The 57,671-nt window shown below is 42.0% G+C and carries 53 protein-coding genes and 3 pseudogenes (2 of these 56 cut by a window edge); 16 read left to right on the plus strand and 40 right to left on the minus strand.

Annotation, left to right across the window (positions count from 1 at the left end):
* The 10 genes from pepT to ACIFOD_RS04930 all read right to left on the minus strand — a co-directional run.
* Nucleotides 1-706, minus strand: the 5' portion of a protein-coding gene (pepT, locus tag ACIFOD_RS04885; protein ID WP_430313663.1) for a peptidase T. 530 nt of this gene lie to the left of the window's left edge; only the first 706 of its 1,236 coding nucleotides appear in the window; the start codon lies at nucleotides 704-706; its stop codon lies beyond the left edge, outside the window.
* A gap of 144 nt (nucleotides 707-850) precedes the next feature.
* Nucleotides 851-1,813 (minus strand): carbohydrate kinase family protein, encoded by a 963-nt coding sequence (locus ACIFOD_RS04890; protein ID WP_430313664.1) that lies wholly within the window; start codon nucleotides 1,811-1,813, stop codon nucleotides 851-853.
* A 4-nt stretch (nucleotides 1,814-1,817) separates the two neighbouring features.
* Nucleotides 1,818-3,323, minus strand: a complete 1,506-nt coding sequence (locus tag ACIFOD_RS04895) for a glycoside hydrolase family 32 protein (protein WP_430313665.1) — start codon at nucleotides 3,321-3,323, stop codon at nucleotides 1,818-1,820.
* 64 nt (nucleotides 3,324-3,387) lie between these two features.
* On the minus strand, nucleotides 3,388-5,001 hold the full coding sequence (locus ACIFOD_RS04900; protein WP_430313666.1) for an ABC transporter substrate-binding protein: 1,614 nt from the start codon (nucleotides 4,999-5,001) through the stop codon (nucleotides 3,388-3,390).
* Between the two features lie 28 nt (nucleotides 5,002-5,029).
* Nucleotides 5,030-5,908: a carbohydrate ABC transporter permease gene (locus ACIFOD_RS04905; protein WP_034761840.1), complete on the minus strand. Its 879-nt coding sequence runs from the start codon at nucleotides 5,906-5,908 to the stop codon at nucleotides 5,030-5,032.
* A gap of 15 nt (nucleotides 5,909-5,923) precedes the next feature.
* Nucleotides 5,924-6,889: an ABC transporter permease gene (locus ACIFOD_RS04910; RefSeq protein ID WP_430313667.1), complete on the minus strand. Its 966-nt coding sequence runs from the start codon at nucleotides 6,887-6,889 to the stop codon at nucleotides 5,924-5,926.
* A gap of 188 nt (nucleotides 6,890-7,077) precedes the next feature.
* Nucleotides 7,078-8,415: an ABC transporter substrate-binding protein gene (locus ACIFOD_RS04915; RefSeq protein ID WP_430313668.1), complete on the minus strand. Its 1,338-nt coding sequence runs from the start codon at nucleotides 8,413-8,415 to the stop codon at nucleotides 7,078-7,080.
* A complete protein-coding gene (locus tag ACIFOD_RS04920; protein ID WP_430313669.1) occupies nucleotides 8,412-10,004 on the minus strand; it encodes a response regulator transcription factor in 1,593 nt (530 codons plus the stop codon). Before ACIFOD_RS04920 ends, ACIFOD_RS04915 begins: the two co-directional genes overlap by 4 nt.
* The gene (locus ACIFOD_RS04925; RefSeq protein ID WP_430313670.1) at nucleotides 9,979-11,766 is read right to left on the minus strand and encodes a sensor histidine kinase; all 1,788 of its coding nucleotides are present in this window, start codon (nucleotides 11,764-11,766) and stop codon (nucleotides 9,979-9,981) included. Before ACIFOD_RS04925 ends, ACIFOD_RS04920 begins: the two co-directional genes overlap by 26 nt.
* Before the next feature lie 252 nt (nucleotides 11,767-12,018).
* Nucleotides 12,019-12,546, minus strand: a complete 528-nt coding sequence (locus ACIFOD_RS04930) for a hypothetical protein (protein ID WP_430313671.1) — start codon at nucleotides 12,544-12,546, stop codon at nucleotides 12,019-12,021.
* A gap of 313 nt (nucleotides 12,547-12,859) precedes the next feature.
* Here ACIFOD_RS04930 and ACIFOD_RS04935 point away from each other — a divergent pair, with 313 nt between their 5' ends.
* Both ACIFOD_RS04935 and ACIFOD_RS04940 read left to right on the plus strand, forming a co-directional pair.
* On the plus strand, nucleotides 12,860-13,162 hold the full coding sequence (locus ACIFOD_RS04935; protein WP_324747035.1) for a hypothetical protein: 303 nt from the start codon (nucleotides 12,860-12,862) through the stop codon (nucleotides 13,160-13,162).
* A gap of 403 nt (nucleotides 13,163-13,565) precedes the next feature.
* On the plus strand, nucleotides 13,566-13,826 hold the full coding sequence (locus ACIFOD_RS04940; protein WP_430313672.1) for a hypothetical protein: 261 nt from the start codon (nucleotides 13,566-13,568) through the stop codon (nucleotides 13,824-13,826).
* A 333-nt stretch (nucleotides 13,827-14,159) separates the two neighbouring features.
* Here the strand turns inward: ACIFOD_RS04940 and ACIFOD_RS04945 are convergent, their stop codons facing one another.
* The 7 genes and pseudogenes from ACIFOD_RS04945 to ACIFOD_RS04975 form a co-directional block, all read right to left on the minus strand.
* Complete coding sequence (locus ACIFOD_RS04945; protein ID WP_430313673.1) at nucleotides 14,160-14,630, minus strand: hypothetical protein; 471 nt, start codon at nucleotides 14,628-14,630, stop codon at nucleotides 14,160-14,162.
* A gap of 143 nt (nucleotides 14,631-14,773) precedes the next feature.
* Nucleotides 14,774-15,025 carry a hypothetical protein gene (locus ACIFOD_RS04950; protein ID WP_430313674.1) on the minus strand — a complete coding sequence of 84 codons (252 nt, stop codon included), beginning with the start codon at nucleotides 15,023-15,025 and terminating at the stop codon, nucleotides 14,774-14,776.
* A gap of 138 nt (nucleotides 15,026-15,163) precedes the next feature.
* Nucleotides 15,164-16,552 carry an exosporium leader peptide-containing protein gene (locus ACIFOD_RS04955; protein WP_430313675.1) on the minus strand — a complete coding sequence of 463 codons (1,389 nt, stop codon included), beginning with the start codon at nucleotides 16,550-16,552 and terminating at the stop codon, nucleotides 15,164-15,166.
* A 630-nt stretch (nucleotides 16,553-17,182) separates the two neighbouring features.
* A complete protein-coding gene (locus ACIFOD_RS04960; protein WP_430313676.1) occupies nucleotides 17,183-18,289 on the minus strand; it encodes a glycosyltransferase family 2 protein in 1,107 nt (368 codons plus the stop codon).
* 87 nt (nucleotides 18,290-18,376) lie between these two features.
* Nucleotides 18,377-18,862: a glycosyl-4,4'-diaponeurosporenoate acyltransferase gene (locus tag ACIFOD_RS04965; protein ID WP_430313677.1), complete on the minus strand. Its 486-nt coding sequence runs from the start codon at nucleotides 18,860-18,862 to the stop codon at nucleotides 18,377-18,379.
* A gap of 16 nt (nucleotides 18,863-18,878) precedes the next feature.
* Nucleotides 18,879-20,366, minus strand: coding sequence for a phytoene desaturase family protein (locus ACIFOD_RS04970; RefSeq protein WP_430313678.1), 1,488 nt, complete (start codon nucleotides 20,364-20,366; stop codon nucleotides 18,879-18,881).
* Nucleotides 20,367-20,549: 183 nt separating this feature from the next.
* Nucleotides 20,550-20,804 (minus strand): annotated as a pseudogene (locus ACIFOD_RS04975) (alpha/beta hydrolase); the annotation flags it as partial.
* 543 nt (nucleotides 20,805-21,347) lie between these two features.
* Between ACIFOD_RS04975 and ACIFOD_RS04980 the strand changes: the two are divergent.
* From ACIFOD_RS04980 to ACIFOD_RS04990, 3 genes are read left to right on the plus strand one after another with little or no spacing between them, the layout of a single operon-like run.
* Complete coding sequence (locus ACIFOD_RS04980) at nucleotides 21,348-21,629, plus strand: helix-turn-helix transcriptional regulator (protein WP_430313679.1); 282 nt, start codon at nucleotides 21,348-21,350, stop codon at nucleotides 21,627-21,629.
* Nucleotides 21,630-21,650: 21 nt separating this feature from the next.
* Nucleotides 21,651-22,502, plus strand: coding sequence for a hypothetical protein (locus ACIFOD_RS04985; RefSeq protein ID WP_430313680.1), 852 nt, complete (start codon nucleotides 21,651-21,653; stop codon nucleotides 22,500-22,502).
* A 1-nt stretch (nucleotide 22,503) separates the two neighbouring features.
* Complete coding sequence (locus ACIFOD_RS04990) at nucleotides 22,504-23,523, plus strand: ABC transporter permease subunit (protein ID WP_430313681.1); 1,020 nt, start codon at nucleotides 22,504-22,506, stop codon at nucleotides 23,521-23,523.
* Nucleotides 23,524-24,064: 541 nt separating this feature from the next.
* On the opposite strand, the gene ACIFOD_RS04995 is transcribed toward ACIFOD_RS04990, so the two are convergent.
* Nucleotides 24,065-24,271 (minus strand): hypothetical protein, encoded by a 207-nt coding sequence (locus ACIFOD_RS04995; protein WP_430313682.1) that lies wholly within the window; start codon nucleotides 24,269-24,271, stop codon nucleotides 24,065-24,067.
* 395 nt (nucleotides 24,272-24,666) lie between these two features.
* Here ACIFOD_RS04995 and ACIFOD_RS05000 point away from each other — a divergent pair, with 395 nt between their 5' ends.
* Nucleotides 24,667-24,939 (plus strand): DUF3986 family protein, encoded by a 273-nt coding sequence (locus tag ACIFOD_RS05000; RefSeq protein ID WP_430313683.1) that lies wholly within the window; start codon nucleotides 24,667-24,669, stop codon nucleotides 24,937-24,939.
* An 89-nt stretch (nucleotides 24,940-25,028) separates the two neighbouring features.
* Here ACIFOD_RS05000 and ACIFOD_RS05005 read toward each other — a convergent pair whose 3' ends face one another.
* The 4 genes from ACIFOD_RS05005 to ACIFOD_RS05020 form a co-directional block, all read right to left on the minus strand.
* A complete protein-coding gene (locus tag ACIFOD_RS05005) occupies nucleotides 25,029-25,280 on the minus strand; it encodes a hypothetical protein (RefSeq protein ID WP_430313684.1) in 252 nt (83 codons plus the stop codon).
* A gap of 110 nt (nucleotides 25,281-25,390) precedes the next feature.
* Nucleotides 25,391-26,809 (minus strand): replicative DNA helicase, encoded by a 1,419-nt coding sequence (locus ACIFOD_RS05010; RefSeq protein WP_430313685.1) that lies wholly within the window; start codon nucleotides 26,807-26,809, stop codon nucleotides 25,391-25,393.
* Nucleotides 26,697-27,008, minus strand: a complete 312-nt coding sequence (locus tag ACIFOD_RS05015; protein ID WP_430313686.1) for a hypothetical protein — start codon at nucleotides 27,006-27,008, stop codon at nucleotides 26,697-26,699. Before ACIFOD_RS05015 ends, ACIFOD_RS05010 begins: the two co-directional genes overlap by 113 nt.
* Nucleotides 27,005-27,856, minus strand: coding sequence for a hypothetical protein (locus ACIFOD_RS05020; RefSeq protein WP_430313687.1), 852 nt, complete (start codon nucleotides 27,854-27,856; stop codon nucleotides 27,005-27,007). Before ACIFOD_RS05020 ends, ACIFOD_RS05015 begins: the two co-directional genes overlap by 4 nt.
* Before the next feature lie 246 nt (nucleotides 27,857-28,102).
* On the opposite strand from ACIFOD_RS05020, the gene ACIFOD_RS05025 reads away from it, so the two are divergent.
* Nucleotides 28,103-28,330, plus strand: coding sequence for a hypothetical protein (locus tag ACIFOD_RS05025; RefSeq protein ID WP_430313688.1), 228 nt, complete (start codon nucleotides 28,103-28,105; stop codon nucleotides 28,328-28,330).
* Nucleotides 28,331-28,380: 50 nt separating this feature from the next.
* Here the strand turns inward: ACIFOD_RS05025 and ACIFOD_RS05030 are convergent, their stop codons facing one another.
* Genes ACIFOD_RS05030 through ACIFOD_RS05045 form a run of 4 tightly spaced genes read right to left on the minus strand, consistent with a single transcriptional unit; the run spans nucleotide 28,381 to nucleotide 36,399 of the window.
* Nucleotides 28,381-29,664, minus strand: a complete 1,284-nt coding sequence (locus tag ACIFOD_RS05030) for a TIGR02679 family protein (protein ID WP_430313689.1) — start codon at nucleotides 29,662-29,664, stop codon at nucleotides 28,381-28,383.
* Nucleotides 29,642-33,757, minus strand: coding sequence for a TIGR02680 family protein (locus ACIFOD_RS05035; RefSeq protein WP_430313690.1), 4,116 nt, complete (start codon nucleotides 33,755-33,757; stop codon nucleotides 29,642-29,644). Before ACIFOD_RS05035 ends, ACIFOD_RS05030 begins: the two co-directional genes overlap by 23 nt.
* A complete protein-coding gene (locus tag ACIFOD_RS05040; protein WP_430313691.1) occupies nucleotides 33,747-34,916 on the minus strand; it encodes a TIGR02678 family protein in 1,170 nt (389 codons plus the stop codon). Before ACIFOD_RS05040 ends, ACIFOD_RS05035 begins: the two co-directional genes overlap by 11 nt.
* On the minus strand, nucleotides 34,894-36,399 hold the full coding sequence (locus ACIFOD_RS05045; protein WP_430313692.1) for a TIGR02677 family protein: 1,506 nt from the start codon (nucleotides 36,397-36,399) through the stop codon (nucleotides 34,894-34,896). The genes ACIFOD_RS05040 and ACIFOD_RS05045 overlap by 23 nt, the downstream gene beginning before the upstream one ends.
* Nucleotides 36,400-36,635: 236 nt before the next feature.
* On the opposite strand from ACIFOD_RS05045, the gene ACIFOD_RS05050 reads away from it, so the two are divergent.
* Nucleotides 36,636-36,887 (plus strand): hypothetical protein, encoded by a 252-nt coding sequence (locus ACIFOD_RS05050; RefSeq protein ID WP_430313693.1) that lies wholly within the window; start codon nucleotides 36,636-36,638, stop codon nucleotides 36,885-36,887.
* A gap of 169 nt (nucleotides 36,888-37,056) precedes the next feature.
* Here the strand turns inward: ACIFOD_RS05050 and ACIFOD_RS05055 are convergent, their stop codons facing one another.
* The 7 genes and pseudogenes from ACIFOD_RS05055 to ACIFOD_RS05085 all read right to left on the minus strand — a co-directional run bounded on the left by ACIFOD_RS05055 (nucleotide 37,057) and on the right by ACIFOD_RS05085 (nucleotide 41,498).
* The gene (locus ACIFOD_RS05055) at nucleotides 37,057-37,773 is read right to left on the minus strand and encodes an Ltp family lipoprotein (protein WP_430313694.1); all 717 of its coding nucleotides are present in this window, start codon (nucleotides 37,771-37,773) and stop codon (nucleotides 37,057-37,059) included.
* Nucleotides 37,774-37,946: 173 nt separating this feature from the next.
* A pseudogene (locus ACIFOD_RS05060) lies at nucleotides 37,947-38,255 on the minus strand (DUF819 family protein); the annotation flags it as partial.
* 62 nt (nucleotides 38,256-38,317) lie between these two features.
* The gene (locus ACIFOD_RS05065; protein WP_430313695.1) at nucleotides 38,318-38,647 is read right to left on the minus strand and encodes a hypothetical protein; all 330 of its coding nucleotides are present in this window, start codon (nucleotides 38,645-38,647) and stop codon (nucleotides 38,318-38,320) included.
* 39 nt (nucleotides 38,648-38,686) lie between these two features.
* Nucleotides 38,687-38,818, minus strand: a pseudogene (locus tag ACIFOD_RS05070) (DUF3320 domain-containing protein); the annotation flags it as partial.
* A 195-nt stretch (nucleotides 38,819-39,013) separates the two neighbouring features.
* Entirely contained in the window at nucleotides 39,014-39,730 is a 717-nt protein-coding gene (locus tag ACIFOD_RS05075; RefSeq protein ID WP_430313696.1) for an adenylate/guanylate cyclase domain-containing protein, read from the minus strand.
* Between the two features lie 13 nt (nucleotides 39,731-39,743).
* Nucleotides 39,744-40,460 carry an adenylate/guanylate cyclase domain-containing protein gene (locus tag ACIFOD_RS05080; RefSeq protein WP_430313697.1) on the minus strand — a complete coding sequence of 239 codons (717 nt, stop codon included), beginning with the start codon at nucleotides 40,458-40,460 and terminating at the stop codon, nucleotides 39,744-39,746.
* A gap of 24 nt (nucleotides 40,461-40,484) precedes the next feature.
* On the minus strand, nucleotides 40,485-41,498 hold the full coding sequence (locus ACIFOD_RS05085) for a DUF3307 domain-containing protein (RefSeq protein ID WP_430313698.1): 1,014 nt from the start codon (nucleotides 41,496-41,498) through the stop codon (nucleotides 40,485-40,487).
* 1,101 nt (nucleotides 41,499-42,599) lie between these two features.
* Between ACIFOD_RS05085 and ACIFOD_RS05090 the strand changes: the two genes are divergently transcribed.
* Complete coding sequence (locus tag ACIFOD_RS05090) at nucleotides 42,600-43,367, plus strand: hypothetical protein (protein ID WP_430313699.1); 768 nt, start codon at nucleotides 42,600-42,602, stop codon at nucleotides 43,365-43,367.
* A gap of 211 nt (nucleotides 43,368-43,578) precedes the next feature.
* A complete protein-coding gene (locus ACIFOD_RS05095) occupies nucleotides 43,579-45,123 on the plus strand; it encodes a DUF4041 domain-containing protein (protein ID WP_430313700.1) in 1,545 nt (514 codons plus the stop codon).
* Between the two features lie 197 nt (nucleotides 45,124-45,320).
* Here the strand turns inward: ACIFOD_RS05095 and ACIFOD_RS05100 are convergent, their stop codons facing one another.
* Nucleotides 45,321-46,751, minus strand: a complete 1,431-nt coding sequence (locus ACIFOD_RS05100) for a DUF2357 domain-containing protein (RefSeq protein WP_430313701.1) — start codon at nucleotides 46,749-46,751, stop codon at nucleotides 45,321-45,323.
* A gap of 4 nt (nucleotides 46,752-46,755) precedes the next feature.
* Nucleotides 46,756-48,996, minus strand: a complete 2,241-nt coding sequence (locus tag ACIFOD_RS05105; RefSeq protein WP_430313702.1) for an McrB family protein — start codon at nucleotides 48,994-48,996, stop codon at nucleotides 46,756-46,758.
* Between the two features lie 161 nt (nucleotides 48,997-49,157).
* Between ACIFOD_RS05105 and ACIFOD_RS05110 the strand changes: the two genes are divergently transcribed.
* Nucleotides 49,158-50,531 (plus strand): Sau3AI family type II restriction endonuclease, encoded by a 1,374-nt coding sequence (locus ACIFOD_RS05110; RefSeq protein ID WP_430313703.1) that lies wholly within the window; start codon nucleotides 49,158-49,160, stop codon nucleotides 50,529-50,531.
* Nucleotides 50,532-50,673: 142 nt separating this feature from the next.
* On the plus strand, nucleotides 50,674-51,096 hold the full coding sequence (locus ACIFOD_RS05115; RefSeq protein WP_430313704.1) for a very short patch repair endonuclease: 423 nt from the start codon (nucleotides 50,674-50,676) through the stop codon (nucleotides 51,094-51,096).
* A 36-nt stretch (nucleotides 51,097-51,132) separates the two neighbouring features.
* On the opposite strand, the gene dcm is transcribed toward ACIFOD_RS05115, so the two are convergent.
* Both dcm and ACIFOD_RS05125 read right to left on the minus strand, forming a co-directional pair.
* A complete protein-coding gene (dcm, locus tag ACIFOD_RS05120; protein WP_430313705.1) occupies nucleotides 51,133-52,395 on the minus strand; it encodes a DNA (cytosine-5-)-methyltransferase in 1,263 nt (420 codons plus the stop codon).
* A 180-nt stretch (nucleotides 52,396-52,575) separates the two neighbouring features.
* A complete protein-coding gene (locus tag ACIFOD_RS05125; protein ID WP_430313706.1) occupies nucleotides 52,576-52,899 on the minus strand; it encodes a nucleoside triphosphate pyrophosphohydrolase in 324 nt (107 codons plus the stop codon).
* 260 nt (nucleotides 52,900-53,159) lie between these two features.
* Here ACIFOD_RS05125 and ACIFOD_RS05130 point away from each other — a divergent pair, with 260 nt between their 5' ends.
* On the plus strand, nucleotides 53,160-53,423 hold the full coding sequence (locus tag ACIFOD_RS05130; protein ID WP_430313707.1) for a helix-turn-helix domain-containing protein: 264 nt from the start codon (nucleotides 53,160-53,162) through the stop codon (nucleotides 53,421-53,423).
* A 243-nt stretch (nucleotides 53,424-53,666) separates the two neighbouring features.
* On the opposite strand, the gene ACIFOD_RS05135 is transcribed toward ACIFOD_RS05130, so the two are convergent.
* Nucleotides 53,667-54,692, minus strand: a complete 1,026-nt coding sequence (locus ACIFOD_RS05135; RefSeq protein WP_430313708.1) for an HNH endonuclease — start codon at nucleotides 54,690-54,692, stop codon at nucleotides 53,667-53,669.
* Nucleotides 54,693-54,786: 94 nt separating this feature from the next.
* Here ACIFOD_RS05135 and ACIFOD_RS05140 point away from each other — a divergent pair, with 94 nt between their 5' ends.
* From ACIFOD_RS05140 to ACIFOD_RS05150, 3 genes are all read left to right on the plus strand, one after another.
* The gene (locus ACIFOD_RS05140) at nucleotides 54,787-55,611 is read left to right on the plus strand and encodes a nuclease-related domain-containing protein (protein WP_430313709.1); all 825 of its coding nucleotides are present in this window, start codon (nucleotides 54,787-54,789) and stop codon (nucleotides 55,609-55,611) included.
* 186 nt (nucleotides 55,612-55,797) lie between these two features.
* Nucleotides 55,798-56,490 (plus strand): alpha/beta fold hydrolase, encoded by a 693-nt coding sequence (locus ACIFOD_RS05145; RefSeq protein ID WP_430313820.1) that lies wholly within the window; start codon nucleotides 55,798-55,800, stop codon nucleotides 56,488-56,490.
* A 96-nt stretch (nucleotides 56,491-56,586) separates the two neighbouring features.
* Nucleotides 56,587-56,787, plus strand: coding sequence for a hypothetical protein (locus tag ACIFOD_RS05150; RefSeq protein ID WP_430313710.1), 201 nt, complete (start codon nucleotides 56,587-56,589; stop codon nucleotides 56,785-56,787).
* Nucleotides 56,788-56,858: 71 nt separating this feature from the next.
* On the opposite strand, the gene ACIFOD_RS05155 is transcribed toward ACIFOD_RS05150, so the two are convergent.
* Both ACIFOD_RS05155 and ACIFOD_RS05160 read right to left on the minus strand, forming a co-directional pair.
* Nucleotides 56,859-57,350, minus strand: a complete 492-nt coding sequence (locus ACIFOD_RS05155; RefSeq protein WP_430313711.1) for an LURP-one-related/scramblase family protein — start codon at nucleotides 57,348-57,350, stop codon at nucleotides 56,859-56,861.
* Nucleotides 57,351-57,593: 243 nt separating this feature from the next.
* Nucleotides 57,594-57,671 carry the final stretch of a VOC family protein gene (locus ACIFOD_RS05160; RefSeq protein WP_430313712.1) on the minus strand. It continues 381 nt past the right edge of the window, so 78 of the gene's 459 nt are visible here — the last part of the coding sequence; its start codon lies off the right edge, out of view; the stop codon is at nucleotides 57,594-57,596.

Consider the following 57,671-nt stretch of genomic DNA (forward strand, 5'->3'; position numbering starts at 1 on the left):
TCACCATCTTGCCTTTCGCTGTACCCGGGTGAACATTTCTCCCATAAATCTTGATGTTCGCTTCTGCCGCATTAAAGCTTTCATATTCTAATTCACCCAATTGGCCGCCGTCCACTGTGTAGGCAAATTGAGCATTGAACCGATCCACATCAAATTGAAGGGGTCCTTTCCCTGTTTCTTCATCCGGCGTAAAAGCGATTCGAATCGTGCCGTGCTTCACTTCGGGATGCTCAATCAAATAGGCCATCGCCGTCATGATCTCCGCGATTCCTGCTTTATTATCCGCTCCGAGGAGGGTCGTTCCATCGGTTGTCACCAGGGTGTGTTCCTTATAATCCAGTAACTGAGGAAAGTCCTTCACCGATAGAACAATCCCTAGTTCCTTATGTAACACAATATCGTTCCCATCGTAACCCTCGACGATCTGAGGCTTCACATTTTTCCCAGTAAAGTCCTCAGATGTATCCATGTGGGCAAGGAATCCAATCGTAGGGACTTTTTTGTCCGTATTTGCAGGTAATGTAGCCATTACATACCCGTATTCATCAATTGTTACGTCTGTCATTCCGATTTCTTTCAATTCCTGTACCAGCATGTTGGCAAGTACAAGCTGACCCGGAGTGGAAGGCGTTGTTTCCACTCCATCTTTCGACTCTGTATACACCTTCACGTACGTGGTTAATCGATCAATCAATTCTTTTTTCAACTTGACTCCCCCTTCTAACTACCTCTTTATTTTATCAAATTTTTATATAAGCAGAGAAAAATAAAAACGGTGCCTGACATCCAGTACACTAAGCTTTACCGTGCTGGACATCAGGCACCAATTTAGTGCGCTAATGTATAACTATCACCATTTAGAGGTCCGTCCCTCTAATTCCCTAATCGCGATGATTGCCCCTATTTTTGTACAAACAGTGGCCCCCACGCGATTGCTGGTTGAAATGACGTTCTTTAATTCTTCGAAGTTCTTCAGGAGGACTTTCGGATCCTGATAGTGATTGAATTGATGCAGGGTTGCCCCAACGAATGCATCGCCTGCTCCTGTTGAATCGACGGAATGAACGGGGATGCTTGGGACGATACAAGATTCTTGACCGTTTGAAACAAGTGTTCCATCCTTCCCAAGGGTGACGGCTACCGTATTGGCTCCCAATCTATGAAAACGTTCGACTCCATCTGATAGATGGGCGAATCCAGAAATGATCTTACATTCCTCTTCGCTTACTTTGACGAAGTCTGCTTGACTGATGCACTGCTCCGCCATCCCAATGAAGTCCCTCTCTCTCCCTTTCCATAAACCACTTCGGAAGTTCGGGTCAAAGGAGACGAATTTCCCTGCTTCTTTAACCGTTTGGATGAAGGATACGTAAGCGGACTTAAAGGGGTCATCCAATAAGGCGGTAGCCGATCCGAAGTGAATGATTGAAGATTCCCTCCAGTTGCTTTGATGAAGCTCTTCCTTGTTCAGATGAGCGTCAGCCCCTCGATGAAACACGAAATCTCTTTCCCCTTCTTCTTTCAATGATACAAATGCCAGAGTCGTAGGATGATGCTCATCAAGAAGAATGGAAGAATCATCAATGGTAAGATCTTTCATGGTGTTTTTCAAGAAATGGCCGAATGGGTCATTTCCTACCTTGCTCAGGAATCTGGCTCGCCCCCCAAGTGTGGTAATGGTGGCACACACATTCGCAGGAGCCCCTCCTGCTTGCTTGGAAAAGTGTTGTCCTTGAGCAAGGTCTGTATTGATATCGGTACAAAAGAAATCGATGAGCAGTTCACCGATGCATAAAATCGAAGGATCATTCATGCTCTCACACTTCCTTCCCCCAGATAGAGGAAAGCTCGGTAACCAAGAGCTCTTCTACCTTGGCACCACCTCCAAGGGCAGTGAGGGAAAGGGTTGGATTCATTCCCTTCGGAAAGATAAGATTGGTTAATACTTCCCGTCCTCCCTGTGCGAATACCTCTAAGGAAGATGAGTCCAGGAATAACTGAAGGTTGAGCGTTTCGTCCATTAATTCCACAGGACATTCGGAAATTCCCCGAAATGAATCCGAAAACTCGTGTTCTCCTGACTGAGTCCTGTCGATCGATAACACTTGGGTGATTCGATTGTACCGAATACTCGTTTTCTCTTCGGATGAATGGTGGATAGTCAGCCTGAACTCCTTTGCCTCTTCCAACGTTACAGCCAGATTCACTTCCATTAATCCATGATTTACATCCATTGAGTACGCTTCATCCGTTAGCCCTATTGCCTTGATGACCTTTGATTCTTTTCTGATTCTATTCATTTCAGATACAGGTTTTTGTAAAAGATGAACCCCGTCTGCCGTAGAAATCAAGGTCATTTCTCTAGGCAAGGTCATGGCTCCTCTCCACGTTTCAGTCGGAACCTGGTTTGCATATCTCCAGTTGTTCATCCATCCAAGATAGATTCGTCTTCCGTCCTTTTCAGGGATATCGGACCAGCTCACCCCCGCATAATTGTCCCTTCCGTGATCAAGCCAGAGGATGGTGTCCGCATTATGAAGGTTGATAAACGTCTTGCCGTCAAAGTCCCCAACAAAGTACTGGGTCCTTGAACCTTCTTTGAAATCAGGGTTGTCACCAATGCTCACCAGCATCACCCATTTCACACGATCGGGATCTCCGTCAACCATGAGTGGAAACAGATCCGGGCATTCCCATACTCCGGAATGGGAGCCTTCGTCCTGACCGAATTCACTGGCAAACTCCCAATCGATCAAGTTAGGGGACGTATATATGGTAATCGTCTGACCCGTCGCCAGCACCATGACCCACCTTTCAGATTCCTCATGCCAAAATACTTTCGGATCCCGGTAATCGGTAATGTCTTCATCTGACAGGACAGGATTTCCCTCGTATTTCTCCCACGTCCTGCCATGATCAAGACTATAGGCTAGACTTTGTCTTTGCCTTGAACGATCGGAATCCGGATATGAGTCCGCGCTTGTATAAATGGCGACCAGCCCGCCATTCCCCTTTTCAAAGAAACCCGATGTATTCTTCCAATCCACCACGGCGCTTCCAGAGAAAATAGCACCGTGCTCGTCAGGATAAAGGGCGATCGGCAGCTCCTCCCAATGGATTAAATCACGACTAACCGCATGCCCCCAGTGCATCGGTCCCCACGTAGTTCCTTGTGGATGATATTGAAAGAAGAGATGATATTCCCCTTCGAAATAGACCATCCCATTTGGATCATTCAGCCACTTTTCCTTCGGGGAAAAGTGAAATTGCGGACGATAGGTTTCTGAATAAAGGCTCATTTTTTCTTGATAATTATTCGTCATATGGATTCTCCTTTGCATTCGAAAGGCTGCACGATTGCCTGGGCAAGGTACAGCCTGAATTTAATTATGATTGGTTACGGTCATATCCATCCTGCTTTATTTTCAGCCACTCCTGTAACCCGAGGCGATCGAGTTCTTTCAAGTAATCCGCCCATTCTTCATCGGCTTTCCCGTTGGTGATCCATTCCGCCTTTTTACGCTTCACATAAGCAAGCAGATCGGTCTCGATCTTCGAAAGCTTATCTAACTCCTCAAGGGAGAAGAATACTTTTGGATAGATGTTATCCGCCTTCATATCCGGTACCATGACATCCTTCATGAGCCCCAGTCTCCAGGCAGCATCATCCGGTTTCGTCGTCACGGCTCCATAGTATTCGTCCAAGATTGCCAGTGGACCGCCGACGGATGTCTTTTCCCTGAGCTCAACAGGAGCCGTTCCTTCTAATGGAAGGTGTTTTAATGAATGACTGGCACTATCCATTTCGAAGATGTTTTGCTGTTTGTCATCCCCATATGTTCCCCAGTTGTTTTGAACCGATTGAAGCGGATTATAGAATTGATCGATCCACTTCGCCGTTAATTCAAGGTTCTCGTTAGCACTCGTGATGACCATTTTATTGCGGTCAAATCCCATACCGTTCGTTCTCGCCACATTCTTCGTTCCATCGGGGCCTTCAAGGGCTGGCATGAGGTCATATTGATCGTTCATACCCGTGATGTTGGCTTTATCCCATGTGAAGTACATCCCGTAACGTCCTTCTTTCCCTTTCGACAGGTAGGTATTCCAATCCTGTTCAAAGGCTTCTACGTCAATCAAATCTTCTTTATATAATTCATTTAAATAATTGATGGCATCCTTATACCCTTCGTCGGCTGCCGTCAGCTTCACTTCACCTTCATTGGTGACGACCGTGTGATCCCAGTTCTCACCGAGTCCGAATGAACCGAACAAGAAGGACACATCTTCACCTCCATGGTTGATGATGAAGGACATCGGGATTTCATCTGCCTCACCATTCCCGTTTGGATCCTGAGTCTTGAATGCTTTCAGGACTTCTTTAAGTTCATCGGTTGTTTTCGGCATTTCAAGCCCCAGTTTTTTCAGCCACTCGACGTTGATCCATGGGAAGTCATCGACGGAGTGAATGCTTTCCTTTCCTGAACCAAGCTCTTCAATCCAAGGGAAGGAATAAATATGCCCATCCGGTGCCGTCATCATCGAGCGATATTCAGGCGCATCTTCCAAGACCTTTTTCAGGTTGGGCATATGCTCATCAATCAGATCCTCAACAGGAACGATCGCTCCATCCTTCGCAAGCTTCAATAGCTCATAGTCACTGTATCCCGCATTCATGATCGCGTCTGGAAGTTCGCCGCTCGCGACAGCCAGATTCCGCTTTTCATTGAAAGTTTCCCCCGCTGTATAATTGGTCCAGTCGATCTTCACTCCCGTTTCTTTCTGTAGCCTTTTGAAGATCAGCTTTTCATTTGGATCATCCGGAGCAAGTGGTGAGCTGGATGTCATCATCTTAAGCGTCACCTGTTCCTCTAACGGAAACTTTACATTTTCCAGTTCATAATTCTCAGAAGAAGCACTTTCACTGTTGTTGCTGCACCCGGCTGCAAGCAGCATGCCTGACATCAGAAGTACCGACATTGTCTTCGTCTTTTTCCCCATTGTTAAACCCCCATTGATAAAATATAGATTATTTTAAAGATCCCACCATAACACCTTTTTCAAAGTATTTCTGGAAGAATGGATACATAATGATCAGCGGTAAGCTGGCTAATACGATGGATGAATACTTGATCATCTCTGAAATTCTTTGGAGTTCCGCTGCCGCCTGCTGGTCAGCGATCATTCCCGGCTGCACCTCATTCTGGATGAGGATCGATCGCAGGACGAGCTGTAACGGGTACAAATCCCGGTCCTCAAGATAGATCATCGCATCGAAATATGAATTCCATTGTGCGATGAACGCATAGAGCGCGATGACAAAGATGATCGGCTTTGACAACGGAAACACGATGTTCAAGAAGATTTTGAACTCCGATGCCCCGTCGATCCTTGCTGCTTCCTTCAACTCATTCGGAATCGATTTGAAGTACGTTCTTGCAAGAATTATGAACCAAACGTTGATGGCATTGGGAAGGATGATCGCCCAAATTGTGTTCAGCATCCCTAAGTCCTTCACCACCATATACGTCGGGATCAACCCTCCGTTGAAGAACATCGTGATGAGAAAGAACACCATGATGAACTTTCGTCCGACAAGCCCTTCAGCCGAGAGGGAATAGCCGGCAAAGATGCAGACACTCACGGTGATGAGGGTGAATCCGGCAGAATAGAGAATCGAGTTGATGAATCCTTTGACGATGGTCCCGTCCTCGAAGATCCGTTTATATCCCTCGAGCGTCCAATCCGATCCGCTGATGAGTAATCCTTTTTTCACCAGAACATTCGGCTCAAGAACCGAGGATAGTAGAACATATATCAAAGGGAACAAAACAATAATAACGATTCCCCCAAGCAGGATTTTGTTAATGAAAAGAATGAGTTTATCACTCCTGGTGTATTGGTACATCTCGTTTCCCCCTTTCTATAAAAGACCTTCGCCTTCGTTTAATTTCTTGACCACACGATTTACGAAAACCAATAAGATGACATTGATGACGGCATTGAACAACCCTACTGCCGTGGCGAATGAATAGTCACCGGCCTGCAGCCCCCGTTTGTATACATAGGTCGAAATGATTTCCGAGGTTGGCAGATTCATCGACGTCTGTAACAGATAGGCTTTCTCAAATCCAATCGCCATGATGCCTCCTGCAGCCAGGATGAACAGGACCGCCATCACAGGCTTCAGTGTCGGAAGATCGATATGCCAGATGCGTTGCAGCAGGGACGCCCCATCTACGGTTGCTGCATCGTGAAGCTGGGGATCCACATTGGCGAGTGCCGCCACATAAATGATCGATGCCCACCCCGCGCCCTGCCAAACTCCTGACCAGATATAGATGCTTCTGAAGGCATCAGGATCAGACATGAATGAAATCGGCTTATCCGTAAAAACCGACAGCATCGCATTAATCGGTCCCGTAGGTGATAGGAAGAGAAAGATCATCCCGGAGATGACGACGACTGAGATAAAATGTGGTGCATAAAGGATGAGTTGAATATTCTTCTTCACCCCTGCTTTCCTGAGCTGATTCAGCATCAGTGCAAGTATGATCGGGATCGGAAACCCGATCAGAAGCTCGAAGGAACTTAATTTCAGAGTATTGACCAGGATATCCATGAAATTCGGAGACGATAAAAAGTCCGTAAAGTGCTTGAACCCCACCCATTCACTTCCATTGATCCCCCTGATGGGACTGAAATCCTTAAATGCAATGGATGCCCCATACATGGGAACATACTTGAAAATGATCGTAAGAATGATGGCAGGTGCAAGAAACAAATAGAGAATATAGTTTTTCTTCATATAATGGAGCTTGGTTTTGAGCTTCGAATTTTTCTTTGTTTCCGCTATGACTGGTGTATCTGCCTTGGCAAGTTCTTGCAATCTTTTGACCCCCTTTATAAAAATCAAGTTGTTCAGAAACAATGACCCGCCCTTTTCGGTGAGGATGTCCGTTGAGTTCACTTTACTAGAATCCCAGAATGAAAACGTTTACTATTTTCGGATGAAACAGTTTAAATTTTTTGGAAGTTTACTGCACAAAAAAAACCTCTGGCAGCTGCCAAAGGTTTTTATTCCAAATCATTCAGTTCTTCATTAATCTTTTTGACCGCCTCTTCTGCCGAAGTTTTGACATCCTTCCCTCCGATTCCCACGTCTTCAAATAGCGCTTTGACTGCTTCGCTCACGACAGGATAGGCTGGGGTGATCGGTCGATTCCTTGAGTACTTTTGTGCCTGTTCCACGAAAATATTCTTCGGATACTCATTGAACTCGGGAAAGGCTTCTGCAACAGAATAACGAGCCGGAACATCTCCGGTGATCTCCACATATTTCTTTGCACCTTCAAAGCTGGTGACATATCGGATAAACTCCCATGCTTCATCGGGATAGTCAGTTTCAGATGAAATCCCGAGGGACCAGCCTCCGTTTGGAACCGCCTGTTCGCTCCCTTTCGGCAGGGCGGTAATCCCGAAATCCTCACCCAGCCGGAAATCAGGGTTCATCATACTAAGACTCTCCACCATCCAGGAACCGAGGACCGTCATACCGAGCCTATCGGTCTCCAATGCTTCCTCGGGGAGTTCGACCTTGGCTACCCGGTGTTTCTGATAGAGATCCTGATAAAACTGTAGGGCTCTTAATGAAGCTGGGGAGTTCAAATAACCACTCGCTGTCTGATTGCCAGGATCCAGTACATCTCCTCCAAATTGCCAAAGGATAGGCATCTTGAAGTAGGATGGCGACTCCCCATCCGGAAATCCCTGGGCCGGGTCTATTCCCGTGATGTCAGGTGCTAAAGCAGAGATTTTCTTAGCAACCTCGAGAACCTCATCCCAAGTCAGCGGGTCATGTGGATTTTTGGAAGGGAGGGGAACCCCTGCTTTTTCAAACAAATGGATGTTATAAAAAAGAGCCACACTTGATTCTGTAATGGGTGATAAATAGATTTCATCCTCGTATGTGATCCCCTTCAACGTAGGGGTTGCGAGATCCTCAATATGACCATCTTTTCTCATATAATCATCCAATGACAGAAGACTACCCGCACTTGCATAAAGGGCAAGAGTCGGCGTATCGATCGTCAAAATATCAGGTGGGTCACCTGCTGCCATCTCAGTTCTAAGCTTCAACTCATAATCCCCATAAGGGATAGGGACCATCTCCACTTCAATCGTGGGATGCTCCTTATTAAAGTCAGCCACCAGCTCTTCATACGCCCGATTCTCAAGTTCTGTCCCTTTGTTTCTCCAGAATGTAAGGTGAATCTTGTCTTGTTCATCCAGCATTTCTCCGTCCTTATCTCTGCTGGTTTCCTGGAATGAGGTAAAAGTAAAGATGCTGTAGACCCCGGCTGTCAACATGAGTAGCGCAGCCAGTACATAGATGGCGGTAAATTTATACTTCATCGTTCCTCCCCCTTATCCACTGTCATGGATTTCCGGTAATCAAGTGGCTTTTGTCCAAATCGCTTCTTGAATACAGTGCTGAAATAGCCGGAATTAGAATAGCCGACAAGATGGGCAATCTCGATGATCTTTAACTGTTCATCCATCAACAGGGAACGGGCTTTGTCCATTCGGAGGTTGACGAGATAATCACTGAAATTCTGTCCTACCAGTTCTTTGAACATCTCTGATAAATAGGCCGAGTTGATATGGAATTGATCAGCAAGGGAGGAGAGTGAAATTTCATTGGTGTAATGCTTGTCCATATACCGCCTTACATTTTCCACGATGGCAATTCCATTAGAGGAATGCCGGGTTTCACTCACCTTATCCGCAATCATTCTTGCCAGATCCAGCAGTTGTCCTTTAACCCGGTACCGGGAAGTGAGTTCCCATATACCCAATTGACAATTCCACATCTTCTTCTCCAAATCATCGGTATACAGATCATATTTCCTTGCCATGGATCCAAGCATAAAGAGCACCCTGCTAGCTGCAAAGGAATAAGACATCACCGATTGCCGGTCGCATTCAGCAAGGGTAGACAGTAGATGTTTCTTGAAAGTCTCATAATCGCCCTGCTCCATGCTGTTTGACAACTTCCATTCCACATCGTCAGTGAATTCCACCGTCTGTTTACTCGTTGTCCCGTCAATGAATTGGGACGTGGCATCAGCGGAACTTTGACTCCAGGAGAGAAGGGAGGATATGTATCCGTTCTTTAATTGAGATAAACCCATGACTACTTTTCCCACCCCAATGACCGTTTCAACATTCAGATAGTTGCTGACATTCCGTTGCAATTCCTGAACAAAAGTATGGATTGAATTCCCTCCCGAGTTTTGTAGACATAAGAAATGAATCATATTCTGATAGCTCGTGTCGTAGAAGGACATGATTCCTTCATGCTCATAAGATAATTCTCTGCACAACATCTTGAAAGGCAGGAACAAATCCCTAACCTGTTCGGGGTCACCACTCCGAATCTCTACGGTGATGAACTGAACGACCGTGTCCTCACCTGCCAGCACATCAAGCTTCAGCTGACTCAGTCTCTCCCCGGAAATATTCTTCCCTGCCCATTCATCCTTCACCAAATGAAGCAGGTATTGCTCCCTCATTTCCTCGGCGTGGAATTGGTTCATTCTGACCGTTTCCATTCTTCTCTGCTTCTCCGCTTCAACCTCACTCTTTGCTTTCCTGAGGGCAGCCGTCAATTCCTCGGGATCGACGGGCTTAAGCAGATAATCCTTCACTCCTTCGACCAAAGAGGAACGTACATACTCGAAATCTGCGTATCCCGACAGGACGATCACCTTGATATCAGGATACTTACCCGATAACGCTTTCACAAGCTGCATCCCATCCAAGACCGGCATCCTGACATCGGTCACGACAAGATCAGGCATCACCTCTTCTATCACCTGTAACGCTTCCTTGCCATTGGAGGCTTCGCCGGCAATAACAAAGCCTTCTTCTTCCCAGTCCACTTTCCACTTCAACCCTCTTCGGATTTGAATTTCATCATCGACCAGAATCACCTTCAGCATGAAGATCCCCCTCTCCACTTTTTATGCGTAAGACAATGGTTGTGCCTTGATACTCTCTTGATGAAATATGATAGGTGAAATTTTCTCCATAATACAGCTTTAAACGCCCCAGGACATTTTTAAGTCCGATGCTTCGCCCTTTGCTTTCCAGTACATGACTGGATTCATGAGGACCGTGGTCATGCTTCAATTCTTCCACAATAGACTCAGGGATCCCGATTCCATTATCCTCGATCACAATCTCCACCCAATCATTCACTTTCTTCGTCGAAATACGAAGAACGGCCTCCGTTTTCTCTATGAAACTATATTTAACCGAATTCTCCACGAGTGGCTGGATAACGAACTTAATGATCGGGAGCGGAGAGGCTGCAGGATCCTCCTGAATGGAAACTGAGAGCGCCTCTTCATATCGCAGCTTCAGAATTTCCATAAACCTCCGTATATAGGTCATTTCTTCCCCAAGGGTCACCATGTCAGATTCCGTATTGAGGGAATATCTCATGATCCTCCCTAAATGGATCGTGACATCGATCACCTCTTTGTTCTTCCCTTGAGCTGCGAGACCACCGATGGTTTCCAAGGTATTATTTAAGAAATGGGGATTGATTTGCAGTAGCAGTGCCTTGTATTCCGCATCCCTCCTGCGTATGTTGGCTTCATATTCTGTTTCAATCAGGGTATCGAGGCGGTTGGCCGTCTGGCCGAACACATCCACCACATAACCAATCTCATCATTAGCTGTCTTAATGGAAGGAATCAATTGCTTCGCTTTCTTAAATTCTCCCTTTTCAACAAGCTTCATGGCACCGGTCAATTTCCCCAAAGGCTTTACGATGGTAGAAGAAAAGAGATAAGACGCCATGATCGTCAATAAGAATATCCATCCACTCGTCAAAAGGAGATTCCTCTGAAGCTCATTAACCTGAGAGAACAGTTCGGACTTGGTAATTTCACTGACCAGCACCCATTCTCCTACCTTTGCCTTCTGATAGAAAATCATATACTCTTCTTTCTCGAAAGGGACCTCTATTAATCCCGAGCTGTTCGTCTCTGTCTTAATAGTCTTTAAGCTTTCCTTTACTACATTCTCCGGTGTATCGACGCTGCCCGTCAGCACATTTCTTCCGAGGCTGTCCAGGAGATAGACTCTCCCGTTCTCACCCAGCTTGATCTTGCTTAAGGCATTCTCAAGAAGGGACGATGGAAAATTTACCTTGATCACCCCGGATAAATCAAGGGTATTGATATCAAAGAGTGGCAGAAGGTAACTGTTCACCTGATCCGCCATCAGATCATTATGAGATCGAAGCCAGCGTTGATCGTCTTTATAGAATTCATCGAACCAAATGGTTTTCTCCAGAGGAGGAAGATTCCCGGCTGTCCCGGTTCCATCGTTCAGGTAAACGGATACGGACATCGCCTTGGAATTGTTGATCATCATCGAAGATAATTCCGCCTTTAACTGGTTCTTCATCAGAAGACGTTCGGCATCGGATACCTCCCTATCATTCTCCTCGGACTTGATCCATTCCTGAGTCGTAGGGTTAACCAGTACCTGTTTTCCTAAATCCTCTGCCTGTGACGTGATTGAATCAATATACAGCGAATACTGCTCCATCATTTCAATCGTCGAACTCGTCGTACGCTCCTCCATAATGGACGTAAACCAGTTGGGAATCAGAATCGACAGAACTAGAAAAGGAAAGGTTAGTAACAGGGTGAAAATCATGAATAATCGGTTGCGAAGTGAGAAAAACATAGCCCCTCCATGGTTGATGCAGAATCGCATTTTATTATTTGAAAAGTGAAACTATTATTCTTTTAATTTACCATAGAATAAGGGGAAAGGGTGAAGGATGTGGAGATTAGAAGCATGGGGCGGGGACAGAGAAGCACGAAAGAGAAGACGGAGTCGTATTTGATGATTCCTCAAAATATAAGAATGAAAGCACCAGATCCGTCCCGACGCTTCGCCTGTAATGTCCAGTCAGCCTAAAAAATTCAGATTCAATCATTCATTCTCTTCAATCAAACTCCCAGTCTTATCATAATATTTGTAGTTCCGATACTCATATCCTCCATCTTTTGATTTAGGAAAATCCATCCAGGCTACGTTCTGCTCGTAAGGAGGGAACGTTTGCTCAAGTGTCTCCCCATTAATATCTACCGTCATTTTCGCAATGTCATTTTCATCATTCGTCACGAACATGATTTTTCCAAGTGTACCAGGTAAAAACATTCCAATTGTCCCGTCATGATGGGATTCAATATGTTTCCACACATAGTTCCCCTTATCGTTTTGAGCAAACTCAATATAGGATGGCTTATGATTGGCCAAAAACCCTACAATTCGAACATCATCAAAATCATCGATTTGCACAATTCGAATGTCTTTATCCACATAACCTTCCACGGAATTTATCACTTTGACGATGGATTCCTTATCATTACCGTATAATTTCGTGGATTGATACCAGGCATAGGCGGCCACCAAAACCACCACTGAAGTGAGCAAGACCGTTATTTTTTTCTTATTCATACATGATTCCCCCATAATGAGTTAGCTGTGGTTAACCGGGCACGGTTCCCATCTTACTTAGACTATTACTAATTATTCCAAAACATTCAGAATTAAACAATATTAAAGAGGAGAGAGACGGTTCTCACGCTTCCTGTTAGCTCAGCCGGAAGCAGAAAAGCCACGGGTAACAAGAAACCAGACCATTTTTAATCGGGAGAGAGAGCCGTGGTACCTGTCCCCGTGGTACCTTCCTCGGCCTACCAGTTCACAAAATATCAAGGGTAGTATCATCGATTCATTTCCATTATAATTGTATGAGGGAGGTGATAAAATGGAAAAGCAAATCATCAACATGTTATCCGATATTCAACGGAACATGAAGGTGTTCGACCAAAACTTGAAAGAGCTTGACCGTAATATGAAAGGGCTCGATGGAAATATGAAGGAGTTCAGAAGTGACTTGAAAGAGATAAAGGAAACGGTTAACAGAATCGAAGTTTCACAAACAGAAGATGTCATTGCTTTGTTAAAAGTAGGCAACCAACGTTCTGAAACGGACTTTCATTATCTGAACACACGAATCACAGATATTGATAAACGGGTTTTCACACTTGAGAATCGAGCTGAAGGGTAATCGTCATATCTCGATATAATAGGAATGACGGTTTCCCTATACCTACTCTTCGTTCCCTTTCACCATGACCCACACTCCATTTCTTCGATTTTTCTTTTGTTAGACTTTCCATTGAATCCAAAAACGGTGCCTGACCTACTGGGGTCAGGCACCGTTTCTTATTCCACAACTCTTTCAACCATCAGTACAATCCATCACTATTTTCGCTTTAAAGGGCTAAATGTACCTGTCACCGCCAATTATGAAAAATTAGCTGCGGCTGGGTCTTCTCCGGCTGTTTTTTGGAAGCGTGGGGACGGTTCTCGTGCTTCCGTCTATGTCCCCTCGTGCTGCCAGTTCACACAATTTCAGGGTAGTATCATTGATTCATTTCTACTATAATGGTAGGCAGGAGGTAAGATAAATGGACAAGCAAATCGTGAACATGTTATCCGATATTCAACAGAACATGAAGGAATTCGACCGTAACCTGAAGGAATTCGGAAGTGATTTAAAAGAGATAAAGGAAACGGTTAACAGAATCGAAGTTTCACAAACAGAAGATGTCATTGCTTTGTTAAAAGTAGGCAACCAACGTTCTGAAACGGACTTTCATTATCTGAACACAAGAATCACCGATATTGATAAACGGGTTTTCACCCTTGAGAATCGAGCTGAAGGTTAATCGTCATTCCTTGATACAAAGTTATGACGATTACCTTATACCTACTCTTCGATCCCTCTCACCATGATCCACACTCCATTTCTTCGATTTTTCTTTTGTTAGACTTCCCATAATGAAAACCCTAAAATCCCTGATCCTCTGAAAGTAAAGATTCATGATGCACGGGGACCGGCTAAGACGATTCTGCAAGCTAAGGGATCAACCATAGTCTCAGCATGAATAAAGCCATTCTCACTATTCCATGAGAATGGCTTTATTGTGATGTTCAATCATAGATGCGCTCTGTGTATTTGTGTGGAGAAAATGCCACTCCAGAGTACAAATCGAATTGAATTAACCATTTTTATTCAACACTTTTTTGATCAACATCCCAATACCAAATAAAAGTAAAGCAGCAGCAGAAACAAAAACCATTAATTGAGATGCAGTTAAGGAAAGAGCAGAAGCTAATTCAATCGAATATGCTAGCGAGAAGGATGTAATTATTTTGGAAAAATAGCCGAGGAAATTTTCGAAGCCGATTGCGTCAGTCAGTACAAGGAAACTGCTGATATAGAAGGTAAGAAACATTGCTAATACAACTAAGAAGTTGACTATTGATATTAACCTAATAACTTGGATAAACCCTCTTTTTCCAGTAGCAAGAGCTGCCATTGCTATGACTAAAATAAGTAAGAACACGGTGGAACCAACTACTTTTAAAATAGGTAAAAGATGTGGTAATCCTATGTTAAAGATTAAAATCGGTATTAACGTCAATAAAAGTTGTTCTACATAATACTTGAAATTGTTTTTAATTATCATCTTACACTCCATATAAAATTCATGTTTAGCCCATCTTAGATTGTGAAGGAATCCTTGTTTCCCTTTTGTCCACATTAATCTATCTACTATAAATTATACCGTTTATATTGTAAACTTTATCAGCAATCACTAATCTGTGTAATTTAGTCAAGTTTTTGTCCTTCCATGACATCCTCTAACCCCATTTTTCTTATCATTTTTTTATTGTTACGTATGCCATCAACCCATTTAAGAAATTCTTCGCCTTTGAGAAGGTTTTTTAAGAACATATCAACTACTTCACTCTTTCTATACTCGCAGTATACCGCAAATTTCTGAACAATTTCACGAACTTGTTCAGAAGTTTGCCAATCGACTTTATAAGCATTATTATTCTTAGGCTTGATGAATTGCACGAAATTTTTCGTTCCTTTAAATGGTTTACAATTAAAAGTAAAAGACCAAATCACTATGCGATTTGGCCATTAAATTGATAAGTTATTTCTTATGTTCCCCACAAAAACTGAACTACTTAATCAATAAGCAGTCCCTCTCTAAATAAATTCACTCAACAATAACCAATAACAAGGATTTAGGGGCAGATTAGGCGGTACAGGAATAACGGCTGAATTATATCCGACGATAAAGCTTGCCGGATCAGTCGCAGATGCCCATCCAGCAGTGAAAAATTCATTTACAATTGTATTACCCGTACTGAAAACATCTGTGCTGCCCAAATAGTTGTTATCGATTCCAGCGAGTCCTTTCCCTGCAGTATTTTGAACGGTATTTCCATAAAAAGCTAAAAATTTAAAAATATTCAGGTTGGGCCCAAACAGTAAGACAGGAACATTTCCTTCACTAATGGTCGTATTATCGATGATATACAATCCAAAATTCTCACCTGTAAATTCTTCCATGAGAAGAAGGTGACGGAGCGTAAAGGGAGAAGTCAATTGTGTATTATTCCTTATGACCAAATCCCCCTTTAGTGTGCCTGAACTGGCTGCTACATTCGTGATAATGATGAAGCTGCACCTGACAGCCCCTGAATCTGAGACAAACGTATTGGTGTCGATAATACTCTGACCTGAAGTAGAAGAAATACTGATATACCGATAACTATTGTTAAGCGCAGCACCCGGTGCATAATTAAAGTCACAATTGGTGATCTGGAATTCAGAGGCAATCAGTGAAATACCGAACTCGCATACGGAGATTTCACAATTATCGACATAAATTCCGGTAGCTGACAAATTATTCACTCTTATGACGGACTCAATGGATGCTATTGATACGAAATCTTGAATGATGGACATGTTTTGGAAGACCACATTCGATACGGTGACATTAAACATGGTAGTTACAGTATTATTCGTGGTATCCACGATCGTTGCGCCTTTTCCTTGCCCCTCTATCGTTACCGACTTGTTTACATTTATCGTGGAATTTATCGTAAAGGTTTCAGCGTCTAGTAATAATCGATCCCCATTTACTGCCGCAGTTAAAGCAGCTTGAATCGTGGTAAATGGTCGGGTGGACCCGACAAGCAGGGTATTCCCTGTTGGAGGAGGTATCGTCCTTGTTGTGGGAGGAACAGGTTGTTGTTGCTTATAAAAAACATTCCCTGTGGATATATCAATATATAGATCTCCATCATTACCAATATCGCAGGTTGGTGATCCCACTCCTGTTAAAACGGGAGTACCAGCCGGTCCTTGAGGTCCCTCAGGCCCTTGAGGTCCAGCTGGTCCTTGTGGTCCTTGTGGCCCAGTTGGTCCTTGTGGTCCCGGCGGTCCCGGTGGTCCTGGTGGTCCTGGTGGTCCTTGTGGTCCCGGTGGTCCTGGTGGTCCCGGTGGTCCCGGTGGAGGTGGGTAAAAGTCACACCCCTCAGGAGGGAGTATACGATTAGGATCACACTGGATTCGTTTCTTTTTATACAATTCATCACCCCTAAAAACAATATTTAATATAATAGTATGATGAATTTAATGTAATGATTGGACGAAAAAAGAACCAAGGGGACAAGTACCATGGCTTATATACAAAAGAGGCTATGGTACCTGTTCCCTTGACCTTATAAGTGTACAAAAAAAGAGCGATCCACTCAGGTTGCCCCCAATCGCTCTGCACTCCCACTTCAATATGAGTTTAATATCTTTGATTAATTGAGGACGGTTTTCGTGCTTCCTTTTCATCAAGCCGAACCGCCAGTATGCTTCACCCAACTTCCCCCACTAACCCTCTCCCTCCCAATCAATCCTCATTCCTCACCCGGTCGCCACCCTAAAGACCCACCAACACCCCCTACGCCTTCAAACTATCAATCTGAAACTCTGACATGTTCTTCGCATACTCCGTTACCTACATCCCAATCCCTCACGATTTTCATCATTTAACCCTTAGCCAAGGGACCTGTCCCCATGGCGCAAAAATTTGTTGGATTGTTGGTTAGGGCATAAGAAAAAATCGCATGGGGATGCGTTTTTTCTAGTTTACAATTTTGTTTTTCGAGAAGCGCGGAGGCCATTCAAGGGGTCCACCCGTTCAGGTAGAAAAGAGCTCTACGCCTTTCACACCTTTATTTTACGCCCCTTCCATTTCACAGAATGGAAAATATTCACCCGGATGAAAGAATAAAGGAAAATCACTGCGAAGAATAAAAACAGCAACGGGTAAAAAGGGAAAAACACCCAGCTGAAATCCCCGACCCTGCGGGCAAACCATGCTGTTTGAACGGAATAGAGGATATACAATGCCCCATTGACGATCATAGCGGCGGTTCTTTCCTCCATAATCGAAGAGATCAATGAAGACGCGCTGGTTAAACTGCCAGTAATCCAGAGGATGACCATCAACATGACGACGGGATGAGTGGACTTGGAACCGACGGCAAAACTTTTGCACCAGCCTTCGATCAGGCTTCCGAAGCCTTCCGGATACATGCGAAACGAAATGATCCCTCTGCCCCCTAAGCAGCGAACGGGAAGGTTCTGATCAAGAAAGGCCTCTCCCAATGCAAGATCATCCATGATGGCCCCCTCGATTTTTTTGTGCCCTCCGGATAAGAAATAATCGTCTCGATTACAAAGAATACATGGACCGAACGAGCCGGCGGCCTTGAACCGGGATCCCCAGACGGTAAATAGATTCATGCCCACTACGACGATGATGTTAAAGACAATGGAAAGATGCTCATACACACGCTCCACTGTGTGATAGGGCTGCAAGGCGAGGATACCCCTGGCGCCTTTTCCCTGATAGTAATGGAGAAGATTACGTAATCCATCCACACTGGTAAATCTGGTATCGGCATCCAGGAATAGCAACCAGGTCCCTTTTGCCTCCTTGGCACCGCGCCAGCAGGCAGACGATTTCCCTGCTCCCTTATTCTGCAGGACCGTTACACCGTAGCTTTCTGCGACAGCCACGGTACGATCCGATGAATCGTCATCCACCAATAGAATTTCAAATGACTTGAATCGTTGCTCGTGCAATGACTGCAATAACGGGGTGATCCGCCCTTCTTCATTCCTGGCAGGGATAATGATGGACAGAAACGGAAGGCCGGCCGTATTTTTTGCGGTGAAACCTGGTACCGGCAAAGACCAAAACATGAGAATGCCAATGATAACCCCAAGGAAACCCAGGATGAGATTGATCACTTCTAAAGCCGTCATTTAATCTGCCTCCTTCCTCCAAAACTCACAAACGTGACAATCCCCGTTAAACCTTTATGTAGTTGCATTTCCTTACAGTAGTCTGCTTCATTTCTTCCCAAGTCCTGACGTAATGGCCGATATACGCCCGCGATTGTAACGTTGAACCACGATAATCGGAAGGTTAAAGACAACTGCATACAGGACCATCACCCATCCTACCGATACTGGATTCCATATGAAGAACAGCGGCGCAGGGAGAATGGAGAGCCAGTGGGTTAATTCCGCACGTTTTGTTTCCGCTGCAAATACGATCAAGTCCCTCGACTTCGTACCATGCAACCCCTTTTTACTGTATCCCTTTTTAAAAAATATCGTGCCATCCAGAATAAATCCCTTCCACTTCTTCACCCGGAATAAACGCTGCCACAATTCTCCGGATCGTTCAAAAGAGAACGTCCGAAACCAGAAGCGGTCCTTCAGAAACCAGGTCAAAGGCAGTTTCAAGCAAACGGCCGAAATGACGAGATGAAAGAACGTCCAGGCAAGCACATCAATGAGTATGATCCACTGGTCAGGCAGTGATACGATCATGACATCACCCCTTTTTTTATAAAGCATCCCTCTCCACAATTTTCTCACCGACAAGCTGGCCGCTTAAGGTTACCATCGGCATTCCGCCTCCCGGATTCACCGTCCCCCCGACAAAGTAGAGGTTGTCGTAGCGTTCACTCTGTTTTGGATGCTTCAACCCTTTATTCTTCTTACTGTCTGACACCGTCCCATAAATCGCCCCGCGGTCAGAGCCATACGTGCGCCTGATATCTTCAGGTGTCCACATGTCCTTGGTGACAATATTGTCACGCAAGCCATCAAGACCCATCTTCTCCAACTTGATCAGGACCCGCTCAGCGAATTGTTCATAGTCCTCTTGAGTATACGGATTCTCATCCCGGATAAAAGGAATATGAGGCAGCAACTTGATATTCTCATGTCCTGGAGGAGCCTGAGTCGGATCGGTCTTATTGACATTGACCAGATAAATGACCGGATCGTGCGGCAGTTCATGGCGGTGGAAGATCGATTCCATTTGCTCCTTCATATTTTCGGCGAAAAAGAAATTATGATGGCGAAGCTGCGGATAACTCTTCTTCACACCCAGGTGCATGACAAGACCGGAACTGGCCGGTTCGAATTTCTTTTTTAATTTTTCAATATAATGGCTGTCTTCCTCCAGTAATCGCTCGTAAACCGGGATGACTTCCATATTGGAGACATAATGATCGGCTGTCACCCGTGTCCCGTCTTCCAATACGGCTCCTGTGATGTCGTCATCCTTCTTTTCAAGCTTGACGATCTGCTGTCCAAGGTGGAAGGTCACCCCCACTTCTTCCGCCAGCTTCACAAGGGCGTCCCCGAGCTTGTGCAAACCGCCGGGAACGTACCATGCTCCCTGATCATGCTGCATGTAGATCATCATATTCATCACAGCCGGCGCATCGTAAGGGGACGAACCCACATATTTGATAAAATAGGAAAGCATATCGCGAAACTGCTTATGACTGATCCGCTTATCGAGGGATTTATGTACCGTGGACATCAGGTCAATGTTCTTCAAGACACTGAACAGTCCCGCATTCTTAACGATTCCTCTTGCCGTATCCACACCTTTAAATAAGGTTTTATCCGTCATATCGTAGTGGGTCTTCGAATAATCCAGCAGACGTTGATATTCACGAATGTCCTTTTCACTGAGAGAGGCGTTCTTCTCTCGCATGTCGTCCACATCTTCATACAAGTCTATGACATTTCCATCGGGAAAGAAGGAACGCCATTGATGATCAAGCCTTTCAATCTGGACATAATCCTCCATGGATTTACCGCTGGCCGCAAACAATTTCTCAAAGATCTGCGGCATCGTTAAAATGGACGGGCCGAGATCAAAACCAAAACCGTCTTGTTCCAGCCGGTTCAACTTTCCTCCAATATGATTGTTTTTTTCATATAAGGAGACATCGTATCCCGCCTGTGCCAGTGTAATGGCAGCCGACACCCCGCCGAGTCCGCCTCCAATGATAAGTACCGTTTTATTTTTCAATGGTTACCGTTCCTCCTGTTCTGAAATCTTGTTTGGATTATGTATGGTTATCTAAGACACTTTCAATATCCTCTTGGCTTTGTGCCAGTGCTTTTTTCCAATATATCAAGTCTGTATCCTCCACACCTATCTTATACCCTCGCTCCCTCTAATAAAAAACGTGAATGTGTTTTGGGTCATGGTTCAATATTGAGGGGCTTCAGCCACAGCATTGATTTTGCCTGCGATCAATCGCCAGGCCTCTTCTGCTCTTTCTTTTGGTCCCAGATGGGTAAACGCATGAGAACAGCCCCTGCATATCGCTTCTTGAACGTTCACCCCTGCTGCTTTTAATTTCTCCGCATAACATTCGGCTTCCGGCCTGAATGCATTGGAATCAGCTATGAGAATCAGGGCTGAGGCTAAGCGGCCGCTAACCTCGGCACGGACAGGGGAAGCGAGAAGATGCTCCTTTTATATGCACTATTCAAGTACTTTATACTTCAAAAAGTTGAACTAAATAAGCGACGGATTCAACTTTAACTCATTTTTCAGACAATAGTGCTCTATTAATTGAATAATACATGACCAACAAAAAGAGCATTAGTAAGCGCCTTAGGGGCAGGTACCTTTGCCCGAAATTCAAATTGAGATTAGGGGAATAATTCACTCATCTTTTTCACTTTTGACAAAGAGATCCCTTGGCCTAAAGTTATCTAGAAACTCATTTATACTATATTTATTTAAGAAAAGTCTGTAATGATGTTAAAAAGTTAAGTCGGAACCATCCCCTGTTAACTCTTATCTCTGGTTCATCTAACTGTATTTGTTTCTTAAATGAATCGGTTAATATTCTTTATTTGTTACAAGCAAAGGGACGTCCTGACCCCCTTTTCAACCATGGCGCTAGGAAAGGGATATCAATTATCATTTTTGGACTTTTGTACTATATCCTTATTCCTCTTATGTTACAATAAAATGGAAATAAAGGAGGGGGAATACATGATTACTGGAAACAGGATAAAAATCACTAGAGTCAATATGGGGGTTTCAACGGAAGACGTGTGTAAAGGGATACTTTCCAGATCTCATTTGTCAAATATTGAAAAAGGAAGGTACTATCCAGAAGTAATATTATGGGTAGTAGTTCTAATACAGTCCGTGGTTATTTTCCTACTATGTAAAGTAGTTGCTGATTTTTTAAACCGATATAGGATAGAAATACATAAAAACATTGGCACTGAATCAAACAGTACCGTGGATGAAAGCAGTCACGGTGGCTAGTAAAAGGATGGGAGATCGAGGATGAGAACGTTAGCACGTATACTATCTATTATTATATGTATTCTATGCCTCGGAGCTTTCATCAGTCTCTTTCAGGGAAAAATCAATCTCAGCTTCTCATCTTTCTGGCAAAACTTCACACATCTAGTATATACGCTCACACACCCTGACACGATGACCTTCCAGACCCAGTCGTTCGCCCATGAAACGAAGTATGATGTTTTTCCAGATTTCTTCGGTTTTTACTTTTATACGTTGACGATATTGTTTCTGGGCTTTCTCCTATCACTAGGGTTCGCAATTCTTTGGATTCTGATTACGTTCCAGCTTTCTTTGAAGAAGAGGCTGCTATTGATCAGAAGCTCTACCCTTCTGGAATCGGTCCCCGATGTCTTTGTCATTGTCCTGGCGCAGCTCTTCTTCGTGTACTTATTTAAAAAAACCGGGATATTGGTCTTCGAGGTGGTAGGTGGATCAGAACGACCCTACGCCCTTCCACTTCTCACCTATAGTATCCTTCCGACGATTTTCCTTTACCGGACGTTGATGCTCATATTCGAAGATGAATTGATGAAGCCGTATGTGGAGCTCGCTACAGGGAAGGGATTGACGGGTTTTCATGTATTAATGAGGCATGTTTTCCGTAATAGCGTAGTAAGTTTGATTAATCATTCCAAGATGATTATTTCGTTTATGTTTTCCAATCTGATTATGCTCGAGATCCTCTTTAATACATACGGACTCACCTGGTTCGTTATCAATCATCCGGCCTATGAGATTGCCACCATAAGCGTCATCTTGATGTTTATCCCGCTTTTTCTGCTGGAGGAAGTGGTTAAGAAGCTAAAAACGAAGTATGTAGGAGGGGAATAGAATGATCCGTGTTTTGAGAAATAAGTCCTTTATGACCGGCTTTCTATTTGTCTTTCTCACGCTCATGGGAAGCTTAATGTATGGGTGGTTCTTCGATAATTATATCCCGGTAGCAGATCTTCGCTTTACAGAAGATGGGGTGAAGAGCCCACCCTATTCCCCCTGGGAATATCCTCCTTTCGGGACCAACAACCTGGCACAAAGCATGTTTCATATCCTCCTCATCGGAGCTAAATATACCCTTGGCGTCGCATTACTGATAGCAGGGTTGCGATTCATGTTGTCTTTTGTATGGGGAACGATCTCTGAGCTTTATGCCCCTAAGCTGAATCAATGGAGCCGCCCGTTTCTTGAAGCATTCTACTACTATCCGGTCACCCTCATCGCCTATTTAATGCTATATTGGGTTCTGTTTGCCGACGGTCAGTTTAACGGGGTCGACAGTGAGTTCACCTATGGTTTTGGAACAAGGGTGATCATTGAAGTCATAGTGTTAACATTAGCTGCCGTTCCCATCACCTCAATGACGATTTCCAAAGAGGTTAATCAGATTCTTCGAAAAGAGTTTATGGAAAGTGTGCGAATCCTCGGCGGGAACCGCAGGCATGTTCTCATGAAACATATTTTACCTTTTTTGAAACCCCAGCTCGTAATCATTTTTTTGCGGGAGATGATTCAGGTGCTGATTCTTCTGGCTCACTTAGGAATTCTTGGCATCTTCTTCGGAGGGGGAGCCATGAAAGAAGACCTATTTAGAAATGTGGTCTATGTCTCCCTTTCCAATGAGTGGTCGGGGATTATCGGTAATAATTTCCGCTTTTTATTTACGACCTATTGGTGGATTGCGATCTCCCCGATTTTCTTACTAACATTGACTGTCTTGGCTTTCAAGTTAATGTTGGAGGGGTATCAATACATGCAAGCGGCGCCTCCTAAAAAGAGTCCGATAGCAGAACCAAATGAAGATGGCCCCGTTAAAGAAGAGGAACGGTTTGATCGGGTAAAGAGATCTATGGGTTGAATAGAGCTTTACTTCTTACTATATACTCGTTTACATTATACAGTCGAGGGAGCTGAACTTTCGGTTAAGTACTTACTTACGGTAGTGCGAGAGCGAATCCAAGTTTTTATCGCACTTTGTCCTATTGATAAGCATTCAACCTCTTTTATGTTTTTGATATTATAGAATTGAGCCATTTCGATCGACCTTTTTCATTCCAACCATAATATGATGAAGTTAGTAATGAATAAATTAAGTGATTTAAAAATACAGAAACACATTCATATTACTCAGAAAGAATGATTCTAGAATATATATTTTTGAACAATCCAGGCGGGCAGGTACCTTGGCACAAAAAAAATTCAGCGTATGTTAGCCCACAAATAAAAAGAGCTTCACTTCCAAAATAATGGGGTGAAGCTCTTTTTTATCCCTGCCGCAACTCCTTCCGTATCGGCAAAAACCTTTCCAATATCACACACTCATCGAGCATTTTCACTCAATGCTGTGAAGCACAAGGACAGTTCTCATGCTTCCTTTTTTCATCTACCAGAAACACCCATCACCCTACACTCCTCACCCAACTCCCCCCACTAACCCTCTCCCTCCCAATCAATCCCCCATCCTCCACCACACTCACCATATCCATCATCACGGCAAACGGCACTTCATACCCCGATATAATCCCTGCTTCCTTACAACCCTCCCATATCTCCTTATAGCTGATGAATGTATACCCATCCTCACGTCTGGATCGATCGCATTCCAACAACCCATCACCACCCCATACACCTTCAAACTATCAATCTGAAACTCTGACACGTTCTTCACATACTCCGTCACCAACATTTCGATTTCTCCCCTTTTCATAGTTTAATCCTGAGCCATGGTACCTGTCCCCGTAGTTCCCAAATTTAAGGTTTATTTAAGATAGGCGCAAATGAAGAACTGTTATAATAACTAAGCGGACAATCGGAGGATATCAAATTTGTATGAGGTGGAAGAATTATTCAGGTCAGACTTAAGAAAACTGGAGCAGTAGTTTTTAGACTGGATTACTTCCCTATTAAAACTGGTGGTTCAAATGTTCTCCATTATCATGTTCCTCCAAATTTAAAAACTCATCATAAAGTATTTTAATTTTTTTAGGAGTTGAATTTCAAATTGATTTTTGATGATCGTTATCATTTACATGTAGGATATTATAAAAATCAAAAAGATTTAGAAGTTATTTTCTTAAAAGTTAAAGATCAAAACATTTGGTGTATGTTCTTGGAAAATGATTTTTATAAACTTAATATTTCGGAAGAAGAGTATCCTGCTATAAAAGATTTTGGCTTATTGATAGGCATTTATTTAATTGAAAGTGAAGATTTATCTATGGAACAAGGTTCTGAGCTATTTGAAAAATTTTTGAATGATCAAAATATCATTTGATGTTTTAAACAGTTACATTTATTGAATAGAGGAAGCACGGGGACTGTTCTCATGCTTCCTATTCATCCACACAAAACCTCAAACCCACCCTAACTCCTCACCCAACTCCCACCACTAACCCTCTCCCTCCCAATCAATCCCCCATCCTCCACCACGCTCACCATATCCATCATCACTGCAAACGGCACTTCATACCCCGACAGAACCCCAGCTTCCTGACACCCTTCCCACATCTCCCTATAACTAATAAACACATACCCATCCTCACGCCTCTCCCGCTCGACACCCAACAACCCCATTACCACCCCATACACCTTCAAACTCTCTATACGAAATGCCAACTCATTCCCCTTCGCATACTCCGTCACCAACATCCCAATTCCTCCCCTTTTCATCATTTACTCCTGAGCCAAGGGACCTGTCCCCCCGGCTCACTCTCCCCCCGGTTCACTCACACCGAACCAACAGAACCCTCTCCCTGCATCCATCCACCACGAAACCGTCCAAACTCCTTCACAAACTCCAGCTTCACCGTCCCCACCGGTCCATTCCGGTTCTTCGCAATCTTCACCTCCACTTCCCGCTCGTTCTTTGAATCCGGATAGTAGTAATCATCCCGGTACAGAAACAACACCACATCCGCATCCTGCTCGATATTCCCCGAGTCGCGCAGATCCGACAGCCTTGGTCGCTTGTCATCCCTGGACTCGACTCCCCTCGATAGCTGGGACAACAGTATAATCGGAATCCCAAACTCCTTCGCCATCCCCTTCAGCTGCTTCGTAATATGCCCAATCGCAAGATCATGCCGGTCAAACCGCTCCTTCACATTGATCAGCTGCAGGTAATCAATCACCACGAGAAACGGCTCCGTCGGGTGCTCCCGCTTCAGGTTCATGATCCGCTGTCTGATCTCAGGCAGGGTGATCATCCCATTTTGCGAGAGTTCGAGCTTCGCTTTGTACACGGCGTTCATCGCCCCGTGCATCCTCGGCATCTCGTCCTTGGTCAGATACTTATAGGGATTCTGCCATTTCATCATGTTGATATCCGTGATACTTGAGAGAAGGCGCTGCATGATCTGCCTGGAGCTCATCTCAAGGGAAAAGACCATGCTCACTCCCTGCTCCCTGGTGCATTCCCAAGCAAGCTGGATGGCAAAGGCCGTCTTCCCCATGGAGGGTCGCGCAGCTAAGATGATGAGCTCCCCTTCCTTCCAGCCTCCCGTCAGCGCATTCAGGCTCTCAAATCCCGTCGATACACCGGGAAGTCCGTCCCTCTCCATATAAAGAGATTCATAGAGATCCATGATGATCTCGTCCTTCGTTTCTTCGTCTGTGATGGTGTTGGTATGCATGTCGATAAGTGCTTTGTAGAGGCCCTGTGCAGATTCCGGGGTGTAGGCGTTCAGGAAGTGATGGGCCGAGTTCTTGATGAGGCTCAGTTCGTAATACTTCAGGACAATCTGTTCATACTGCTCGATGTTCACCGTCGTCGGGCAGTAGTTGGCAAGGGCCAGGAGAAACTGGACCCCTCCGACATTCTCAATATCATCGCCGAGCTCCTCCACCACCATGACCAGATTAATCTCGAGCCTCTTGTGCTGAAGCCCCTTCATCGCTTTAAAAATCAACCGGTTCTTCACCAGACTGAAATGCTTCTCCTCCAAGGTCAGTACATCCAGGACACCAGGCTCCATAAGAACCGCTCCAATGATCATGCTTTCCGCTTCATGCAGCTCGCGAAGCAGCTGTTCATCATGCCCAGGGTGGTGCAGGTCGTGTCCACTCGTTTCGTCGTTCATCCTCAATGCGTTCCGCTCCTTCTTTTTCCCAAATGTGAATGGTTTGTAGTATCGTCGTTTCCTCAACCGGCTGTTCATACAGCTCGGCAATCGTCGGCATGTACTGGCTCACTTTGATATGGGCTTCGATCCGCCTCTTCACCCCATGATAATCACAATTCTGCAGGTGCTGGAACCAGATCGCCGCCGTGTCCTTGGTGAGCTGTCTGTGAGGGAACGCCCCCTGGATCACCTTGACCAGCTCCCTGAACTCCCCGAAAGTCATGCCCCCGTCACACTCTCCTCCAGCCCGTCCAGCATCTTGTCCAGATTCCGCATTGAAGCCTCAGGGGGCAGATACGACTCAAGGGCCTTCTCCAAATACCTGGGGCTGTTGATCGTCAGCTTCGGATTGATGCTCTCCTGCTTGTCAAACTGCTCGTCCATAAACCTAATCAACTCGGCTGTCGACATCTCGTTCAAGCTGATCCGCTCCATCGCCATCTGGTCCATCGGTGTCAAGAAGAACCCTCTCCCCCTCCTGCCGACGAAATGTCCGATCAGTGCCCGAAGCCTTCCCTCATCAGCAGCTCCTTTGTTGTTGTTCTCTAAGATCTCTTCTTTCTCTAAGTTCTTAAGTCTGTTTTCACAACTCATTCGCTCCTCCTTCATATCTGATTCACGTGAAGAGGACAAAAGGGTACCAGCCCCCTCATCAGGCTGGTCACCAGCGAATTCATCATCCCCTTTTCCTTCCATAGGGATTCCCATCCACTTCAAATACTCCCCACACAACGGATCCTTCACAGGTCGAACCGTAAAGATAAACCCGTGCTGAAACTTCTCCGCCTTCAACCAGTCATACTTCTCCAACCGCTTAATCGAACGCTGGATCCTCGACGCCGTATACCCATCCTTCTTCTTCCCATTGTAAAACCACAGATCCTCCTGCAGCTTCCCGATCGACCTGACATACTGCCTCTCCCCAAGAACCACATCCCCCACCTGCACCCCGCCTGTGTGAGTTGCATGTAACAGTATCCATACATACAACCTGATATCCTCCGGGTGATGAAAAATTTCCGTATCCACCATGACTTTTTCTAGTTTTCTCCATCCACTCATTTGAATCACTCCTGTTTCAGTTTGTATTCATCTTTTATATAGGGGGATGTGGTGGGAATGGACACCCTTTAAATAAATTTTTTATAAAAAAAAAAAATTCGGATGGGGGCCGAATGTTTGAAGGAGGACATATGAACTTATGAATACGCTATCCAATCAGAGTTCAATAGCATGAAAACCCTTGAACTTCCATTAGACTTAAAGTAATGACCATTAGAGAGGAGGACCCTATGTGCAAAATAAAACGAGGAATACATGATTGTGTTTAATCAGTATCAAAATGCCTTCTTACTCGGAAATCGACAACATAGGATTGGTCAGAATCTAAAAGTAGTATCTACTTATAGACATCTTCTTTTTTATGATGGGGATGGGAAGTCACAGACTAAGTTTTATATTCCTAAGGATGGGGATAAGGAACATCAGGAAAATGTAGCTTATATTGCTGATTACTTAAAGAAAACCTCCGGAGTACAGTATTAAGAAAAAGGAAAAAGACCATCGTAATCGATCACGACAGTCTTTTTCCTTTTTTAGGTTCCTAAATTCTCCTCTATATCTCCAACCAACACTTCTACCATTGCTTCCTGATAACCAGCTTTTTTTTCTTTCTTCATGACTTCAGCAACTTTCCTCAACCCAGAATGCTGAATTTTATCCACTTGACTCAACCGCTTATCAGAAACGATTTCCTCTGATATTGCTTCAAAATAAGATTGTTCATCCATCCTCCATAATCGGACGTTTCTCGGAAATCTGCGAACCAATCGATCCGCGATAAGCATCCCTTCAGGATCAAGATCACCTGAATAGTAGATTGTCAGCCCTGAAATCGCAAGTTGTTCGATCAAGATCCAGCCGGCAATTCTCAGTTGCCCATGGGTACATATGATAGGAGCCGTGGGAACAAGGTCCATCAATGTGGAAGCCACGCTCGAATTTTCAACCACCCACACTACATTTCCTTGATATGGATAGACCTTATCTACTTTAATCAACTCTTTTAGTGGCAGATTCAATACAGTCCCTGTTTCTTGAGCTGCCTTCCACACAGGATGAATGCCTTGATCATTCTCAGCAATCAAGTTTAGACTTGTCACAAAACTCCATAAATCATCCCTTACTATTCGATAATATCCAAGGAGATCATTTTCTTCTTCCGATGTCTTGCTAAAGCTGAGATCAGCTTCTTTATTTATCTGATCAACTGTCAACAAATGAAGGAGCATTTTCCCTAGTATGGCGTTCCGGTCAAATGCATGGGGATTGCCCGTTACCTTTTGAGCAAATAAGGGCAAGCGTGTGAACGTTCTTTCTTCCTCTATCAACACCCACGCCTTTTTAAGGTATTCCAAAGACTGAACTAACTCTGTCGGATTTTCCTTGTAAACTCTCCAAATCCCCCTGGTATCTGCCGACTTGGAAGAAATCCAATCAATGTACCAATCAAGCTGCGGAAATTTCTCTTTCATGTCACTCAAAAAATGCACTTCTTGTTCTTGCTCTTGTTTTAAACGCTCCTTGTTCGCTACCAACGATTCTCCAAAGTAATCTTCAAGAAACGATAGCAACGAATCATATTGATACCTTGTACGGCTCAATTCTTTTTCAAATCTCAAAAGGGTAATCGATTGTTTCCCGCGTAATTCTTCTACCGGAAACCCAGTCAGACCGGAAATAGCCTTCAATTCATCAATTGAAAATGATTTTAGGCTAACCGAACCACCAATCCGTCCGAGGGACTCGTATCTTTCTTTGAACAAGTGAAACAGCTTCTGAAAAGCCTTCTCTTTCTTAAGTAAGCTCAAGTCGTTCATAGATTTCTTCCTCTTCCTGATGAACTGGCTTTCTTTGAACCCCGTCCCATTCATACCGCATCACTGTTACGAAATCAGCGTTCTTTGGTCGCAGTAGATCAGCGATTGACAGGGACGGCACTGTATCATAATCCCCCCACAATGCTTGTGAATTCATAATATAGTTAAAGCCCAATTGTTCAATGACTTCAAACATATCCCGAATGTTATTTTCATCCACTCCTGCAAAGGCCTCGTCTAATGAGATGATATACGGCGCGAAATCTCCCGCCTCTTTATACCGTGAATAGGCTGCCGTGAACAATGGAATGTACATGGCCATCGCCTTCTCTCCACCAGAGAATTGGAAGAAGGCATTATTCGTCAACTCACGCTTGATTCCTTCATTTTCCCGCTTATATGAAAGGACGAATGTAAACCATTTCCGGTAATCAAGGACTTCTTTCAGAACCTGATGAAGGGTAGAACCTTCATTGCGTAGAGTGATCAATTCTTTGGCTTTGGCAATCCTGGATTGAAAATGACGGGTTATTTTACTTAGATCATCTTCATGCAAATGCTTACTGTCGCGTTCGAGCAAGCTCACAAGTTCCGCGGTGTCCATTTCTTCTTCTGATTCTGCGGTCTGCGCTTTCCAAGCAATTGAGAAGATCAATCCTGATGAATTGTCACGTGCAGACATGATCTTATCCATTTCCCGTACCCATTTGGCTGCCCTCTTAATCCGGCTTCTTAAGATCGTTCCGATATGATTCAGCATGATATCCTCATACAGCTTCCGGTCCTGTTCATCAAGATTTCGATCCTGCTCTTCATATGTTTTCGTTAGAATATTAGCGAGGTAGTAAGGATTGACCTGACTACCGTTGTAAGAAAAACGAATCATCCGGCGATCTTTGAGGGTGCTGTACTCTTTCACAATGGCTTCAAAGCGTTCATCATTCTCCTCGTTCATCCATTCAGGTAATTCTTTCTCTTCGGTATAATTGGTCATCCTGTATTCCGATAGCATATGTTGTTCTTCAAAGAATGCTTTGGATAGCTGTTCTAGTATTTTGGGTTTATCATAAGTGGTGAGCACGTCCCCATACACTGATAGAATATGCTCAGCATCGTGTAGGTCCACTTCCACAAACTGATGATGGATTTCTTCTGCAACGTGTTGTTTCCACAAATCACGCATTTTCACCCAGAATTCCCAATCTGCAACTTCCCGCTCCAACTCCACATTCACCCGTTTTATATCTGCAGCTTTTTCAGGAATAGCCTTTTGCAGCCTCTTCAGCTCACTCTTTACATGTTCATAGTTTTCCTGTACACGCCTAATTTCGTGCCTAATCTCATCCACACCCTTTAGGGCGAGCTGATGTTCAATGGACTCCATCTCCCTCTCAAGCTTGTTAACAGTTCCTTGTTCAACGTTGATTTCACCTTTCAGATGATCCAGCTCTTCTTCAATCTCATCAAGTAACCTTGCAAGGTCATTAATCCGTTGACGGCTTGCCTGTAACTGAACCATTGCATTTTCAAGAGTATTGAGATTTCCTTCATATTCCTTCATCAACTTAAGTGCTTCTGGTACGCTCTCCATATTCAGTTCAAAGCTGAACCGGCTGCTGTAATCGTACAGTTGCTGCTTCAGTCGGCTTAGTGTAACCTGCACATCTTTCCACTGGCGGTCAGTTTGATCCAGCAATGCTTGTTGAATAGTACGATCCTTCTCAAGTTGTTCATATTGCTTACGAATATCAAGGAGCACGCGATCTAATGGAATAGTGTGTTGCCACTCTTTAATTTCTTCAAGAATCTGGGATAATCGAGAGATCTCCATCATGACTCCGTCTCTGTCCTCATTTAGATCATCAAGCTCTGTCAAAAGAAGAGCTATCTGCTCCTTTAAGTACCGTTTTCTTGATGTTCGACCGATGAATTTAGACGGACCCTCTTCCGGTGCATGACCTCTTATGATGCCATAGGTAAATGAGCCGTCTGTATCAATCACAAACGCTCCAGCAGATTCCTCTATAGGAATGGAGCGAAGGATGTCATCCACCCTTTGGTCAGAGACAGCTGAACCTTCTTCTACATCGGGTTTCAGGTAATCAGCAAGGGTTTGTGTCATAAGGAGTGGTTCCGGTATAAGGACCGCATCTTCTGTCGGTTTAATCTCATCTGCTGTAATGAGGCTGTCCAGGATCCCTGTCTGTCTAAGAACGGATTCAATTCGGGACTTTTCTTCTTCCGTTACATCATCCTGAAATTCCACTGCTTCATAAAATGGAATCCCGGCAACTCCCTCTTCTTTTAAACGTTCACGGTGAGAAGAAGTTCCATCCGAACGCTCTGGTTCAATCATTTTCTGTTGTTTCAGTTGTGAAATCTGCCTATTCTTTTCTTGGATCCGCTCTTCTAAGGTCTTGAGACGAGTGTTCTGTTCATGGTTCTGTGTCCGAACCTCTTCCTTGTACTCATCTAGACTGTTGAGTAAAATCCCTTTCACTTGTTCAAAGGAATTCTCCTCATAGAGCCCCTGAACAGATCGAGCTACATTCTGACGCTGATCATCGGTAAAAGAAAGGGAGTCATGTTCCCCCATCCATGTGAAAATAGCGGATTCCAGCTTCTGTTGTTCTTCGGTAAACCATTCCTCCGTATGATCCATCTGTTGCAGGATCTCATCCACTTTCTGCTTTAACATAGAAGATTCCCTTTCAAGCTCACCGTATCTATCTTGTTGTCGGGTTCGATCTTCAAGCAGCTTCATGGCATCTGAAAGGACATCCTGATGGTCCAATACCGCTTTTTTCCAGACAGTATAATCATAAAAGGATTCTTCCATCCGTTCGAAATCAGCCTTATTAATAGTATGTGGAGAAAAATCACATTCCTCTGCTAATTCTTCCAACTCAGCTAATAAGTCTTCTACTCTACTAGCTGCCTTTGATTCACTTTCCTCAAATGACCCCAGCTCATCCTTCTTCTTCACATAATCCTTGTGCTTTCTGTCGCTGCTCTGTCCCAACCGTAAAACGGATTCCTTTTTTCGCGAAGACTCCTTCTCAAGATCCTTCTTCTTCGCTTCAAGGGACCACACTTCATGACGATTCAGCTGATCTTTCTGTTTCTCAAGCATGTCTTGTTCATTAGACAAATGTTCTTCTCTTTGTTCTAGTTCTGATATCTCGACTTTCATATCAGCATTATTCTTCTGAAGTTCATTGACCATTCTTTCTTTAAGGACGACCTTCTTCTCTGTCGATTGCCACTTTTCCGCTTTTTCAGCTACTATGTAACGATTATACCGATCGTACACTCGAAGAACTTTTTCGATCGATTTCTTTTGACTGACTAATCGTTCTAATTCTTGCTGGGCCTGATCCATGTGATCAATACTGTCAGACAAATATCGGATTTCATCGTCGGTAAGAGGCGGCAATGCCGATTCAAGGATTTCATAAATCACCGTTGGTTTAAAATCCTTTGATAGCTTAGGGCTTCTTAACTGAATCAATAGTTTAATAAGGTCCTCGTAGGCATCGGTTGATTGAAAACCGAATATATGGCGATTGACAAGCTCCATATACTCCCTCTGGGAATTTACGACTTCTCCCCCTGAACTAATCCGGTTCTTTAGCTCCTTTTCTGACATGGGAACCTTTTCCCCTGCATGAGTAAGCGTAAGAGAAAAATCAAATCCGATCCGTCGATTATCTGTGATGACGAAATACCATGACTTCATTTGCTTATTCCGTTTCGCCTGCATACCGATACCCGTTGTCATATACTGTCCCGTACTTTCCTTCACATACTCCATAAAGAGATAGCCCGTCCGCTCATCACGATCCACAATCCCTTTTTCCCCAAGGAGATAATCTTCCATCCTTCTCGCTTTGGAACCAAACGGATCCAGTCTGTCAGGAGACTTCCTCCCGTCCAGTAACACAGGAAGAAAGCTCTGCATCGTAACAGACTTCCCTGATCCATTGGCTCCACGAAGCAGCAGCTTACCGTCTTTAAAGTCAAACGTCTCTTCATCGTAATACCAGAAATTCACGAGACCGGCGCGGTTTAATTCCCATTGTTCATGACTCACTGTCATCACCCTTTCTAGTAAAGTCGTCTGGATATTTCCCTGCAAGGATCCCAAACAGCGGCTTAATATAAATCATTACTTCATCTGTTTCAGCCATCATCCAGCTTTTCATAGAAGAAATACATTCCTTTCGGATGGTCTCAACCGACGCTTCGCGGAAATATTTAGACCAACCTGCACCATTCTCCTGCCTCAACTCAATGATGAACTGATCAAAATCTCCTGTCGTCAACAACAAGTCCCCTGATTCAAGGGGAGAGAGGGACGAACGCTTTTCATACAGAAGATAGGACAGCTGCAACAACACATCGGTCACGGCCTTAGCATCTGGAAAATACTCATATTTATAATGGGGTTCTTGTGATGACAAGAATGCCGTATTCTTGAACAGCCTAAGGCGATAATGGCTGTGTTTCTCAATGTCCTCCATTATACGGTTTCGAAAATTCCTAATATAAATGAAATCGGGATCGCTGCTCGATTTTCTATGTAAACCCGGAGAAAAGAACAATTGACGGTAGACCCGCTTACGTGTCTCATCTTCCAGCTGGAACTTCCAGTCTTCTTGGAGTAAATTCTGCCAGCTGGTAAACTGAGTCAAGTCCTCTGGAAAAGAACGGATGAAATATTTACTATAAACCGTCGTTTCATATAGCACTTCATGCTCCTCGTCTGTATCAAACTTCTGAATATTCCCGTCTACAATCCGAATCAAATGAAGGTCTGTCATCGTTTTGATCGTACGGATCAGAGATTTTCGGTGGGTATAGACCGTCCAATCGATTCCTTCTTCTCCCGCATAGTCATGCCTAATCTCCTCTGCCAGTTCTGACAACAGAAACTGTTCAGCGACAGACTTCTCCTCCAGAAAAGCCATGGCGTAACAAAACAGAGCATAATCCCTTTGCTCCTGAAAAGAAGAAATGCCCATCCATGGCTCCGGCTCAACCGGAATCTTCTCAAGCTTAATAAAATGCTGATGGACAATTAATAAAAGTCCAAATTTTTCATCAAGATACCGCCTTAACACTTTTTCTCGTTCACGAATCAACTGATATTCTTGTGGATTCTCACTTCGTAATATCCAAAACTCGTGCAAAAGAAGTTCAAGCCCTTCTATTGCTTTATCATCAAATTCAACGGTCTGAACTTGCTCCAATGGATAGCCCTCCTTTCATTTCTAATGTCACATCTGGCATCTTCAAAATCCCATCTTCTGCATGCATGATCGTCATCCGATCTCTGTGGACGTGCACCCTCACTGTGAATCCATAGTCCGTTTTGATCACCTGACTCTTACTGGACATTGCCTTTCCGATCCAACTTAGAATCACTTTCCGAACAAAAGGCTTTACCACTCCAAGCTCTGAAATTGTCATCTTCTGGTCTGTGAATAGAGTCTCAATAATCGTGCGTTCCTGCGCCTTTTCAGCCAGGTGCTCTCGCATCAAGGCTTTTTTCTTTTCATCATTTGAAACCATGGCCCCAGGTTTCGTTTTATCCTTAAAAGACCTGATTCGCGGCTTGATTGGCAGAATGATCGGTTCTTCCTCCCAAATGTCTGCATGAATATTTTCCGTTGTATCTTCTTCTATCTTTAGATGACGAATCGTCATTGAACCGAAAACAACCGCTGATAATTGATGGGCCTCTTCGATCGAACTGCTTCCACTGAATAGTTCAGCAAGGTGAAGATAATCTTTCTTACGGCTGTGATGATTGTGGTGCCTTTCGCTCATCCGCTGGACATAACGGGTAATCCGCCTGATCATTTCATTCGTCTGAAGCTGTAACATCTCGAGTTCGCTTGATTGGCCCTCGTTCCCAATGAACCACGACCTCATCACCCGCCAGAAATCATAGAACTCCTGGTACCAATCCAGCACCGTTTCTTCACTGATTTCCTCCAGCCGTGGTATTTGCCTTCTATAAACAGCAAGCTTGTCGAAGAAAGGAGCGACAACCCGTTGATCCATTCTCTCCAGCTGATCCGAAATCTGAAAGGACGTCTTTTGAAGTGATACGATAAAGTCTCTTAAATACGTCGTGAATTGATTCTTATACACCAAGAACGCCTCACTCTGCATCCGCTGATCCGTTTGCTCGCTATTGATATAGGCGATGTAATCCGCCGTGTTCGTACGGATCGTCTGGAAGTATTGCAGGAGATCTTCCCATAAGAGGTTATACGTTTCAGGTGATTCCGGCAGATCCTTCTTCAACTCATGTTCCAGCTTATTCATGGATTCAAGCAACCGGTCAAATTGGGATTTCTCAAGAGAACCTCCAAAACTTTCTCCGCTCTTCTTCTCAAGTGTCGCCACCATTCTCTCAATCTCGATTGTATAAGGCGTCGATTGGTAACGAAACCGCTTCTTTTTATACTCTTCAATCGTCTTTGCGTTCGTCATGTCCTGCCTGGCATTCAGATTCTTCCACTTCACCAGCTGAGCAAGCTGGACGAGAAGCTGCTCCTCCTCATAATGCTCGTAATGGGGAAGTGATCTCAAATAATCCAACACCTCTTCCGGAGAAATGAAGTCTCTCATCCGTTCATGTTGCAGATAAAAGTATCGTAGAATCGTTCGATACTCAGCAGCATTCTCTGCAGTCAGATAACACGCTTCGATGAGCTTTTTCATAGGACCTTGCATGATTCATGCACCTCTTTTCATGGAGATCATACTTCATTCATTTCTGTATGTATATGGAATAATTATACCAGTTATAGGGGTATAAGGTAATAGAGTTACAATAGTGGTGAGGCGGTAAGATTTGTGTGAAAGAATTTAGGACTACCCCATAAATTTTGCCAAACTTTATTCTATAAAACAGATGATTTATAATAAAGTTAAATAAATCAAAGTTGGTGATGTAAATGGAACCTATAAGAATTGATCAAGATGATGTAAAAAAAGCAATTCAATCGGGGCATTCATACATCCAAGTCGGCAAACGGAAGTACTTATTAATGGAAGTAGAAGAAGTCAGTCACGACGATGGGCATCAAGTGACTGATCCTGATGAGGGAAAACAGTTAATGAAAGCATTGGAGGAAGTTAATCCGATCCTTTCAGAAGAGGAAATCAAGAAGATGTTAGAGGGATATGGGAACTATATTAAGCCATAAAAACACCCCCAAAAGTTAGTTTTCTACTCTAACTTTTGGGGGTCGATACCACCACGGTCTCTTTCCTTTTATAAGTTTATATTTCTCTTTTTGTAAAAAGCTAGTGACTGCCCATTGAACGGTAACGTTTTTCTTATTGAGGATCGGACACCAATTCATGTTTTAGATTTTATTCAGTTAAATGTTCAATAGCATAATCCGCTTCCTCTTGAGTGAACTGTTCGCCGTATTCAGAAACGAGTTGGTCTCTTATCGCTTCTGGCGACATGGCCATGGAGTCTTGATAACTTTTTGCTTTTTCCAAAGCGTTCTTCTTAAAATCAGCTTTTATCGTATCAATTGCATGTTGTGCTTCTTCCGCAGTGAACTGTTCACCGTTCTCTGAAACAAGCTGATCATAAATACCTTGCTTTGACATGTACATCGTATCTGAGTAAGATTCCGCCTTTTTCAAAGCGTTGTCCTTCCAATCATATTCAAGCTTTTCCATGGCATACGTCGCCGCTTCCTCGGAAAACTTTTCACCATACTCTGAAACTAATTGGTTATGAATCGCTGCTTTGGACATATTCATGATCTCAGCGTATGTTTTCGCTTTTGTCAAAGCGGATGTATGTTCTGCGGGGACGTCATCTTCCACTTTTGCTTCTTCTTTTTTGGGTTCCTCTTTTTTGGGCTGTTCTGTTTTAGGCTCCTTTTTGTTCTCTTCTGACTTTTTTGGCTCAACCGCCACGGGTTCGGTAGCTTCTGACTTGACTTCCTTTTCCTTCGTATCAACCCTCTCAGTATCATTCCCACCAACAGCTGCTGCAACAATCAGAATAGCAATGACCCAGACCCACCACTTTTTATAGAACGGTTTTTTCTTTTTTGATGATTCCCCCACTATCTGTACCCCCTTCATATAGTAAGCTTACATAAGTAGTATATTTTCCTTAATTACCAAACATGCAGGGAACCAAGGGGACAGGTACCTTGGCTTCCTTGGTCTCAAAAAAAACACAGCATTCGGGACGTAATGCTGTGTTTTACTTTCACTTCAGAAAATTCTCTCTCAGCTCACATTAAACCAGAAAACCATAATCCCAAAGTCGTCCTAATATAATTCCCAATAATATACCCCAACGTCCCCACCACAAGAATCGGCCCAATCAAATCCTTCCACCCTTTTGCAATGGCCATCGCATCAGCTGTTGTCGGCCCTCCGACATTGGCATTACTGGCTAGAAGGATCTCTTCAAGGTCATATTTTAATAGCTTTCCTGCACTCAGTGTCACGGCCATGTTCACTACGACAATAATGAATACGAATACGAGCAGCAGGGGAACATTTTGGACAATGAGTGGGATTGATGCCGGAATACCAATGAAACTCTTTTTCATCCTGGACCAGACAGTGCCTCCCAATAAAGAACAAGCACTATCACACACTACTTTACTTCTACAAATCCCTTTTCGTCTTCAACAATCAAACCTTTTGCTACATTCAAATCGATCGCATCTTGAATAAACTGCTCTCCTTGGCTGCTCGTTCGACTGTACCCAAGCTGCTTTGACATCTCTTTTATTAAATCTGCTTTAGGTAACCGAAGAGCTGTGCTGATAATCTCCATTACTCCGTTGGAAAATACTAGTTTGCTAATATCCTGTAATGCTCTTCTATCATTTAAACCCAATCTAAATTCTTTATAGGTGTTGAATTGAGCTTCGTCTTTCCATAAAAATAGACCTTTTTCTTCTTTGGACTTATAGATTTTCATTTTAGAAAGAACTGTTTCTATAATGGTTTCCAGCTTGGCTCCACTTCGAGTGAACCCCCAGGCTGTTATAATTGGTATCGTCTGTTGAGAAAGACTTACCGGGGCTTCTTGATTAATTATCTGTTGGATTTGCTTTTGGATTATCGTTTGCCCTCTATTGTGTAGAACGATTCATTTGACAATTTAACAGCTTCCAGCATGGCTGGTTGAAAGAAGCTTCCTTTTGGTATTGAATTTTCTCCAGGGATGACCAGGCTACTTTTTTTTTGCTGAATTGTCGGCTGAACCTTCTCTGGAACCGCAAAAGGCGTGGCCTGACCCCCAGTACCTTAAACTTTAGTGTACTGGGGGTAGGCCACGATTCTTTTAATATTTTTTATAGAACCACGGTTGACCATTATTCTTGGTTAATTTATTTTTAAGCCCATTTTGGAGTTTACTTGTGGTGTTTTCAGAAATCCAAATTTCATTATCCCCCCCACTCCTCTTAGCTGCGTTGTTTATACATGTTCCTATTGCCTTTGTATCAAAAATGGAATCTATCCCAGTCTTAGTAACAATACATTCTCCGCTATCTATACCTACACCAAACTTTACAGGAGGTATATTATCATTGTTCAGTATTCCATTTACCACATTAAGCATTAAGGTAAGTATGTCCTCTCCTGCACTAAAAGCTAACTCCTCAGGGTTAAGATATTCCTTCGAAACACTCCACTGAATCCTTTTTCTATTTTCTTTGAAAAGAGCCATTATTCCATCCCCAGGTAAATCAATAACGTATCCCCCATAGTTTTCAACAATATATATTAGCCCTGGCATTAATGTATGAATTGTTAAAAATGTACCTATTGGACCTATTTCTTCTGCTCGCCTTGAAGAGCCTCGCATGTCAGCAAATAAAGCAACAAAATGATTTTTATTATAAGTTCCAAAATCCATCTTTTCTGCATCATAATTTGGAATCCTATTAGATACTGCAGCATATTCGGCTGATTTTTCAAGTTTTATCACAGAGTTTTTTGCAATATTATATTTTTCTAATATTATTCTTTTTATATTATCTTCAGTAATTACAGCCAACTTTATTCCCACCTTAATTACAAAATCTGTACCAACTAGTTCGATGCACATAATAATACTTATTTGCAAACTCCAACGTCTCTTTACTCCACATATACTTTTCCTTTTTATCGTTAGCATCTTCTGTATATAACCCACCATGCCCTAACTCATAAAACACTTTTTCTGTAATCATAATATCCGATCCACTATTACCCAATTTGGCTGCCATGTTTGTTCCTGTAGATGCCCAAATAAGATCATTATTTTCAGTGCCTCTTATGCCAACTTTAGATACTACAATGTTGTCTTTTGCAATGCCTATACCTACTTCAAATTTTTCCTCATATTGTTTTTTCTTTAAAGCAGGTAATAAAATTTCACGTACAAACCCTTTTATTTTTAATGCCGTATCTACAGCTTTATCGCTAACTATATTGGGCATATCTGGGTCAAAGATGATTAGTAAACTATCACCATTAAAACTTCGTACATGTCCCCAATTAGCTTTCGCAATACGAACTACTCCATTCAAGAAGGCATTAAATATTTTAATAGTGGTAGCTTTTCTATGGGTGTCGGTTATTATGGAAGAGCCTCTAATATCAACAAATAAAATACAGGTCTCTATTGATTTTGCTGTTTCTCCAAGAGTTAGATCTCCCTTACCTGGAACACTTTTCTCTTCCTTTTTAATGTCTATTTTCCAATCAAGTATCTCCTTGACTTCTGCTTCTAACTGCTCTTTCATATATTTCACTCCCTTAATTTATTTTTAAGCAAGAATACTTATAACAAAAATGACGATATAGTGAAAAGCTTGGTCTAATTCAAATATTGCTTGTTTAACATTTGGATCATCAGGCTTTTTTATTCCCTTAACACTTTGTGCCCACCACTTAAGAAATTCACCCTTATCAATTACTACATGTGTAATAAATATAATTAAGATAGCCGTAATACTAAAGTATCCCAGAATAAAATAAGGTAATAGAGTTAATACCAATGTGTAAACTAAGCAGTGTTGCAACAATGCCATCCAATCACCATGTTTTTTAGTAGCTTGGTTATCCGTTTGAAGTAAATAATCACCAATCTTATGTCCAATGTAAAGAGTTAAAAATAAAGCTGCGTTAATTTCAAAGTGATTCACTAATATACCTCCTTTAACATGAGGACTTATTTTTGAGATTATAAAACCATATATAATTAATATAAATAGACATATTAAAGTGTATATTATTTTTGATATTGCTACATTTACTCTGTATATTTTAAGAGTCCTTATGTAAGATGTCTTTTGCAGTTCTAATATCAGTTCTTCATACAGCCCGTCGTCACTTAAATTCTTTAATTCACTTAAGTATGTTTTTATAGACTTACTCATTTTGGGCTCTAAATTATTAAAATATAAATATTTAACCTTTGAAAAAACAGATGGGGTTGTTTCAAATAGAAAATACAAACCTGGAGTATGAACATGTTGTTTTTGTATATGTTCTGCAGGATTACTACGTGGTGAAATTGCCAAATATACAAGCCAAATACTTTGTAAAAAAAATACCGCAATTGAGGTAAGTAACGAATATATTAAGAAGCCTTCTAAAGTTATACTTGTATATTTGATTAACCAGCCATACCATTGGTCTTGAGTTCTTATTAAAGTTGTTATAAAGAAAGACCAATATACAATTACTGCAGCTGCTTTTGTGTCTGTGAACCTTATTGTACTTTGAGTATCATCGATAGCTTTTATTAAAAAGTCTAATCTATTTTTATCTCTACTCAATATTATTCCTCCATGTTATAGAGTAAGTAGCTTCAAATTCCTGTAATTTTTTCATCAAAAATATAATTTTACTTTCTGTGGGACATAGGGATTGTCCCACTGAAATTTGTATTATATTTGCTACCTTTTTTTCCATTCATCAATTTTCTTGGTATTAATTCGGACCTGTATGACTAGTAAAATCAAAAAAATTAATATATAAGTCTTCTATGCTACGGAAATTCTTGCTCCTTATATATTTCAATCGCATAACTCCTACCTAGATTTAAGAATTTTTATTAATTAGAATCAAAATAACAAAGAATTTTACCTATTACTATTTAATCATTAATCGACATATTTTTACATGTTATGATTAAAATATTCCTAAAAGAATATTTTTTCGCAAGTAACCTTATGGGTGGTAAGGGGAATAGTTTTTCTTAGGGATAATTAATGAATAGACAATAGGCATTGAGCAATTTATTTTAAAAAAGAAACAATAAGGTTAAAAGCATGAACGAACTTATGTATAAAAGAAGGATTTCAGCCATGATCATCTCAATCACGTAAAACATTCCACTTAAAAAACTATCCAATCATATATATTCTCTACAACGATAACAAAAAGCCCTCTGCCTAAACGGTTCAAGCTGCACGGAGTTTGAAGAATTACTTAGAGGATAAAAGGCGGAAGAACTTAAATCGTTTGATCTTGATTGGTCATGAAAATTTTAATCAGTAGGCGACCTATAATATCAAGTCTAATCTTATTAACTTCTTTATTGCCGATAATCGCTATCAGCTGCAGAATGTGAGCCAAACGAATTCCAAGGAAATGCATAACTATTATGAGAAGCCTTTTTATAATGAGGAGCTTTTTCAAGAGATTTGGGAGAAACTCAGAAACCACCCACACTCCGCCTTGTGCTTCGGAAGCAAGAAAACCTTCCCTATTTTCTCACTATCAATATTGCACCTATATTAGGTGGAAAATTCAAAATATTGATGATGGGATTGAGAACGTAAAGATACCAACACCTATCCATCGAGTTAGCCCCTGCATTTTCCAAATCGTGTATACTATTTATATAACAGATTAAATCATTAGGAGGAAAAAGTTTGTCCATAGCTGCCTACTCAAAGTTCAATCAATTTAAAAATAAAATCCAATCATTATCTGCACCGACATTAAATGAATCTCTTATTAATGGAACATTCTTATTAGAAAAAGACTCAAAGAAGAATCTTGAAATCTACTATGCTCCTTTTGAACACCTAAACGAGCAGGCCAAAGTCGTCATCGTCGGAATCACTCCAGGCCTTCATCAAATGAAAAAGTCATTTGAAACAGTATGGAATCTAAAAGATGAGAACCTCACCGATGAAGAAGTCTTACACGAAGTCAAAAAGAACTCAAGCTTTGAAGGTCCGATGAGAAAGAACCTCATAAACATGTTGGATGAACTTAATCTTCCCAATCACTTAGAAATCTCATCCACAAGTGAGCTTTTTGAATCATCCAGCAATCTGGTACAAACTACGTCTGTTCTTCCTTATCCCGTTTTCTATAATGGTAAGAACTACAGTGGCTCTACGCCAAACATAGTGAAGACTGAGGTTCTTAGAGAGTACATACTACAATCATTCCCGAAAGAGATGGAGCACCTAAATAATCCACTGATCGTTCCTTTAGGTGTGAATGTTTCAAAAGCCCTGACTTATCTTGCAGAAGAAGGTCTTATTGATTCTAAGTCCATCTTAAATGGCTTTCCACATCCTTCTGGAGGAAACGGGCATCGGCATAGGCAGTTTGCTGAGAATAAGCAGAAGATGATGGAGAGAATTGAAGAATATTTTAAAAGTGTTCAGCCTGTTAAGAGCTATTAGATAAGAACAAAAAAATATGTCCTCATTGTTAATCTATATGTCCCTCACCCTCCTTGGGTAACCTTTATCGTGCAGACGGAAATATATACTAATCATCAAGAGAGTAAATGTATAATGAGTAACGCTTCTATATTTAACTCATGGTTCATAAAATACAACAGAAATGTGAGGCTTCAGTCTTGCATTTATTAATTTGAAGGAGGCAATAAATTTGTATAAAGAAAAGTGGTACCATTCTCCTTGGACAATTGGAATACTCTTTGCGTTCTGGTTATTTGTCATTCCCCTGATTGTTGCAATCATACTTATCGTTCAAAGAAGAAAAGAGCTAAAAAAATCTCAAATGATTTGGGAAACCAGTGGTATTGATGACTTAATAAAAGTGAAGGATGAAAAGAAAAAAATTGAGTCGGAAATTTCCTCACTACAAATTTCTAAAGAAGAGGCTAAAAATGAATTAAAAGAATACCAACCTCTAATAGATTTTAATAAGACGAAGGAAACCTTAAATCAACAATTGAATTCTTTAAATAAAGACATCAGTACCTCAAAAGAACTATTAAAAGAATACGAGCCAATCATAAACTTGTCTAATACTAAAAGCGTATTAGAAGCTGAGATAGATTCTCTAACTGTGAAAAGACAAGAAGAAACAAATATATTAATGACTCTCCAGCAAGATATGATCGATTTAAAAGAAGAACTTCTTATGCAATCATTTGGTTTCTACGAACCTAAATATGGATTCGATAATTCTGAGGTGTATCAAAATAAATTAAATGAAATTAGGCAAAAGCAAAAACAATTAGTAAAAGACAAAACAGCGACCAACCATAGACTTGACTGGACAATAGGAAATGATGCAAAAAGAGGAAAAGAATTTATTCTTGATACAATTAAGTTAACTTTAAGAGCTTTTAATAATGAATGTGATAATGCTATTGCTAAAGCTAAATACAATAACATAGAAGTTGTTTCTAAAAGAATAAATAAAGTATTTGAGGACTTAAATAAACTAACAGATATGCAACAGGTGTCCATAAGAAGAGAATACCTAGAATTAAAGATTGAAGAGTTATACTTGAAATTCGAGTTCGAGCAAAAGAAACAAGAAGAAAAAGAGGAACAACTTGAAATTAAAGAAAGAATGCGTGAAGAAGCTAAAGCTCTTAAAGAATTAGAAAAAGCTAAAGAAAAAGTTGAAAAAGAAGAAAAACACTTCCTTCAAGCAATCGATAAGTTGAACGAGCAAATTAGTTCTACTGAAATGGGAAATCAAGCTAAATTATTAGCAAAGCTAAGGGAATTAGAACTTCAACTGGAAGAAACACAAAAAAATAAAGAAGATGTATTATATAGAGTTCAAAATACACGTGCAGGCTATGTATATATCATTTCAAACCTTGGTTCATTTGGGGAAAATGTCTACAAGATTGGAATGACAAGACGCCTTGAGCCAATGGATCGTGTTAAGGAACTTGGTGACGCATCTGTTCCTTTTACATTTGATGTCCATGCGATGATATTTAGTGATGATGCACCTTCGCTTGAGAATGCTATTCATAAAGCACTGGCACATAATAAAGTAAATAAGGTTAATGATAGAAAAGAATTTTTCAGGGTACGATTATCAGAAATTGAGGAGCTCGTTAAACGAAATCATAATAAAACGATTGAGTTTACTAAATTAGCTGAAGCTGAGGAATTTAGAAAATCTCAGACAGTTGAGAAGAAGACACTTCAGGAGGTTTCGTAATATTAGTGGTTTTCAATAGAAACATTTTCACCTTATCAGAAAAGGCAATCACAAAAGGTAGCGAGTTTAACCTTTTATTGATTGCCTTTTTTCTATTTAAAGACAGTGTCTGACCCCGGTACAGTAAAGTTTAATCGTGCTAGTAGTCAGACACCAAAATTGCAAATGAATAATTCTTATTTGGGGAACTTCTATCCTTACATAAGTATCGAAATTAACTTCTCTTTCAAACGCTCACTTTCAACTCCAGGTACCATCTGAACGGCTCCCATCTTATATCTATCATGATACCCTTCCTCAAAATACCTCATCGCTTCCACTGAATCATCGCTCGTCGGTGTCAGAATATACACTTCACGGACAGCTCTTTCCCCTGTTTCCCTGTGAACGATTCCATCCCGATACTTGTGCATTTCACCAAGTGCCGTACCCAGGTTCCCGGTCACCCGGTATTTTGGATCGAATATGATGATTTCATTTCCACTTTCCAACACAATATCAGGAATCATCCTTTGGGTATAAGTGTAGAATTCTTTTGAATTGTACTGATAGTTTCGTTGAAAATAGAGTGACTTTCCATCTCGCAGCCTAATCTTGCTTTCTTTGTTTTGGGCCAGGTCGATAAAGATTCCACTTTCCGTCGTCTTGTATAATCCCCTGGTTTCCTCGACCTGGTTCAGCTCCCTCAATATCCTGACGATTCTCATGAAGCACCACATCTCAAATAATTCGAAAGTATCCTTCATAGCAATGGGATAATCAAAACCGATTCCTTCTCTGTCATGCTTGTATAACTGCTCAAACCATATATACCATTGTCGGTAAATGGGGTGTTTCCTGAACTTCTGGGTGATGGAGTACGTCCCTTGATGCATGGAAACTTCCCGTAGAAAAGGAGAGTTGATCCACCTTCTTATCAATGAATGAAATGTTGCCGCCTTCTTGGAAACTTCCACTCTTTCCACGTTCATGTATGTCCTTAGGAGAATCTTCAGGTCAAACAACTGTTTTTTCAAAACCTGATTTTCATACACGTCCACTGTCTCAAAAGTATTAGGCGTCTCAACATTTTGGGGGATATTTTCAGCGTACCCCCTCTTATCAAGCCAGTGCAAAGTCGTATGTGCAACCCGTTGTATCCTCTCCCTTTTCTGCACGATTGGAAGTTTGACGAGCCCGCTGAATGGCTGTTTCTCGATACGGGCAAAAATCTGACGGAGTCGGTGAATGGACCTTTCAATGTAAATCCACTGTGTCCAAGAGGCTCCCCGGCTCTTACCGGATACGGAAACTTCTCTCTCCAATCCACTTATTTGAAAACAGCTGTTGCTTTCCTCTAATATCTCTTCAATCATCACATCAAATTGCTGCTCTGATAGTTTACGAGAGTCAGGATAGATAAATGTTTGATATTCCTGACCATTGAGGTAGATTTGGACCGATCCGCTCTGAAAAGGAGTTACGAGTGAAGTGAAAAGCAGTTCCCCTTCCCTATGAAAAGGTATCGGTATTCCCTGTATCCTTAAATCGATTTCGGTCCCCTCATACCGCAATTTGTATCCCGTTGCCTCCGTCAAAAAGGCTTTTTCAAAGGGAATCCAGCCCTCAGGAGACATCCATACTTCCAATAATCTATCTCCAGAATTGAGTGGCACCATAGTACTCCAACTCCTCTTGCATCCGTTTCACATGTTCTAAGGAAACAGAAGTGCCAACTAGATTGTCAGTCAGCCAGCGATTCAGCTCATTAAGCATATAGGATATTCGTTCGTCCCCACGGATTTTCGTCAACACTTTTTCAGCAATCACACCATCAAGTGCTTCCATCGAATCCATCGCATGCTCAGGTCCCAGCTGGTTATTCGCATAGAGTTTCTGAAGCATCTCGCCCATGGTCCTATAGCCAAAATGAAGTTCATGCGCTGCCAATGTAGCATGCAACTCTTTCAGAAGACGGAATTCCTGGAACAGTGAATCCTTTAAGTCCTGGCCCACCCTTTCCCAGAAGGAAGTGAAGTCCACATCCGATAATGTCATGACAAAAGCTCGGTCCAATACTTTATCCGATATGGAATGAGTGGTCTCGTCGATGTTGATGGTCCCTAGTATATATACATTAGGTGGTATGCTCAGTTTGTGAGGGACATCCGTTATATGTTCATCCTGATGAAGAGGGATTTCTTTTCTCGACTCCACTGCACTTAGATAATCACTCAAATAGTACTCCACCCTGGCCAGGTTCATTTCATCCAGCAGAATAAAATGTGGCTTTTCCCGTTCCTTCAATGCATTCAGTATCACTTTCAAGAATTCCGTTTTCACATAACGTTTCTCGAATGAACTGTAGTATCCGAACAAGGAACTGGCATCAGTCCAGTCGGGGCGGACGGGTATAATGCTGAAATATGGATTTTCACTTTCATACTCTAGCCCATATACAGCATTGGCGTATAAACGGCAAAGCTGTGTTTTCCCAGTCCCGGAAATTCCGCTTAGAATAACGAAATGCTTGTCATCAAGCGCCGTCAGATTCAAGTGCAGATCCCTCACAATCGATTTGGAAAAAGTAAATTGACTGTTATCAATCATGTCATAAATCTCTGCGAACCTGAAGTTTGGCTCAAGTGTTTCCGTGTCGGTAAGTTCATTCTCACCTTCCATTTCCATTTCATTGTCCACACTATCAGAAGGGAGCTCCACCGTCTTCCTTGCATGGGCAAACAGAAGAGCTGCATCAATAAAGTTCTTTTTGACTTGATGAGCCCCTTCAACGAAAGTCTCGGAATCATTGTCATAGGTGCCTACGCAATAAGAAGCATCATCCACTTTGATCACATGTTCTTGAAGCAAACGCATAGCTTCCGCCTTGATTTGGTGGTTATCCATGCTCTGAGTGGCAAATAGCTTCTTAATCCACCACTCTTTTGTGCCATTAGCTAAGATTTCACGTACATTGGTGAAGATCTGGTTGCCTCCTGCCACCCTAACGACAATTGTTTGGAATGGTGAGTTTTTGTCATGATAATCAAGATAGTCAATATTGCCTTTAGTGATCATTTGATCTCCATCATTGATTTGAAAAGATTGTCTCTTACCTTGATATTTAAGGTTTTCAACAGAAGAAATCTCTACAGAATAAGGTCGTCCAAGCAGTTGGGTTTCTTCAATATCACGTATGGAAGACAATTGTTTTAATGCAGCCCAAGCCCTCTGTCCTGTTTGTATTTCCATATTGATGAATTCCCTGAATTCGCTCAACCCGTCCCAGACTTCCTGTAAATATCCACTCAGTTCTTCCTCATCCATCTGTCCTTCAAGATCCATACTCTTTCCTACTTGGAACCATGGCCTCTTTCTTGGTTTGATACAACTTTTCACAAAATCTTCAAATTCTTCTTTAGGCACTCTCGACTTTTCCTTCCATCCAGTAAAAACCGAGTACTCATCAGGAATCGAGGACAACACGTCCCGGATGACACCACTCCTGGACCAGGACCAAAAAGGTATGAGGTTTATTTCCGTATGCATCAATAACGATTGATCAATTCCATTAAATTCTAGTGTCAAAAGGTTGTATTCCTTCTCATCGGATTTCATATATAGACCCACAAAGTATTTCCTGCCCATATCAGAGTTCTTTTTCTTTTCTGCATATGTTGGATTCCGCGCATCATGATAAGTTGTCGTCAAAGTAGTATCGTAGTTACGGATGTATAACTTATCCCCCAAAGGGATTTCCTTGGAAGTGATGAATCGTTCAAATACTCTGTTTACTTGAGGAGCCACTTCATCAAGGACCCTGCGACACCTTATTTCGGTATTGTCTTCATTGAATAATGATTGATAGTATGTAAGGTTGAGCACTTTGTTCACCCACTTATTGTTAGTTATGATTCTAGACTAGCATATTATTGGGAGGAAAAGGGAAAGTATTCTTCTTGCTCCCTTAAACCCAATTCATATACATAATTTTACTTTTCTAGTAATATTAAAAATAAGAAATCTAGAAATTCTTTCAAATGAGGAGTAAATAAATGATATACGAAACGATAGAAGAATTGATGATCAAAGCACAAGCTGCAGAAGGGAAAACCTTTGGAGAAATAGATACCACTGGGCGAATAAAAAACTTACGATCTAAAGGGACATTAGGTAACATCATCGAGGAAAGCTACTTTGGATACGAAATCAACTCGGTCTCCAAACCAGACTTTGAAAACCTTGGCGTCGAACTCAAAGTCACACCCTTTAAGAAAAATAAAAATGGTACATATTCTGCAAAAGAGCGATTGGTACTGAATATCATTGATTACATGAATGAATTCAAATTGACATTCGAGACATCCTCATTCATGAGTAAGGCAGCTAAAATGTTGATTATGTTATATCAATACGAACCAGGTGTAGAGATAAATGATTATCAAATTTTTAAAGCCTTCCTAAATGAATTCTCAGAGGAAGACTTGGCAGTGATGCGCCGGGACTGGGAAACCATCGTCACAAAAATTAGGAATGGTCATGCTCATTTGATTTCAGAAGCAGATACCATGTATTTATCTGCTTCTACCAAAGGCGCAAACAAATTGAGCGTCCGCCCTCAACCTTGTTCAGCAATAGAGGCAAAACAACGTGCCTTTTCCCTTAAGGCTTCTTACATGACAGGTTTAATCCGCAAATACCTCACTCCAGAACACATGGAATCCTTTTCAAAGAAAGGTGAGCTTCAAACAAAATCACTTGATGAAATCTTGAATGAAAGGTTCAAGCCTCATTACGGGAAAAGAGTGGATCGATTATGTACTGAAGTAGGAATAAAGTATAACCCTAGCAACAAATCCATGATACCTCATTTGATGGCCCGACTGCTGGGTGTAAAGAAAAATGATATCAACGACATTGAGGAATTCTCAAAAGCAAACATCAAGTTTAAGACTGTGGGCCGTGAACCTGACGATAGCATTCGTGAACACATGTCATTTAAGAAAGTGGATTTTGGTACGGTGTTAAACGTAGAATGGGAAGAAAGTGAACTATATCAGCTGTTTGCAGAACAAAAATACCTATTCCTTGTATTTAGATACACCGAAAACTATACACCAAAAGTAAAACGAATTCCTTATTTTGAAGGAATCAAACTCTGGAATATGCCACAGCATACTATCGAAGGTGAACTGTACGATTTATGGATGCAAATAAGAAAGGTTGTTGAGGACGGAGTCGAATTGATTCCTAAAGGTAAGCGGGTATTCAACAATTTGCCTGGACCCTCGTATAACGGCATCAGCCACCTCCGTCCTAAAGCGAGTAATGGGAAAGATAAAACATTACTTCCCGATGGCCAATGGATTACTAAACAAAGCTACTGGTTGGATAGGGAATATATACAGGAAGTTTTAGATGATGAATAAAATGAAAGCCACAAGAAAAATCTTCTTGTGGCTTTCATTTTGAATAGAATCCTCTCCTTTGATTTCCAAAAGCGCTTCCTATGTTTATCTCTCTCCAAAGCTAGGTAGTATAAATATATACCATCAAAAGGAGTTCGTTAAAATGAAGAACCCTAAAACAACAGAAGAGAGAAGCAGAATCATGGGGTCCATCAAGGCTGTATCGAAATTGGAAACCATGGTGACACAAGAGTTATGGGGCCGTGGTTACAGGTTCAGGAGGAATGTCAAATCTTTAAGGGGGACGCCCGACATTGCAATCAAGAAGTATAAAGTCGTGGTATTCATAGACTCTTGTTTTTGGCACCTTTGCCCGATACATGGCAAGATACCGAAATCCCACGTCGAGTTCTGGACGGAAAAGCTGACCAGAAACCAAGAACGAGACAAGGAAGTGACCGGATACTACGAGGAAAAAGAATGGAATATATTGCGCCTTTGGGAACATGAAATACGTGGGGAATTCGAATCCGCAATCCAAAAAATCAGCGACTTCATTGATGAATCGAAAATGAATTATAAATAAAGAACTCTCCTAATCAAATCAGGAGAGTTCTTATGCTTATTTTGCATCCGTTTCAGAAAACACCAAATCAAGTTCAACTTGATTCCCATCTATGTTTTCTTTTTCGATTTCCGATACCCGTTTACCCATGCGCTCTATCAAACCGACGACCAAGGCATTCCCCATACAGAAGTATCTCATCCTGTCCGTCATACCTTCCGTCCACTCATCTGGGAATCCATTCAGGCGTTCACATTCGACCGGTGTAAGGATACGAAGCCTTTTCGTCTGAGGATCTTCCACCACATGGGAACTCCGATTGACAGTGCCTTCACTCGTCAACATCGTTCTCCCAGGCTTGTCCAGAGAATCGGGGAATGCCATGCCCCCTTCGGAAAAGACGTATTTATGTCCGGTTGCTGACGTTCTTTCAATCTTTTTAGGACCTTTTAAGTAAGTGAACTTTTCAATGGCCGCTTCAGATAAATAATATTTTTCATCAACATCAGACTGAAGAATTTCACTCAAAGGGATAGATGATTCTTCCATTGGGGTAACTTCTTCCGTATAGACCAAATCGTCCCTCATAATACCTGCATTATAATAATTCATCGAAAATTCATCTGAAATTTCCACAAGATCCTTCTTCATAATGAATGATTGAGGCTTTTTCTTCTCAGAAATACCTTCTTTCACCGGAAATGCTTTTGCAAAGAAGCCTTCCTCGTGTATCATCTGGGATTCATCGAAACTTCTTCTATTAATTACATAAGGAGTTTCATTCTTAGTGGCAAAAATGAAGACCCTCCTTCTTCTCTGGGCTTGTCCATATTCAGCCGCATTGATGACTCTCCACTCCACTGAATATCCCAAGTCCCTGAAGCTCGCCAACATGATGGAGAAGTCCCTGCCCCGTTGTTTCGAAGGGGACTTCAGCAACCGATCGACATTCTCAAGCAACACATATCTAGGACTCGTCTCCCTCATCAACCGGGTAATCTCCCAAAAGAGTACGCCTTTCTTACCTTGAAGCCCTTTTTCCCCGTTCAAACTTCTCGCAACAGAGTAATCCTGGCAAGGAAATCCACCCACAATCATGTCGATATCCTGATTCTTGAAAGTTTCTCCATCAACCGTACTAATATCTTCATTGGAGTGTATTCCTTGATTCTCAAAACGACGCTCATAACAGTCGAATGCATGTTGCGCCTTCTTGGAAGGTTCCCATTGGTTTCCCCATACTACATCGAAACCGCCAGCAGATTCCAACCCGATTCGGAATCCGCCTACGCCAGCAAATAATTCTATAACATTTATCAAAACCGAACATCCTTTCGGTATATATTTAAGTTAATTATAATAAATATTGACTAAAAGATCAACTATTTAGGCTAAATAATTTAATATTAATCAAAAGTTAATTATAACAGATAGTGCATCACTCAATATATAGGCAGATTTTGATAATCTATATAGTAGATTATTTGAAACTTCAATGAATTATTCCTCAACACCTATCAAAAACACCTTCTCCTGAAATCCCCCGCGCCTCACGGTCTTATCTTTCCGCACTGATTCCACTTCTTCAATTGTAGATCCATGCTGCTTAGCCAAAGCCCCAATAACCTCCAGCAAATCAGCAAGCTCTTCCACAGCTTCTCCATTCGTTTCAGCCGCACAGTATTCATCAAGTTCCTCATAAGCTTTTTCTTTTAAATACTTTATGTAGTCTTCATCGCTAAGGACCTTTGTTGAAAACTCCTTACCTTTACTTTCAATGATTTGTGGAATCTTATCCCGGACTAACTTGTTGTAGGTCGGCATGTTGGTGACCTCCTATGGTTGGTATTAGCTATATTTTAACATTTTATTAGGGAGTCTATAGAGCAAAGATGGACACAACAGTTACTTTCTTGCCATTTTTCATATCTCTATTAGTCGTCTGCTTGTAGTACCCCCTTCTGAAAAAGAACACGGTAAAAATAAATTCAATATTTTTTACATAATTTGTAATAACCCCACCTCCTGTTCGTGGTGCATGTTTTTCCCCAATTTGATAATGGTTCTAAAAAGGGGAGAATCCTTTGGAAAAAGAAGAAAAGAGACCCTTTGCGGTATTATTTGGGAAACTATTGAGGAGAAGAAGACTTGAAATGGGACTGAGTCAGGCTGAGATTGCCTGGATCTCTAAACTGTCAGAGGAAGGCTATGGAAGGATAGAGCGGGGAGAAAGTATTCCAACCACACTAACACTAAGCAGAATACATAATACTACAGGAATTAGTATGGACCGAATTTTTAAGGAAATTGATAGAATAGAAAAAGCGAATAAACCAGAAGAAGAATAACTTGGTAGGTTAATTGGGGGGATTACCATCAAAAAACAAGAATTAATCCTATTAAAAGGCAAGCAAACATACAATTTTACGATTGTCGGCTTTAACCGTGAACATGATTATGGGGAGGTTTATTTTACATATGATAATAGAAGGACTTCTGTTTATAGGGGTTCTGATGTGAAGGAAGTTATTAGGTTGGCTAAGAGAGAAAGCCGCAGTTTACGACAGGAGTAAGCTGCGGCTTCATTCTTTTTATAGAGTGCTTACTTTCATTTTGAGACGCTCTTTCAATTCCTTTACCGTTAAATACACTCCATCCTCTTTTCTATGAAGCATCGCATGACAATTCGGACACACTGGAATAAGATCCTCTATCGGATTCACCTGATATCCCTTTTGAATTTCATGAAGTGGTGTAAGATGATGGACATGAATGAAATCTCTCCCCACTTCCCCATATGTATCTTCAAAGTTCATCTTACATACTTGGCACTCGGCACCATAATAATCTATGCACTGCTTGCGGGCAAGAGGATTACGTTCATATGAATTAACAGTAATCGTTCTACGCTTCCCTTCCCACATTTCTGGCACTTCGTCAGGATAGACCTCAGCTGACAAATCCTTCTGAAAGAACGACATGATATAGTCACGGAGCTCACCGGTAAGTTTCATGGAACCATGGATATTCCCTTTCAAACCATGCTCCCTTAATTGATAGAGTGACAAACCTTCAGTATCAACCACATCCACCAAGCGGACACGCGTCTTGTCTCCACCAATGGATTGATCATACTTCTCTTGATCTACCCAAAACAACTGATCATAAATGGTATCATCCGTTTGAACCAATCCCTCTATAACTTCCACCTTATATCTGACCTTTTTGACACTACCTGAAACATACAAAAATAAAATATCACCATTTTCATAGTTGAAGGAACGTTTCCAGTCAAGGTATTCAAATTGGACGAATGCCCTTTCCAAGTCATATTCGCTTGGATTCGCAGGCACCAACCAGATACGGCGGGCATTCTTATGGTCCCTATCTTCTAATTCCTGGCGACGATTAGAAGCAATCTCTGGTGGCGCTATAAAACGATACTCGTCCCCTTCGAAATGGTAGGGAATATTGTACACATATCCCCTCTCGATAGGATCATAGCATCTTGAATTCTTTATATTGAGATGATTAGCAAGGTATTCTGCAGCTTCTTGAATATTGGTAGCTTCGTATAATAATTGCTCATTTTTGCTGATGGTGATGGGAGTGGGCATTGGTTGCCTCCTTAATTATTCTAAATTTAATAACGGTTAAAATTTCCATATATATGTACGATACTAAGTATATCAAACCACCAAGGAGAAATTCATGTTATTATTCCTAAGCTTTTTAAAGAAGAAGAGTGAGTCCAAACCAAAACAAGCTACTATTACTTCATCACCAAAACCGAAAAGAACCGATGAACAAATCGCTGTAAGAAAAGGAGAACTAGGAGAATACAAAATTGAGATTCAATTAGATCAACTCCCTAAGACCTACCGCCATCTAAGCGATCTCCTCATTCCGAACCCGAAAGCGAAGTCTGGCTATTCACAAATTGACCATGTGGTGATCACTCCATATGCGATTTTCACTATTGAAACGAAGAACTATCAGGGGACTATCTATGGCGGAAAAGACCGAAGCACATGGCTGGTCAATGGAAAGTTCAAAATGATGAACCCGTTTGTGCAGAACTATGGGCACATTAAAGCACTTTCTTCAATAATTGATAAGAAGTACCATGATTGGTTTGTCTCCATGGTTTCTTTTACAAAGCGATCTACATTTAAAGTGGATCCAGATTACCGTAAGATCGCTTCTAACGAATTGATTGTGTATGACATTGAGTTGTCGGAGTTTATTCATCGGAAAGTATCGGTGTTGAAAATCCAGCATAAAGAACCTCTTTTAAATGAGAGTGATATCCTGACCATTTATCAAGCCATCGCAAATGCCAATATCCCTGACCTGACCGTTAGAGAAGAGCATAAACGAGCATTGAAAAACTCTGACAAAAAGACCAGTTCCCCCCCTACATGTGAGGTTTGCGATAAATCTGTTTCTGATAAGGTTAGGGCTTATTGTTTATCGAATCCTACTTTTAAAGGCAAGGTTTATTGTTATGAACATCAGAGGAGTGTTGGAAAATAGAACAGTCTTTTTATCCAGTGAGGGTTCACATGTACCATAGAGACAAAGCCAAGTGACATCCCCCTCTCCCTCATAAGCCTTAAGACCTACACAAAAGTCCAACTCAGGCTCATTCTCAACCATGCCTTTACTCTATAAACTTAGTACATACGGTATATATGAATGAGGAGAGTGGAAAGAGTGGCGATGAATGTTTATGTGATTCATGGTTTAATGGGAACAGGAGAAATGCATTTCAAGGAGCAATTAGGTCCTTTACATGAGGAATTCACTGTTATTCCAATTGATTTGCCAGGACACGGTCAGAATAGCCGTGATGCTGATGACCCCTTTTTCGAGCATACACTTGAGTGGCTTATAAGTGAAATCAGGAAAAGAGAGCCTGGTATCTTAATTGGACTTTCGATGGGAGCAAGTTTTGCCCTGCATGCAGCAATCAGATATCCTGAATTGACAAAAGGCATTGTCCTGACAGGCTATGCTCCAAGCATCCCCGAAGAAATGCACGCGATCATGGAAAGACAATATCATTTTTTACATAACATCAAAGCAGAAGCGCCTGAAGTAGCGAAAGACTATCTTCTTCACCATGGCCCACGTTGGGAAACCACGTTACACAGGGTGGTGAAGTGTTTCACTTATCATTATCCGGCAGTATCTGATGAGCAAATAAAGAAGCTAACCATCCCTACACTACTCATAAATGGCGGAAACGAAAAACATGAAGTGGATTCGGTCCACCATCTATCATCGTTGAACAACCTTATCACACCAGGGATCATTCCAAATTGCGGACACTTAGCAAACATAGAAAACCCTTCAATGTTTAATCGAGTGACCTTAGACTTTATCGACAGTATTTCCGATAGTATTGCCTAGTCTCAAAAGAGCGAAAGGAAACTTAGCCAGAGGGACAGGTACCTTGGCCGTCATTTCAAAAGAGCCACGGGACCTGTACATGAGAGGAGAATTTTTATGGAAATGAAAAGTATCGGTATTTTAATATCCAGTCTCTCCGTCCTAACCTTTTGCATTGTAAAGGCAATGGAAGAAGCATCAAGATATATCTCCAATGGAACATTTGATTTCATGGGGTGGTACATCTATGGATTGATTGTCATCGTTTTCTTGACTGGAGTATTTTTATTAATCAAAAGGGATGAAAGTGATTCCTAGTTTTCCTTAAAAGGATATGGGGACGTATTTGAAGCGTCATCTACGCCCCCTAGTTGTTCCATTTCACCCTCTCAGTTAACCGAAGAAGCAGCCGCTTCATCAGCCTTCACACAATCAATCGCAATAACAAGTGCAATCATCATTGTTTCCATCTCTTCATTCATTACGTTCACCCTGTAACTGTCGCCCCAAGTGAACCACTCCTTCCCCACTTCGCCTACAACGTTGCCATGCTGTAATATTTGAAAATCCATATCCCACCAATTCCCCTGCACTTCAATGCCTGCCGCATCAATCGTATAACGTGCTTTTAAGAAGGAGAGCTCCTTCTTGATCGTCAAAACCTCCTGACCATTCACCTCAACTAAAAACGTCGGTAAAAAGCTGAACGTCTTCTTCGTAATCAGAGCTACTTCATCCCTGCTTGCATTCATAATGGAGAAAGTCTTCGGAACCTTCATAAAGCTTCCCTCCACATAATATCGATCTTTCTCCTTTTGATCCTTTACCGTGAACTTCCCGCTAAGACTGAATACCTTTTGCTTGATATAAAGCTGCCTCATGATTTTGCCTCCCACTCTTGAGTCTTTACCTTATTTACGTTTCAGATCGGCATTGGTTCCAAAATTCCGCACTCGTATCATCACTCAGGTTTGATCTTACTAAGCTGGGACAGCGTGAAAGATTTGAAGCTGCCTCATAAAAAAATAGAAGCACGAGATTGCCCCCGCGCTTCCTTTTTCTGATTCAAATTTCTATAGCATTTTCTTCAACAAAAGCCCTCGGTCAGTGGAAGTTCCCCCATATCACTTCTTACGGTCATACCAATCCTCAAGCGTCATCATCTCAAACTCTTCCTTATGATCCAACCTTAAAGGTGCAAT

Source organism: Rossellomorea sp. NRS-1567 (assembly GCF_050467885.1).
Lineage (GTDB): Bacteria > Bacillota > Bacilli > Bacillales > Bacillaceae_B > Rossellomorea > Rossellomorea aquimaris_C.

Excerpts from the sequence above, each read along its gene's own strand:
- ACIFOD_RS04890 (WP_430313664.1), bottom strand. The coding sequence starts at position 1,813 with ATGAATGATCCTTCGATTTTATGCATCGGTGAACTGCTCATCGATTTC.
- ACIFOD_RS04895 (WP_430313665.1), bottom strand. The coding sequence starts at position 3,323 with ATGACGAATAATTATCAAGAAAAAATGAGCCTTTATTCAGAAACCTAT.
- ACIFOD_RS04900 (WP_430313666.1), bottom strand. The coding sequence starts at position 5,001 with ATGGGGAAAAAGACGAAGACAATGTCGGTACTTCTGATGTCAGGCATG.
- ACIFOD_RS04905 (WP_034761840.1), bottom strand. The coding sequence starts at position 5,908 with ATGTACCAATACACCAGGAGTGATAAACTCATTCTTTTCATTAACAAA.
- ACIFOD_RS04915 (WP_430313668.1), bottom strand. The coding sequence starts at position 8,415 with ATGAAGTATAAATTTACCGCCATCTATGTACTGGCTGCGCTACTCATG.
- ACIFOD_RS04920 (WP_430313669.1), bottom strand. The coding sequence starts at position 10,004 with ATGCTGAAGGTGATTCTGGTCGATGATGAAATTCAAATCCGAAGAGGG.
- ACIFOD_RS04925 (WP_430313670.1), bottom strand. The coding sequence starts at position 11,766 with ATGTTTTTCTCACTTCGCAACCGATTATTCATGATTTTCACCCTGTTA.
- ACIFOD_RS04930 (WP_430313671.1), bottom strand. The coding sequence starts at position 12,546 with ATGAATAAGAAAAAAATAACGGTCTTGCTCACTTCAGTGGTGGTTTTG.
- ACIFOD_RS04935 (WP_324747035.1), top strand. The coding sequence starts at position 12,860 with ATGGAAAAGCAAATCATCAACATGTTATCCGATATTCAACGGAACATG.
- ACIFOD_RS04940 (WP_430313672.1), top strand. The coding sequence starts at position 13,566 with ATGGACAAGCAAATCGTGAACATGTTATCCGATATTCAACAGAACATG.
- ACIFOD_RS04945 (WP_430313673.1), bottom strand. The coding sequence starts at position 14,630 with ATGATAATTAAAAACAATTTCAAGTATTATGTAGAACAACTTTTATTG.
- ACIFOD_RS04960 (WP_430313676.1), bottom strand. The coding sequence starts at position 18,289 with ATGACGGCTTTAGAAGTGATCAATCTCATCCTGGGTTTCCTTGGGGTT.
- ACIFOD_RS04965 (WP_430313677.1), bottom strand. The coding sequence starts at position 18,862 with ATGATCGTATCACTGCCTGACCAGTGGATCATACTCATTGATGTGCTT.
- ACIFOD_RS04980 (WP_430313679.1), top strand. The coding sequence starts at position 21,348 with ATGATTACTGGAAACAGGATAAAAATCACTAGAGTCAATATGGGGGTT.
- ACIFOD_RS04985 (WP_430313680.1), top strand. The coding sequence starts at position 21,651 with ATGAGAACGTTAGCACGTATACTATCTATTATTATATGTATTCTATGC.
- ACIFOD_RS04990 (WP_430313681.1), top strand. The coding sequence starts at position 22,504 with ATGATCCGTGTTTTGAGAAATAAGTCCTTTATGACCGGCTTTCTATTT.
- ACIFOD_RS05015 (WP_430313686.1), bottom strand. The coding sequence starts at position 27,008 with ATGACTTTCGGGGAGTTCAGGGAGCTGGTCAAGGTGATCCAGGGGGCG.
- ACIFOD_RS05025 (WP_430313688.1), top strand. The coding sequence starts at position 28,103 with ATGATTGTGTTTAATCAGTATCAAAATGCCTTCTTACTCGGAAATCGA.
- ACIFOD_RS05030 (WP_430313689.1), bottom strand. The coding sequence starts at position 29,664 with ATGAACGACTTGAGCTTACTTAAGAAAGAGAAGGCTTTTCAGAAGCTG.
- ACIFOD_RS05045 (WP_430313692.1), bottom strand. The coding sequence starts at position 36,399 with ATGAAAAAGCTCATCGAAGCGTGTTATCTGACTGCAGAGAATGCTGCT.
- ACIFOD_RS05050 (WP_430313693.1), top strand. The coding sequence starts at position 36,636 with ATGGAACCTATAAGAATTGATCAAGATGATGTAAAAAAAGCAATTCAA.
- ACIFOD_RS05065 (WP_430313695.1), bottom strand. The coding sequence starts at position 38,647 with ATGAAAATCTATAAGTCCAAAGAAGAAAAAGGTCTATTTTTATGGAAA.
- ACIFOD_RS05080 (WP_430313697.1), bottom strand. The coding sequence starts at position 40,460 with ATGAAAGAGCAGTTAGAAGCAGAAGTCAAGGAGATACTTGATTGGAAA.
- ACIFOD_RS05110 (WP_430313703.1), top strand. The coding sequence starts at position 49,158 with ATGATATACGAAACGATAGAAGAATTGATGATCAAAGCACAAGCTGCA.
- ACIFOD_RS05115 (WP_430313704.1), top strand. The coding sequence starts at position 50,674 with ATGAAGAACCCTAAAACAACAGAAGAGAGAAGCAGAATCATGGGGTCC.
- ACIFOD_RS05125 (WP_430313706.1), bottom strand. The coding sequence starts at position 52,899 with ATGCCGACCTACAACAAGTTAGTCCGGGATAAGATTCCACAAATCATT.
- ACIFOD_RS05135 (WP_430313708.1), bottom strand. The coding sequence starts at position 54,692 with ATGCCCACTCCCATCACCATCAGCAAAAATGAGCAATTATTATACGAA.
- ACIFOD_RS05140 (WP_430313709.1), top strand. The coding sequence starts at position 54,787 with ATGTTATTATTCCTAAGCTTTTTAAAGAAGAAGAGTGAGTCCAAACCA.
- ACIFOD_RS05145 (WP_430313820.1), top strand. The coding sequence starts at position 55,798 with ATGAATGTTTATGTGATTCATGGTTTAATGGGAACAGGAGAAATGCAT.
- ACIFOD_RS05150 (WP_430313710.1), top strand. The coding sequence starts at position 56,587 with ATGGAAATGAAAAGTATCGGTATTTTAATATCCAGTCTCTCCGTCCTA.
- ACIFOD_RS05155 (WP_430313711.1), bottom strand. The coding sequence starts at position 57,350 with ATGAGGCAGCTTTATATCAAGCAAAAGGTATTCAGTCTTAGCGGGAAG.